72 protein-coding genes and 2 pseudogenes are annotated in these 53,595 nt (G+C 70.5%); 62 read left to right on the top strand and 12 right to left on the bottom strand.

Annotation, left to right across the window (positions count from 1 at the left end):
- Positions 1 to 374 precede the first annotated feature (374 nt).
- The 23 genes from BG482_RS34055 (at position 375) to BG482_RS33955 (ending at position 11,146) form a co-directional block, all read left to right on the top strand.
- Positions 375 to 659: a hypothetical protein gene (locus tag BG482_RS34055; protein WP_069773070.1), complete on the top strand. Its 285-nt coding sequence runs from the start codon at positions 375 to 377 to the stop codon at positions 657 to 659.
- Between the two features lie 93 nt (positions 660 to 752).
- Entirely contained in the window at positions 753 to 1,088 is a 336-nt protein-coding gene (locus BG482_RS34050; protein ID WP_069773069.1) for a hypothetical protein, read from the top strand.
- Entirely contained in the window at positions 1,085 to 1,813 is a 729-nt protein-coding gene (locus BG482_RS34045) for a hypothetical protein (protein ID WP_141746687.1), read from the top strand. Before BG482_RS34050 ends, BG482_RS34045 begins: the two co-directional genes overlap by 4 nt.
- 76 nt (positions 1,814 to 1,889) lie before the next feature.
- Entirely contained in the window at positions 1,890 to 2,069 is a 180-nt protein-coding gene (locus BG482_RS44285; protein WP_069773067.1) for a hypothetical protein, read from the top strand.
- Positions 2,069 to 2,542 carry a hypothetical protein gene (locus tag BG482_RS44280; RefSeq protein WP_069773066.1) on the top strand — a complete coding sequence of 158 codons (474 nt, stop codon included), beginning with the start codon at positions 2,069 to 2,071 and terminating at the stop codon, positions 2,540 to 2,542. The genes BG482_RS44285 and BG482_RS44280 overlap by 1 nt, the downstream gene beginning before the upstream one ends.
- Complete coding sequence (locus BG482_RS34030; RefSeq protein WP_069773065.1) at positions 2,539 to 2,778, top strand: hypothetical protein; 240 nt, start codon at positions 2,539 to 2,541, stop codon at positions 2,776 to 2,778. Before BG482_RS44280 ends, BG482_RS34030 begins: the two co-directional genes overlap by 4 nt.
- Positions 2,775 to 3,662 carry a PD-(D/E)XK nuclease-like domain-containing protein gene (locus BG482_RS34025; protein ID WP_069773064.1) on the top strand — a complete coding sequence of 296 codons (888 nt, stop codon included), beginning with the start codon at positions 2,775 to 2,777 and terminating at the stop codon, positions 3,660 to 3,662. Before BG482_RS34030 ends, BG482_RS34025 begins: the two co-directional genes overlap by 4 nt.
- Positions 3,659 to 4,579: a hypothetical protein gene (locus BG482_RS34020; protein ID WP_069773063.1), complete on the top strand. Its 921-nt coding sequence runs from the start codon at positions 3,659 to 3,661 to the stop codon at positions 4,577 to 4,579. The genes BG482_RS34025 and BG482_RS34020 overlap by 4 nt, the downstream gene beginning before the upstream one ends.
- Entirely contained in the window at positions 4,576 to 4,836 is a 261-nt protein-coding gene (locus BG482_RS43025; RefSeq protein ID WP_069773062.1) for a hypothetical protein, read from the top strand. The genes BG482_RS34020 and BG482_RS43025 overlap by 4 nt, the downstream gene beginning before the upstream one ends.
- On the top strand, positions 4,833 to 5,321 hold the full coding sequence (locus BG482_RS43020; RefSeq protein ID WP_069773061.1) for a hypothetical protein: 489 nt from the start codon (positions 4,833 to 4,835) through the stop codon (positions 5,319 to 5,321). The genes BG482_RS43025 and BG482_RS43020 overlap by 4 nt, the downstream gene beginning before the upstream one ends.
- A complete protein-coding gene (locus BG482_RS34005; protein WP_069773060.1) occupies positions 5,318 to 5,746 on the top strand; it encodes a WhiB family transcriptional regulator in 429 nt (142 codons plus the stop codon). Before BG482_RS43020 ends, BG482_RS34005 begins: the two co-directional genes overlap by 4 nt.
- Positions 5,743 to 5,988: a hypothetical protein gene (locus tag BG482_RS34000; RefSeq protein WP_069773059.1), complete on the top strand. Its 246-nt coding sequence runs from the start codon at positions 5,743 to 5,745 to the stop codon at positions 5,986 to 5,988. Before BG482_RS34005 ends, BG482_RS34000 begins: the two co-directional genes overlap by 4 nt.
- The gene (locus BG482_RS33995) at positions 5,988 to 6,425 is read left to right on the top strand and encodes a hypothetical protein (RefSeq protein ID WP_069773058.1); all 438 of its coding nucleotides are present in this window, start codon (positions 5,988 to 5,990) and stop codon (positions 6,423 to 6,425) included. The genes BG482_RS34000 and BG482_RS33995 overlap by 1 nt, the downstream gene beginning before the upstream one ends.
- 82 nt (positions 6,426 to 6,507) lie before the next feature.
- Positions 6,508 to 7,314: a hypothetical protein gene (locus BG482_RS33990; RefSeq protein WP_069773057.1), complete on the top strand. Its 807-nt coding sequence runs from the start codon at positions 6,508 to 6,510 to the stop codon at positions 7,312 to 7,314.
- On the top strand, positions 7,311 to 7,883 hold the full coding sequence (locus tag BG482_RS33985) for a histone-like nucleoid-structuring protein Lsr2 (protein ID WP_069773056.1): 573 nt from the start codon (positions 7,311 to 7,313) through the stop codon (positions 7,881 to 7,883). The genes BG482_RS33990 and BG482_RS33985 overlap by 4 nt, the downstream gene beginning before the upstream one ends.
- A 48-nt stretch (positions 7,884 to 7,931) precedes the next feature.
- On the top strand, positions 7,932 to 8,543 hold the full coding sequence (locus tag BG482_RS33980) for a WhiB family transcriptional regulator (protein ID WP_069773055.1): 612 nt from the start codon (positions 7,932 to 7,934) through the stop codon (positions 8,541 to 8,543).
- On the top strand, positions 8,540 to 8,674 hold the full coding sequence (locus BG482_RS45550; RefSeq protein ID WP_256096568.1) for a hypothetical protein: 135 nt from the start codon (positions 8,540 to 8,542) through the stop codon (positions 8,672 to 8,674). Before BG482_RS33980 ends, BG482_RS45550 begins: the two co-directional genes overlap by 4 nt.
- 2 nt (positions 8,675 to 8,676) lie before the next feature.
- A complete protein-coding gene (locus tag BG482_RS44275) occupies positions 8,677 to 8,874 on the top strand; it encodes a hypothetical protein (RefSeq protein ID WP_256096567.1) in 198 nt (65 codons plus the stop codon).
- A complete protein-coding gene (locus tag BG482_RS33970) occupies positions 8,871 to 9,212 on the top strand; it encodes a hypothetical protein (RefSeq protein ID WP_069773053.1) in 342 nt (113 codons plus the stop codon). Before BG482_RS44275 ends, BG482_RS33970 begins: the two co-directional genes overlap by 4 nt.
- Positions 9,209 to 10,453, top strand: coding sequence for a hypothetical protein (locus BG482_RS33965; RefSeq protein WP_069773052.1), 1,245 nt, complete (start codon positions 9,209 to 9,211; stop codon positions 10,451 to 10,453). Before BG482_RS33970 ends, BG482_RS33965 begins: the two co-directional genes overlap by 4 nt.
- Positions 10,450 to 10,617: a hypothetical protein gene (locus BG482_RS44270; protein WP_176735353.1), complete on the top strand. Its 168-nt coding sequence runs from the start codon at positions 10,450 to 10,452 to the stop codon at positions 10,615 to 10,617. Before BG482_RS33965 ends, BG482_RS44270 begins: the two co-directional genes overlap by 4 nt.
- Positions 10,614 to 10,898, top strand: a complete 285-nt coding sequence (locus BG482_RS33960) for a hypothetical protein (protein ID WP_069773051.1) — start codon at positions 10,614 to 10,616, stop codon at positions 10,896 to 10,898. Before BG482_RS44270 ends, BG482_RS33960 begins: the two co-directional genes overlap by 4 nt.
- A gap of 68 nt (positions 10,899 to 10,966) precedes the next feature.
- Positions 10,967 to 11,146, top strand: a complete 180-nt coding sequence (locus BG482_RS33955; RefSeq protein ID WP_069773050.1) for a hypothetical protein — start codon at positions 10,967 to 10,969, stop codon at positions 11,144 to 11,146.
- A gap of 57 nt (positions 11,147 to 11,203) precedes the next feature.
- Here the strand turns inward: BG482_RS33955 and BG482_RS33950 are convergent, their stop codons facing one another.
- The gene (locus tag BG482_RS33950; RefSeq protein ID WP_069773049.1) at positions 11,204 to 11,485 is read right to left on the bottom strand and encodes a hypothetical protein; all 282 of its coding nucleotides are present in this window, start codon (positions 11,483 to 11,485) and stop codon (positions 11,204 to 11,206) included.
- A 187-nt stretch (positions 11,486 to 11,672) separates the two neighbouring features.
- Between BG482_RS33950 and BG482_RS44265 the strand changes: the two genes are divergently transcribed.
- From BG482_RS44265 to BG482_RS45835, 33 genes are all read left to right on the top strand, one after another.
- Positions 11,673 to 12,470 (top strand): DUF2637 domain-containing protein, encoded by a 798-nt coding sequence (locus BG482_RS44265; RefSeq protein WP_069773048.1) that lies wholly within the window; start codon positions 11,673 to 11,675, stop codon positions 12,468 to 12,470.
- Positions 12,471 to 12,473: 3 nt separating this feature from the next.
- The gene (locus BG482_RS44260; protein WP_176741541.1) at positions 12,474 to 12,620 is read left to right on the top strand and encodes a hypothetical protein; all 147 of its coding nucleotides are present in this window, start codon (positions 12,474 to 12,476) and stop codon (positions 12,618 to 12,620) included.
- Positions 12,621 to 12,630: 10 nt separating this feature from the next.
- Positions 12,631 to 13,137, top strand: a complete 507-nt coding sequence (locus BG482_RS33940; RefSeq protein ID WP_069773047.1) for a hypothetical protein — start codon at positions 12,631 to 12,633, stop codon at positions 13,135 to 13,137.
- Positions 13,137 to 13,490 (top strand): hypothetical protein, encoded by a 354-nt coding sequence (locus BG482_RS33935; protein WP_069773046.1) that lies wholly within the window; start codon positions 13,137 to 13,139, stop codon positions 13,488 to 13,490. Before BG482_RS33940 ends, BG482_RS33935 begins: the two co-directional genes overlap by 1 nt.
- Positions 13,491 to 13,565: 75 nt before the next feature.
- Positions 13,566 to 13,712 (top strand): hypothetical protein, encoded by a 147-nt coding sequence (locus BG482_RS44255; RefSeq protein WP_176741540.1) that lies wholly within the window; start codon positions 13,566 to 13,568, stop codon positions 13,710 to 13,712.
- 128 nt (positions 13,713 to 13,840) lie between these two features.
- On the top strand, positions 13,841 to 14,302 hold the full coding sequence (locus BG482_RS33930) for a hypothetical protein (RefSeq protein ID WP_069773045.1): 462 nt from the start codon (positions 13,841 to 13,843) through the stop codon (positions 14,300 to 14,302).
- Between the two features lie 125 nt (positions 14,303 to 14,427).
- The gene (locus BG482_RS33925) at positions 14,428 to 14,853 is read left to right on the top strand and encodes a hypothetical protein (RefSeq protein WP_069773044.1); all 426 of its coding nucleotides are present in this window, start codon (positions 14,428 to 14,430) and stop codon (positions 14,851 to 14,853) included.
- Entirely contained in the window at positions 14,850 to 16,199 is a 1,350-nt protein-coding gene (locus BG482_RS33920; protein WP_069773043.1) for a terminase large subunit domain-containing protein, read from the top strand. Before BG482_RS33925 ends, BG482_RS33920 begins: the two co-directional genes overlap by 4 nt.
- 10 nt (positions 16,200 to 16,209) lie before the next feature.
- The gene (locus tag BG482_RS33915) at positions 16,210 to 18,540 is read left to right on the top strand and encodes a phage portal protein (RefSeq protein ID WP_069773042.1); all 2,331 of its coding nucleotides are present in this window, start codon (positions 16,210 to 16,212) and stop codon (positions 18,538 to 18,540) included.
- A gap of 2 nt (positions 18,541 to 18,542) precedes the next feature.
- Positions 18,543 to 18,842: a hypothetical protein gene (locus BG482_RS33910; RefSeq protein WP_069740717.1), complete on the top strand. Its 300-nt coding sequence runs from the start codon at positions 18,543 to 18,545 to the stop codon at positions 18,840 to 18,842.
- Between the two features lie 2 nt (positions 18,843 to 18,844).
- Positions 18,845 to 19,198: a hypothetical protein gene (locus BG482_RS33905; protein WP_069773041.1), complete on the top strand. Its 354-nt coding sequence runs from the start codon at positions 18,845 to 18,847 to the stop codon at positions 19,196 to 19,198.
- 190 nt (positions 19,199 to 19,388) lie between these two features.
- Entirely contained in the window at positions 19,389 to 20,048 is a 660-nt protein-coding gene (locus tag BG482_RS33900) for an HK97 family phage prohead protease (protein WP_069773040.1), read from the top strand.
- A 287-nt stretch (positions 20,049 to 20,335) separates the two neighbouring features.
- Positions 20,336 to 21,685 carry a phage major capsid protein gene (locus BG482_RS33895; protein WP_079142471.1) on the top strand — a complete coding sequence of 450 codons (1,350 nt, stop codon included), beginning with the start codon at positions 20,336 to 20,338 and terminating at the stop codon, positions 21,683 to 21,685.
- Positions 21,685 to 21,918, top strand: a complete 234-nt coding sequence (locus BG482_RS33890) for a hypothetical protein (RefSeq protein WP_069773039.1) — start codon at positions 21,685 to 21,687, stop codon at positions 21,916 to 21,918. Before BG482_RS33895 ends, BG482_RS33890 begins: the two co-directional genes overlap by 1 nt.
- 1 nt (position 21,919) lies before the next feature.
- Entirely contained in the window at positions 21,920 to 22,243 is a 324-nt protein-coding gene (locus BG482_RS33885; protein ID WP_069773038.1) for a hypothetical protein, read from the top strand.
- 42 nt (positions 22,244 to 22,285) lie between these two features.
- Entirely contained in the window at positions 22,286 to 22,933 is a 648-nt protein-coding gene (locus BG482_RS33880; RefSeq protein ID WP_218108805.1) for a hypothetical protein, read from the top strand.
- Complete coding sequence (locus BG482_RS33875; protein ID WP_256096566.1) at positions 22,933 to 23,406, top strand: HK97 gp10 family phage protein; 474 nt, start codon at positions 22,933 to 22,935, stop codon at positions 23,404 to 23,406. Before BG482_RS33880 ends, BG482_RS33875 begins: the two co-directional genes overlap by 1 nt.
- Positions 23,406 to 23,723, top strand: a complete 318-nt coding sequence (locus tag BG482_RS33870; protein WP_069773036.1) for a hypothetical protein — start codon at positions 23,406 to 23,408, stop codon at positions 23,721 to 23,723. The genes BG482_RS33875 and BG482_RS33870 overlap by 1 nt, the downstream gene beginning before the upstream one ends.
- Positions 23,723 to 24,175, top strand: coding sequence for a hypothetical protein (locus BG482_RS33865; protein ID WP_069773035.1), 453 nt, complete (start codon positions 23,723 to 23,725; stop codon positions 24,173 to 24,175). Before BG482_RS33870 ends, BG482_RS33865 begins: the two co-directional genes overlap by 1 nt.
- The gene (locus BG482_RS33860; RefSeq protein WP_069773034.1) at positions 24,172 to 24,480 is read left to right on the top strand and encodes a hypothetical protein; all 309 of its coding nucleotides are present in this window, start codon (positions 24,172 to 24,174) and stop codon (positions 24,478 to 24,480) included. The genes BG482_RS33865 and BG482_RS33860 overlap by 4 nt, the downstream gene beginning before the upstream one ends.
- A 37-nt stretch (positions 24,481 to 24,517) precedes the next feature.
- Positions 24,518 to 25,084 (top strand): phage tail protein, encoded by a 567-nt coding sequence (locus tag BG482_RS33855; protein ID WP_069773033.1) that lies wholly within the window; start codon positions 24,518 to 24,520, stop codon positions 25,082 to 25,084.
- A 96-nt stretch (positions 25,085 to 25,180) separates the two neighbouring features.
- Positions 25,181 to 25,693, top strand: coding sequence for a hypothetical protein (locus tag BG482_RS45545; RefSeq protein WP_069773032.1), 513 nt, complete (start codon positions 25,181 to 25,183; stop codon positions 25,691 to 25,693).
- Positions 25,666 to 25,818, top strand: a complete 153-nt coding sequence (locus BG482_RS45540; protein ID WP_370745936.1) for a hypothetical protein — start codon at positions 25,666 to 25,668, stop codon at positions 25,816 to 25,818. The genes BG482_RS45545 and BG482_RS45540 overlap by 28 nt, the downstream gene beginning before the upstream one ends.
- A gap of 414 nt (positions 25,819 to 26,232) precedes the next feature.
- The gene (locus BG482_RS33845) at positions 26,233 to 29,361 is read left to right on the top strand and encodes a hypothetical protein (protein WP_141746686.1); all 3,129 of its coding nucleotides are present in this window, start codon (positions 26,233 to 26,235) and stop codon (positions 29,359 to 29,361) included.
- A 2-nt stretch (positions 29,362 to 29,363) separates the two neighbouring features.
- The gene (locus tag BG482_RS33840; protein WP_069773030.1) at positions 29,364 to 30,218 is read left to right on the top strand and encodes a phage tail domain-containing protein; all 855 of its coding nucleotides are present in this window, start codon (positions 29,364 to 29,366) and stop codon (positions 30,216 to 30,218) included.
- A 16-nt stretch (positions 30,219 to 30,234) separates the two neighbouring features.
- A complete protein-coding gene (locus tag BG482_RS33835) occupies positions 30,235 to 31,365 on the top strand; it encodes a hypothetical protein (RefSeq protein ID WP_069773029.1) in 1,131 nt (376 codons plus the stop codon).
- Positions 31,362 to 32,543 (top strand): hypothetical protein, encoded by a 1,182-nt coding sequence (locus tag BG482_RS33830; RefSeq protein ID WP_069773028.1) that lies wholly within the window; start codon positions 31,362 to 31,364, stop codon positions 32,541 to 32,543. The genes BG482_RS33835 and BG482_RS33830 overlap by 4 nt, the downstream gene beginning before the upstream one ends.
- Positions 32,543 to 33,025, top strand: a complete 483-nt coding sequence (locus tag BG482_RS33825) for a hypothetical protein (RefSeq protein ID WP_176741539.1) — start codon at positions 32,543 to 32,545, stop codon at positions 33,023 to 33,025. The genes BG482_RS33830 and BG482_RS33825 overlap by 1 nt, the downstream gene beginning before the upstream one ends.
- 12 nt (positions 33,026 to 33,037) lie before the next feature.
- Positions 33,038 to 33,976 carry a peptidoglycan recognition family protein gene (locus tag BG482_RS45535; protein WP_256096564.1) on the top strand — a complete coding sequence of 313 codons (939 nt, stop codon included), beginning with the start codon at positions 33,038 to 33,040 and terminating at the stop codon, positions 33,974 to 33,976.
- A 34-nt stretch (positions 33,977 to 34,010) separates the two neighbouring features.
- Positions 34,011 to 34,199: a hypothetical protein gene (locus tag BG482_RS33815; RefSeq protein WP_069773026.1), complete on the top strand. Its 189-nt coding sequence runs from the start codon at positions 34,011 to 34,013 to the stop codon at positions 34,197 to 34,199.
- A complete protein-coding gene (locus BG482_RS33810; protein WP_069773025.1) occupies positions 34,199 to 34,630 on the top strand; it encodes a hypothetical protein in 432 nt (143 codons plus the stop codon). Before BG482_RS33815 ends, BG482_RS33810 begins: the two co-directional genes overlap by 1 nt.
- 17 nt (positions 34,631 to 34,647) lie before the next feature.
- The gene (locus tag BG482_RS33805; protein WP_256096563.1) at positions 34,648 to 35,001 is read left to right on the top strand and encodes a hypothetical protein; all 354 of its coding nucleotides are present in this window, start codon (positions 34,648 to 34,650) and stop codon (positions 34,999 to 35,001) included.
- 3 nt (positions 35,002 to 35,004) lie between these two features.
- Positions 35,005 to 36,228, top strand: a complete 1,224-nt coding sequence (locus tag BG482_RS45835) for a collagen-like protein (RefSeq protein WP_069773023.1) — start codon at positions 35,005 to 35,007, stop codon at positions 36,226 to 36,228.
- Here BG482_RS45835 and BG482_RS33795 read toward each other — a convergent pair.
- From BG482_RS33795 to BG482_RS33775, 5 genes and pseudogenes are all read right to left on the bottom strand, one after another.
- Positions 36,225 to 36,980 carry a GntR family transcriptional regulator gene (locus tag BG482_RS33795; RefSeq protein WP_069773022.1) on the bottom strand — a complete coding sequence of 252 codons (756 nt, stop codon included), beginning with the start codon at positions 36,978 to 36,980 and terminating at the stop codon, positions 36,225 to 36,227. The genes BG482_RS45835 and BG482_RS33795 overlap by 4 nt on opposite strands.
- Positions 36,981 to 37,738: 758 nt before the next feature.
- Entirely contained in the window at positions 37,739 to 37,975 is a 237-nt protein-coding gene (locus BG482_RS33790) for a helix-turn-helix domain-containing protein (protein ID WP_069773021.1), read from the bottom strand.
- A 441-nt stretch (positions 37,976 to 38,416) separates the two neighbouring features.
- Positions 38,417 to 39,349 carry a site-specific integrase gene (locus tag BG482_RS33785; RefSeq protein WP_256096562.1) on the bottom strand — a complete coding sequence of 311 codons (933 nt, stop codon included), beginning with the start codon at positions 39,347 to 39,349 and terminating at the stop codon, positions 38,417 to 38,419.
- A gap of 166 nt (positions 39,350 to 39,515) precedes the next feature.
- A pseudogene (locus tag BG482_RS33780) lies at positions 39,516 to 39,962 on the bottom strand (transposase family protein); the annotation flags it as partial.
- 208 nt (positions 39,963 to 40,170) lie between these two features.
- Positions 40,171 to 40,466: pseudogene (locus BG482_RS33775) on the bottom strand (IS630 family transposase); the annotation flags it as partial.
- Between the two features lie 191 nt (positions 40,467 to 40,657).
- On the opposite strand from BG482_RS33775, the gene BG482_RS33770 reads away from it, so the two are divergent.
- Positions 40,658 to 41,059, top strand: coding sequence for a hypothetical protein (locus BG482_RS33770; RefSeq protein WP_069773019.1), 402 nt, complete (start codon positions 40,658 to 40,660; stop codon positions 41,057 to 41,059).
- A gap of 366 nt (positions 41,060 to 41,425) precedes the next feature.
- On the opposite strand, the gene BG482_RS33765 is transcribed toward BG482_RS33770, so the two are convergent.
- Positions 41,426 to 42,235: a hypothetical protein gene (locus BG482_RS33765; RefSeq protein WP_256096560.1), complete on the bottom strand. Its 810-nt coding sequence runs from the start codon at positions 42,233 to 42,235 to the stop codon at positions 41,426 to 41,428.
- Positions 42,235 to 42,777: a SigE family RNA polymerase sigma factor gene (locus BG482_RS33760; protein WP_069773017.1), complete on the bottom strand. Its 543-nt coding sequence runs from the start codon at positions 42,775 to 42,777 to the stop codon at positions 42,235 to 42,237. Before BG482_RS33760 ends, BG482_RS33765 begins: the two co-directional genes overlap by 1 nt.
- A gap of 261 nt (positions 42,778 to 43,038) precedes the next feature.
- On the opposite strand from BG482_RS33760, the gene BG482_RS33755 reads away from it, so the two are divergent.
- Positions 43,039 to 43,788 carry a transposase family protein gene (locus BG482_RS33755; RefSeq protein ID WP_079142467.1) on the top strand — a complete coding sequence of 250 codons (750 nt, stop codon included), beginning with the start codon at positions 43,039 to 43,041 and terminating at the stop codon, positions 43,786 to 43,788.
- Between the two features lie 825 nt (positions 43,789 to 44,613).
- On the opposite strand, the gene BG482_RS33750 is transcribed toward BG482_RS33755, so the two are convergent.
- Entirely contained in the window at positions 44,614 to 45,336 is a 723-nt protein-coding gene (locus tag BG482_RS33750) for a hypothetical protein (RefSeq protein ID WP_069773015.1), read from the bottom strand.
- Positions 45,337 to 45,628: 292 nt separating this feature from the next.
- Positions 45,629 to 45,895: a hypothetical protein gene (locus tag BG482_RS33745; RefSeq protein WP_069773083.1), complete on the bottom strand. Its 267-nt coding sequence runs from the start codon at positions 45,893 to 45,895 to the stop codon at positions 45,629 to 45,631.
- 1,026 nt (positions 45,896 to 46,921) lie between these two features.
- Between BG482_RS33745 and BG482_RS33740 the strand changes: the two genes are divergently transcribed.
- The 3 genes from BG482_RS33740 (at position 46,922) to BG482_RS33730 (ending at position 50,492) form a co-directional block, all read left to right on the top strand.
- Positions 46,922 to 47,275 carry a DUF1330 domain-containing protein gene (locus tag BG482_RS33740; protein ID WP_069773014.1) on the top strand — a complete coding sequence of 118 codons (354 nt, stop codon included), beginning with the start codon at positions 46,922 to 46,924 and terminating at the stop codon, positions 47,273 to 47,275.
- A 601-nt stretch (positions 47,276 to 47,876) separates the two neighbouring features.
- Positions 47,877 to 48,875: an Lrp/AsnC family transcriptional regulator gene (locus BG482_RS33735; protein WP_069773013.1), complete on the top strand. Its 999-nt coding sequence runs from the start codon at positions 47,877 to 47,879 to the stop codon at positions 48,873 to 48,875.
- A gap of 135 nt (positions 48,876 to 49,010) precedes the next feature.
- Positions 49,011 to 50,492, top strand: a complete 1,482-nt coding sequence (locus tag BG482_RS33730; RefSeq protein ID WP_069773012.1) for an MFS transporter — start codon at positions 49,011 to 49,013, stop codon at positions 50,490 to 50,492.
- Positions 50,493 to 50,644: 152 nt separating this feature from the next.
- Here BG482_RS33730 and BG482_RS33725 read toward each other — a convergent pair whose 3' ends face one another.
- Positions 50,645 to 51,511 carry a 4'-phosphopantetheinyl transferase superfamily protein gene (locus tag BG482_RS33725; RefSeq protein WP_256096559.1) on the bottom strand — a complete coding sequence of 289 codons (867 nt, stop codon included), beginning with the start codon at positions 51,509 to 51,511 and terminating at the stop codon, positions 50,645 to 50,647.
- Positions 51,512 to 51,546: 35 nt separating this feature from the next.
- The gene (locus BG482_RS33720; RefSeq protein WP_069773010.1) at positions 51,547 to 51,927 is read right to left on the bottom strand and encodes an S-adenosylmethionine decarboxylase family protein; all 381 of its coding nucleotides are present in this window, start codon (positions 51,925 to 51,927) and stop codon (positions 51,547 to 51,549) included.
- A gap of 430 nt (positions 51,928 to 52,357) precedes the next feature.
- Between BG482_RS33720 and BG482_RS33715 the strand changes: the two genes are divergently transcribed.
- On the top strand, positions 52,358 to 53,595 hold a 1,238-nt coding region (locus tag BG482_RS33715; protein ID WP_256096558.1), incomplete at its 3' end, for a bis-aminopropyl spermidine synthase family protein.

The following is a 53,595-nucleotide window of genomic DNA, read 5'->3' as shown; positions in this document are numbered from 1 at the left end:
GATCTGTGGACACCGCTTGTCCAGAAAGCTGGACAAGCTCTGTACTAAGTGCGATGCTTCCCGTGTCCAGAAACGTGGACACGAACGGAGAACCGTGGACTACCGCTACCGACTGCACTCCGGTGACCTGCTGAGACGGCTGCTCGACAGCCCCGACGCGGGAGAGCCGGGAAGCATCCGCGAACTCGCCGAAGCTGTGGGATTGAGCAAGAGCAAGGTGGACGCCCTCGTCCACGAGACTCGGCCAACCGTCAGCGGAGACGAGGCGCAGCGAGTAGCGCAGGCATACCGCCTCCCCCCACGCGCTCTTTTTCACCCTGTGTCCATGTCCATGGACATGGACAGAGACCCGCTGACACACAAGGAGGCACCTCGTGCCGACGGAACTGAACCCGCAGGAGCGCTCGCTCCGGGCTCGCCTCGCCGTGCACAAGAGCTGGGCGAACACGCTCGACCCGAAGAGCCGGACCGCGAAGGCGCGAGCCGCGGCCGCCGGCCGGTTTGAGAAGCAGGCCCGCGAACTGCACCCGACGGCCACGGACGAGCAGATCGCCCGCGTCACCGAGCACCTGCGGAAGGCGCACTACGCGGAGATGGCGCTCGCCTCGGCGAGGGCGCGCCGCGCGAAGAAGACCGCGGCCAAGCCCGCCGCCGCCTGATCCACCCCTGAACGCGCCGAAGGGCCGCCCGCTTTCCCGGCTCGGCGACCCAACGACCGGCGCCCCCACCAATCGCGAGAAAGAGAGGCCCCAGTGGCCACATCATCCCAGACCCAACTCACCGCAGCGATCGCGCTGACGCAGCTGCTCACGGACCACCCCGGACTGACCCTGCTGAACTGGCGTGTCCCCCGCGACGGCATGTACGCCGGCGTTTTGCAGGGCGACCTCATGATGGACGTGGACGCCCGCGAAGTCGTGGCCGCGTGGCACGAGGCGCTCGGCGGCACGGTGTGCGAGCACACGCACTCCTTCCGCGACGAGGAGCGGCGAGCGTTCCACCTGGAGTCGCGGTGGCGTGACGTCCTGGTGGACGTGCACGTGTCGTGCCCGGTGTCGGCGCTGGCCGGTGTGGCGGTGGCGGCATGAGCGCCCCGATGACACACGACCCGCTGGTCGTGAACACGAAGGACGGCACCGTCTGGCAGCGGCGCGCGGTGACGGCGGCCGGCCGCGGCCTGTACGCGGTGACGGGATCGTGCTCCTGCCCCGAGTACCTGACGGCCACGCTGGCCGAGCTGGCGGAGCACGGGATTGTCGGATCGGCGGACGCCCTGCCGATGCCGGTGAGGGCGGCCCGCTCGCCGCTGGACCAGGCGCTCGACGAGCTGACCGGCGTGAGCCTGTCCCTCTGGGAGGAAGAGCAGGACACAGCACGGCTGCGGCTGGCGCTGAAGTCGGCGCAGCGTGGGCGGCGTGAAGCGCGGGCTGAGGTAGCTGCGCTGCGGGATGAGCGGCACCAGACGAACGAATGGGTTGACGATGCCGCCAAGGCGCTGCGGAGGCAGCGGGACCGGATCACCGGACTGGAGGCCGCGCAGGGCACGGTGTTCCGGGCGTCGCACGACTCGATTGTGATGGGCCTCTACACCAGCCGCGAGGCCGCGCAGGCGCACTGCGAGGCGAAGGTCAAGCAGGAGGAGCCCGAGGGCTCGATCCTGCACATGAGCTGGTCTGCCGACGACATCGGCCCTGACGCCGAGTACGAGCTGCACATCACCCCGGCCGAGACCGGCGGGCTCATCCGTGGCACCGGCTACGTGGTGACGCCGCTGGATGTCGCCGCCTCGTACGACGAGGAGGCCGACGAGTGATCACCATCCTGTTCGTCGCCGCCTTCATGGCCCTGTGGTTCCTCGGCTGCTGTGTCGTCGTGAAGGGACTGGAGCGATGACCGATCAGCCCGACGACTTCGAGGCCGACGACATGGACGTCGCGGACCAGGTCGCGTACGAGGACACGGGCCGTCCGTGGGGCGCGCGGGTGATCAAGCACCCGTCGCACGCCGCGACGCGCCGCCACCTGGCCGCGAACCCGCTGCCCACGCAGCAGGACCGGAGGGCGTCCTGATGGAGACCTACGCCCGACGCGCCTACCTGCTCGGCGCGTTGACGCCCCTCGGTACCGCCGTCAGGACCAGCGACGCCCTCCGTATCTACGCGGCGGGTGAGTGGAAGGGCATCGGCCGGGGCATGGCACGGCGCGACCTGCGAGACCTCGCCCGCCGCGGCTACCTGATCCCGATCGTCGCGGCCGGGCAGCGCGCGTACGAACTCGCCCCCGAGGAGCCCTCGGCGCACCCCTTCCACGGACGGAGCCTGCGGCGGGAGCTGCTGGCCCTGGCCCGCGCAGAGGGCGGCGAGTGGACCACCGGCCGCGCCCGAGCCGCCTGCCGCAGCCTCACCGGCACCCACGTGTACCGGGCGACGGCTCGCCGTCTGCTGGCCAACCTGCACCGGCTCGGCCACCTCGACCGCCACGGCGACGGCACCCCGCGCTGCTTCTACACCGCCACGACCACCGGGAAGGACGGCCGCTCATGACCGGCCCCGAGCACTACCGCGAGGCCGAGCGCCTCCTCAAGGGCTGCAAGAACTCGCATGGTGCCCTCGTGATCGAGGACGGCACCGCCGAGGTGCTGGCCGCCGCACAGGTGCACGCCACCCTCGCGCAGACCGCCGCCACCGCCGTCCAGCCCTCCCGCTACGGAGTCCAGCGCGCCGAGTGGAAGGCGTGGGCGGCCGCCGCCGCGACACCGGAGGAGGACATCCGCTCATGACGACCGTCGCGCCGGCCGGGGCTCAGGCCCCGGCCGCCGGCCCGGCTCCCATCACCGAGCCCGGCATCTACGACATGGACAACGAGACGTACCACTCCCACCGGTACGCCCTCTCCTCCAGCGGCGCCCGCACGATCATCGAGTCCAGCCCTGCGCACTTCCGCTACGAGCAGGACCACACCCAGCCCGCGAAGAAGGTGTGGGACATCGGGAACGCCGCACACAAGTTGGTGCTCGGCAACGGCCCGACGCTGCGCAAGATCGAGCACGAGACCTGGAACACCAACGTGGCCAAGGCTGCGGTGCTCAAGGCCCGCGAGGCGGGCGAGGTCCCGCTGAAGCCCGCCGACTACCAGCTGGTGCACGACATGGCCGACGCCCTGCGCCGGCACCCCGTCGCCTCGCTGCTGTTCGACCCCGAGCACGGCACCCCCGAGCGGTCGCTGTTCTGGCGCGACGCCCCCACCGGAGTGATGCGCCGGGCCCGACTCGACTGGCTGCCCAACCCGCGCTCAGGGCGTCTGATCATCCCGGACTACAAGACGTGCCGCTCGGCGCACCCCGAGAAGCTGCGGAAGGCGATCGAAGAGTTCGGCTACCACCAGCAGGACGACACCTACCGGTCCGCCTGCCACGCCCTCGACATCGCTGGGCCCGACGCTGCGTTCGTCTTCGTCTGCCAGGAGAAGACCGCCCCGTACGTGATCACCGTGATCGAGGTGAACGCGACGGCCCGGCGGATCGGCGCCGCCCGCAACCGGCGCGCCCTCGAGACCTTCGCCCGCTGCACCGCCACCGGCTACTGGCCCGGCTACAGCGACGACGTCGTGCCCGTCGCCCTGCCCGGCTGGGCCGAGACCCGAGACACCCTGGAGTACCTGTGAACTACCCCGCTCCCGCCGATCAGTTCGCTGTCCCTGCGGCCCCGGCCCCCGCGTTCGTCGGGCAGGGCACCGCCGTTGAGCAGTCCCGCGCGGTGGCCGAGGTGCAGGCCGCGGTCATCGTGGCCCGCCAGTTCCCCCGCAACGAGGCGCAGGCCATCGCGAAGATGCGCACCGGCTTCCAGCAGCACAGCCTCGCCGTCCGCTCGTTCTTCCGCTTCCGCCGCGGCACCTCACAGGTGTCCGGCGAGACCATCCAGTTCGCCAAGGAACTGGCCCGCTGCTGGACGAACATCCACTACGGCGTCCACGAGCTGCGCCGCGACGACGCCAACGGCGAGTCGGAAATGCAGGCATGGGCGTGGGACCTGGAGACCAACGAGCGCGCGTCCACGACGTTCATCGTGCCGCACACCCGGTGGACGAAGGACTCGGGAGGCACCCGCCTGGAGGACCCGCGCGACGTCTACGAGAACAACTCGAACAACGGCGCGCGCCGCCTCCGCGAAATGATTTTCAGCGTGCTGCCCGACTGGTTCCGGGAGCAGGCCAAGACGATCGCCACAAACACCGTCGAGAACGGGCAGGGCGACAAGCCCCTCGCGCAGCGCACCGCCGACTGCATCGCCCACTTCGAGGGCCTCGGCGTCACCGTCGAACAGCTTGAAGAGAACCGATCCGGCCGCCCCTCGGGGAAGTGGACGAACCTCGACCTCGGCCAGCTGTCGATCATCTCCGAGTCGATCCGGCGCGGCGAGGTCACCGTCGAGGAGGAGTTCCCGCCGCAGCGCGTGACGGCGGGCGAGATCCGCCAGCAACACGAGCAGCAGCCCACCACTCCAGACGCACCGTCCGCGCCCGCCGATGGCGCGGGGCAGTGGCCGGCCACTCGCCAGCCGGGGACGGGGGCGACGTCATGAGCGCCCTCACCTCCCTCTGCCGGATGTTCGCCCGGCCCGGCCACGGCCACCACCGTGCCCCCGCCCTCCCGCCCGCGCAGCCCGCCGACCCGGTCGTCGGGATGCTGCGCCCCGTCGAGGCCCTCGTCAACGACACCGCATGGTGCCCCGTCGAGGAGGTCGACCGGCTGCACGCGTTCCTCGCCACTGGCGGCCGCATCTGCTGGACGTGCCGCACCGTCACCACCGACCGCACCCCGCCCGGCGGTGTCGAGTGAGCACCCTGTTCGACTCCGAGGTTCCGGCCGCCACCACGGCGGCCGGGCCCCGGCCCCTCGTGATCGAACTGCCCGCCGGCCTGGAACTGATCAACTCGAACCAGAGCCAGCACCCCCGGCGCCGCGCCCGCATCGTCAAGGCCATCCGCAACGCCACGCACGAGGCCGTCACGGAGTGCCCCGCGCTCATGAAGGCCCTCGCCGCCGCCAAGCCGGGCCCTCTGTTCCAGCGCGCACACGTTCTCGGGGTGCTCTGTCCTGCCACATCAGGTGTCCGCCGGGACCCGGCCAACTGGTACCCGTCCTTCAAGGGCGCCGTCGACGGGCTGGTCGACGCAGGCCTGTTCGACGACGACGACCACACCCGAGTCCTCGGCCCGGATATGCGGCTGGGGGAGAAGCGGGAGGGCGGGCAGCTGGTGCTCGTCGTCCGCGGCCTGGCCCCCGACGAAGACCCCCTCGGCTACCGGGCAGTGGCCCGATGAACGGGGTGCCGAACGCCCTCGTATGGGCGGACCAAGCAGCCTGCCGAGGCCAGCAGCTCGACGACTTTTTCGCTGAGGCCAAGCTCCGCATGGAGCAAGCCAAGCGCGTCTGCGCGAGCTGTCCCGTCCGCAGCCAGTGCCTCGCCGAGGCGTTCCGGGCCGAGGACCCGTCCGCCCGGTTCGGGGTCTACGGCGGACTCACCGCTGCCGAGCGCAGAGAGCTGGCAAAGAGGCAGCGCAGTTCGGCACCGAAGGCTGCGACCGCAGCGCCGAAGAAGCCCCGGCAACCCGCCACCTGCGGCACCCGGCCCGGCTATCAGAAGCATCTGCGGGAGGGGACGGAGATCTGCGGGCCCTGCCGTCAGGCGAACACGGGCGCGGACAACCGGCTACGCCGCACGGGCACGACGAAAGCCGCACGATGACCGGCCGCAAGCGGCGCCGCGCCCCGCCGGCCGAGCCCGCGTACCGGCCGGGCCAGCTTCTCGACTGGACCGACTCCTCGCACTGGGACCACTCCGGTCCCCGGCCGTGCCGGTACTGCGGGTTCCCGACTCAGCTCCGTGACTCCCACCGTGCCCCGGCGCACAAGACGTGCGCCGAGGACGCCCTCGCCATCCAGGCCGCCGAAGCACAGGCCGCCTACCGCCTGAAAGGAACCACCTGATGCCCAAGCTGAACCCCGCCGACGTCCCCACCGTGAAGCTCGACTCGGCCGCCGCCACCATCGAGGTCAGCCTCAGCCGTGAGCAGCGCCGCGGCCTCTTCGAGAAGCCCGGCCGCACCGTCTTCGCCATCGTCGAGCTGACCTCCAAGGCGTACACCGGCCACGCCGAAGGCGAGGGCAAGGACCCCGAGGTGAAGGTGCGTGTCACCTCGTGCGAGGTCGCCCGCTCCGACGAGGACGCCGCCGCCCTCGCGGACGCCAAGCGAGCCATGTGGAGGGGCCGCCAGATCGACGGAACCCTCGACGAGGTCGGCGAGGGCCCGCAGCGCCCTGACGCCGCACTCCTCGACATCACGGACTCCAAGCCCACCGAGGACGACCTGAAGGCGCACCGCGCGCGCCAGGAGCAGCGCCGCCGCGACGAGTACGTCCGCTGACCGGGTCCGCCCGGGGCGACGACTCCCGCCCCGGGCGGATCTTGCCGGATCGGTTCCGCACCACACCTGAGATGAGATCGAGTTGAGCAGCAGCGACGAGCAGGACAGCCGCACCAGCGGCAGCGTGCCGAACGCCTTCGGTAACGCCCTGTCGTGGAAGTGGACACGCCAGATGTCCACCTACCTGCGGCGGTCCGGCCTGCCCCTGCTCCTGTGCCAGCTGCGCAACCTCGCGAACGCCAGCGGCGAGATCGCCTTCGCCAGCGACCGCAAGCCCATCCGTATCCAGGACATCGCCAAGGCGGCGTGCGCCGACGAGAAGGACGCACGCCGCTACATGGAGGCCGCGATCCGTGCCGGTGTCGTGCGTGTCCTCGGCGAGCGGAAGCGGGGCAAGGCGACGCGGTACGCGATCATTCCGCACCCCTTCCCGGACTGGCTGGCGGCCGAGGACTACCTGAAGTCGACTGCCCGGAAGCGGGCTCCGGGGTGGGACCAGCCGGCCGAAAGTTCGGGGGACAGCGCCCCGAACCAGAACGGGGGACAGCGCCCCGAACTTACCGGCGGTACGGCTGAAGAAGTTCGGGGGACAGCGCCCCGTTGGAGTTCGGGGGACAGCGCCCCGAATGGTTCGGGGGACAGCGCCCCGAACAACCCAGGGGGGTTCCCAGGGTTTCCCCAAGAACTGGCTGAGGTCGGTTTCCAACCTCAGGTAGTGGGCGGCTCGGAAGAGCAGATCGATTCCCAAGAGCCAGACCCCGACGACCACACCACGTGGCGCACCTGCCCCGGCTGCAACCGCCCGATCATGCCCGACCCCCGGCGACCCGACCGCCGCATGCACGCCCGCTGCGAACCCGCCACCGCCCGAGAGAGGCACAGCGCATGACCATCGCCGCATTCCGCCGCCTCCTCGACCAGATCGACCACGAAGGCGGACCCGCCGCCGCCCGCCACAACCGCCTCCACCTCCTCAGCGAGAGGACCCAGCACATGACCAGCGCACCCGCCCCGCACACCACACGCCCAGTCGTCGACGTCCAGCTGAAGGCCGGCGCCGACGTACACCTCAGGCCCGCCCCCGCCATCGAGCCGGAGCAGCTGCCCGTCGGCCGGCTCCTCAAGTGGGGCGACGAGCACGACGACGTCGAGGTCCGCGACCAGGCGGCCCGCGCCCGCATCGCCCTGGCCGGTCTGCGCCAACGCCACGCCGCCGACCAGGAGCTGACCGCCATCACCACCGAGGCGCAGCAGCTGGAACAGCGCCTGGCCGAACTCCGCGCCCGCGAAGCCGAACTCGCTCCGCCGACGAAGCGCAAGCCGACCCGCGACTACGACCCCGCCACCGTCCGCGCCTGGGCCGCACAGACCGGCGTCGACTGCCCCGACCGCGGCCGCGTCCCCAAGGCCGTCGTCGACGTCTGGCGCGCATCCCTCCCCCAGCCCGCCACCACCTGACCAGCACCCAGCCAACCGCCCCACGACCAACCTCCAGGGAGGGCCCACATGACCAGCCTCCACACCCTCACCGCCACCACCCCCGGCCTGCCCTGCCGCACCACCGACCCCGAGCTGTGGTTCAGCAAGAGCAGCACCGACCGGGACCGCGCCATCGCCCTCTGCGAGGAGTGCCCGATCCGGCGGGAGTGCGCGCAGTACGCCCTCGACGACCGGGAAGTCAGCGGTGTCTGGGGCGGGACCACGCTCGCTGACCGCCGGCAGTTCTGGACGGGGCAGCAGCATCGGCTCGACGAGCTGGGCCGGATCCGGCTGGTGTGCGGCAGCGAGCGGGCGTACCGGGCGCACTTCTCGTACCGGGAGCAGCCGTGCGGCGAGTGCGTGGCTGCGCATGAGGCGCTCGTCGAGTCGGAGCGGCGGGCGCAGCTGGAGGCCGAGCACGCGGCCGGAGGGTCGTCGCGCGGCTACTTCATCCACCGCCGGCTGGGGGAGCCGGTGTGCGACGACTGCCGAGAGGCGCTGAGGGCGGACCGCAGGGAGCAGCGGGAGCGGGACCGTGCGGCAGGTGACAGGGCCCGCGCAGCGTGGGACGCCCGCAAGTCGGCCGACGCACGGCGAGGCCTGCAGATCGCCACACAGCGCCTCGCCCTCGCCGGATGAACGCCATGCCCGAGCCCGGCCTGTACGTCCTCCTCGCCCTCACCTGCTGGGCCGTCGGCGGCCTGCTCCTCCTCGCCGCCGGCGCCCTCGCCCTCGCCACCGCCATCCGCAACCACCGCCACAGGAGATGACCATGGAACTCAACTGCCCCGCCTGCCCAGCCCGCCGACACCGCGGCCACTACCTGTGCTCAGCCTGCTGGCGCGCCCTCCCCGCCACCACCCGCGGCCGCCTCTCCCGCCGCGACCCCCACGCCTTCCGCCGCCTGCGCGAACTCCACGGCCAGATCGCCGCCCGCGTCCCCCTCGCCGTCATCCGAGTCAGCCGATGACCCGCGCAGGCCGCGTCCTCGCCGCTCTCCTCGCCGCCGCCAGCCTCGCCCTTGCCCACTGCGCCGTCGTCAGCTGGCAACACCACAGCCCCCCGTACACCGCCCTGTTCGCCGCCTGCTCCCTGCTCTGCCTCACCTCCATCAGCCACGCCGTCCAGCAGTGCAGCCAGATCCATGCGCTGCTCACCGAGCTGGAGCAGGCGTCCCGCCCGTTCACCACCGCGCAGGACCGGACCGTCGCCGACGTCCTCAACGGGGCGTGCTGCGAGCTGTGGTGGACGTCCGCGGGCGCCGAGCACGACCCGACCCGCTGTACCCGGAAGGACCACCACGCATGAGCCAGCCCAGCCCGGACGCGCGGGCCGTCGTCCGCGCTCTCGACGCCCTGACGACGCAGGTCCGACGGGTCGCCGACGGCCTGTCACCCACCGACCAGCAGCGCGCCCTCGCTGCCGACGACGCCCCGACGACGCCCGTCCGACAGCCCGTCTCCCTCGCGACGCCCTGCGCCCGCTGCCCCCACCCGTACAACTGGCACACCCCCGGCAACCGCTGCACGTCCCGCACTGCGGCGGGTCCCTGCGGGTGCAGTGCCTTCAGCCCGTGCCCGACGCCCGAGACGCACAACTGGGGGTGCGGCTGCCCCACCGACCGCGCCCCGGCGGATGTGAACACTGCGCGCCGCCAAGCCGGGATGGTCGCTCCGGCCGCCGTCGAGGAGCAGCTACTCCGGTGGGCCCGCCGCGAGTCCCTGCTCGTCCTCCTCACCTGCGTCCAGCGCGGGCGCACCCTCACCACCGACGAGGCCCGCACTCTGCGCCAGCACGTCGAGACCGAGATGAGCGAGGCTGAGACCACGCGGGCTGAGACACGACGGCTCGGCCTCATGGTCGACGAGTACAGCGACGGAGCCCGCCACCTCAGCGACGTGCTGCGCACCGAGAAGGAGCGCGCTGACGCAGCGATCGGCCGCGAGGAGGCAGCCGAGCAGGACGCCGAGGAACAGCGCGCCGGACGGGAGTCTGCCCTGCGGGACCTGCGCACCCTCCGTGCCGGCATCCGTGCGGCAGGTGGCGACCCGACCACGATCCAGAACCTGTGGGCGCAGCTCCGCCTCCGCAACCGGCAGTGGGCCGAGGCCAAGAGGGAGGCGCGGCTGACGCGCAGCATGCTGGAGGCAGAGGGCGGGGACGTCGCCCTGGTGGACGAGATGACCGCCACCGTGGCGAAGGCCGAGGGCGAGGCGCGGGAGGCGCAGGCCGCCATCGAGCGCGTGCGGAACCTGCGCGGCCCGATCGCCGAGGCCCTCGAACGCGCCGACTACCGGCAGGACATGAGGCGCGGCGACCTCGCCGACTCGATCATGCCCGCCATCCTCGCCGCCCTCGACGGCACCGAGCAGCCCACCAGCAGGGAGCAGCCTGGCACCCAGGCACCAGAGGCCGACAACCCGCGCACCGTCTGCGTCTGCGGCCACACCCGAGGCGAGCACCTGCGAGTCAGCGGCCGCCTGCTCTGCGACGCCTGCGACCCCAACAGCACCGCCAACCTCGTCTGCAAGGAATTCGAGGCCCTGTGAGCAGCAGCGGAGGCTTCACCGGGATCAGCCTGGCGGGCCGGTGGGAGTGCGGCAGTTGCGGTGCGAGCGGCGACGGCTGGTACGACGAGGACGACGGCCTGGTCCTGCACGACGAGACCGGGACGCCCTTCGACCCGGACGACCACACCTGCGGGGAGGGATGACCGTGGACCTGACCAACGCCCGCGCATGGGTCGACTGCGGGAACGGCTGGGAGGAACTGGCCGGCGTCACCCACATCGCCATCGACGAGCAGCACCAGCCCATCGACCTCAGCGCCTGCCCCGGCTACAACCCGCCCGACTGGATCGAGGGCTACGGCACCGGCGAGGTGCGCGGCCTGCTGCCGTGGCTGCGGCGGGTGCACGAGCCGACGCCCGCCGAGCTGGCCCTCGCCATCCTGCGCCCGTACCTCGCGCTCTGCCCGCTGTACCGAGGGGTCTGACCGGGAACCACCGGTACGCCCCACACGTCCAGATCAGCACCACCAGCACGACCAGACTGAGGAGCACCATGGCTGACCAGAAGCCCACCCCCAGTGCTGAAGTGAAGGCAGTCCTCTACGCCGCCATCACCGACGCCGTCAGCGACCTGCGCAAGAACGCAGGAGCAGCCGCGCAGGCGGAGGGCCTGAAGAACCTCGCCGAGGCGTACGCCTGGGTGACCTACCCGAACCAGCCGCACCGGGACTGACGCAGGTCAGACGCCCCGTCACCCCGTCCGACGACGGCCGGTGACGGGGCGTCGTCGTCAGCTCATGCCCTTCCAGATCCGCCACGCCCGCGACCGGTCCGTACCGATCGCCTCACCGATCTCCGGGAAGTCCATCCCGCCCTGATGCAGCGTGTCGACCGCCTGCCGCCGGATCTCCGCCGGGAGCGTCTTCTCCCCAGCCCACTCGCGCAGCACCAGGCCCGCCGCACGCGCCCGCACAGCCGCGTCCGGGATCGCCTCCAACTGGCGCAGAGCAGCACGCACCGCCGCGAGCACCTGGTCCGCAGCCTCGCGCGCCTCATCCACCTCGTCGGCCATACCCGTCACCTCCCCGGCGGAGCGTAGGTCTGCACACCCGTCGCCGTGTCGGCTACCATCAACCGTGTCGGGTAGCCGACACCGCGTCACGACAGGCCGACGACGCCCGACGACGCCCCACAACTGAACGAGCCCCGGCGGTGGTTGCACACCGGCCGAGGCTCTGACCACCGGAGACGTGACTCCCATGGCTGCACCGAAGCCTACGCACAACCAGCCACCCCCGGCTACGAGCGGACTCGGCCTCGCCGTCGGCGCCGCCACCCTCATCACCGGAATCACCGGCATCGCCTTCTGGCTCTCGTACCACCACCTCCACGACGTCGCCGCCCGCAACGGCCTCGGCGTCGACCCCGCCCGTGCCTGGGCCTGGCCCGCCGTCCTCGACCTCTTCTACCTGGCCGGCGAGCTGCTCATCCTCCGCGCCTCCTACCTGCGCGCCGTCGACCCGTGGGCCATCGCGCTCACCGCGATCGGCGCGCTCGGCTCAATCGGCCTGAACGTGGCTGGTGTCGGCGCCCATGCCCAGCCGCTGGAGTACACCGTGGCCGCGGTCCCGCCGGTGGCAGCGCTGCTGGCGTTCGGCGCGCTGATGCGGCAGCTGCACCTGTGGTTCGGCACCCGCGCCGTCCCGGCCCCGCTGGTGGTGACCGTCGAGCAGCTCGCCCCGGTCGTGCCGCCGAAGCCCGAGCAGGCCCCGGCCGTCTCGCCCTCCGAGGAGCAGCCGGCCATCGAGCCCGCGGCCGAGGAGCAGCGACCGAAGCGACCGACGTACACGGACCCGCGCTGCGCCGTGATCCGCGAGCTGTACGAGGAGGGCTACCGGCCCACGACCGGTGAGATGCGGGCTGCGATCCTCGCCGCGGGCATGGTCGCCCCCGGCGGATCCACGCTGCGCGGACCCCTGCGCAGCGAGGTCGAGGAGCGCGAGCCGCATCTGACCGCGCTGCCGTCCCGGCCGTCGCCGCTGCACCGCGCGGGCTGACCCGTGCTGCTCGCCGTGTTCTTCGCCGTCGCCGCCGTCGGCGCACTGGCCGGCCTCGCCCTCGTCGACTGGCGCACCGTGCAGCCCGTCCTCGGCACGGGCGCCCTCGTCCTCACCCTCGCCGCGCTCGCCGTGGCCATCCGCCACTGAAGGACCCCCCGTGAACTACGTGACGTTCGGCGGCGTGACCGTCGGCATCTGCCTCCTCGTCCACCAGGTCGTCACCTGGTGGCCCGGCTACCGCGCCCTGATGAAGGACCCCGCCAAGCAGCTGGCCGAGCTGCTCCCGTTCCTCCTCGGCTGGGCCTACGGCTGCCTCACCACCCTCGGCGTCGGAGGCCTAGTCGGCCTCGTCTCCGGCACCGTCCTCGGACTGTCCAACTGGCTCGGCGACGTCGCCCTCGTCTGGGGCGTCGGCGGGCAGGGCGGCCGCTCGGCCAGCACCCAGCAGTTCGTCCCCCTGTCCGGCCCCGGGCTCGGCATCGTGCTCATCCTCACCGTCGCGTTCATCGCCGCGGCGAAGAAGTCCAAGCACGGCCAGCAGCTGAAGCGCGGCGGCTGGTGCGGCATCTGCCTCGGCACCAGCGCGGGCGTGGCCGGGTTCGCCGCGGTGCCGCTCGCCACGGCCGCCTCGCTTGTCGGCGACCGCGTGTACGGGACGTTCTGATGCCCGCCGAGGAGGAGCCGTCGCGGGCGGCCGGCGGGTGCGTGCTCGTCGTCCTGGCGGCCGTCGTGGTGGGCGCCGCGTTCGCAGTCGACGAGGCGGTGGGCGTGCTCGGCGTGGTCGTCGCGGGGACGGTCGCTCTGTGGCGCTGCGCCCGCCGCGTGTCCGATTCGTCCGCCCCTCCCCCACCGGGAGTGGACCGCCCCTCGTGCCGCGAATGCGCAGGTCACGAACCGCTCAGCGCAACCCCTCTCGAAATCCAGAAGGGGATGTTGATCTACACCAGCGCCACGCCCGACCGGCCGAACTACACCCACGTGCACATCGAGCGCACCGCCGACGAGACGCACGACTGAAGCCCCGGGGCGGCCCGCGCCTGCCAGCTACCGGCCGCCCCGGTCCCATCCCAACCAGGAGACAGGACCGCCATCATGGCACTCGGATTCAAGAAGCCCATCGAGCCCACCGACCCCCGGCTGACGGGACACGAGACGACCTACCAGGCCTCGCGCGGCGGGCACTTCCCCGCCCCCCAGAAGCCCACCCCCGGCAAGCCGAAGGAGCAGCGCCAGCGCTGACCCCCGGCTGTCACACCCCCGTCGCAGACTAGTCACAGGCCCCCGCCGAAATCCCCCACGGCGGGGGCCTTCCGCATCCCCACCGTGGCAGCATGCCCCCTCACGCACCACCACCCAGGGGGACCACCATGCGCACCCGCGCCACCATCACCACCACAGCCCTGCTCCTCGCCGCGCTCACCGCCTGCTCATCCGGCAGCAGCAGCGACACAGCGACCGCCTCACCCGCCAGCGACACCGGCACCCCGGCCGCCGAACCCACCGTGTCCGTGCCCGCCGAACACAAGGGCGACGACCTGGCCGCCGCCGTCGCCGTCTACACCGCCGCCTACTTCGCCGCCGACGTCGACACCGGATACGGCATGCTGTCCGCGCGCTGCACCAAGCAGATCGACAAGGCCATGTACCGCGGGATCCTGGAGCAGGCTGCGAAGGACTACGGGCCCGACCACCCGGCGACGGACGTGCACGCGGAGGTGGCCGGCGGGCTCGGCCGGGCCACGTACAAGGTGAAGGGCCTGCCCAAGCTCGACCAGACGAAGCAGCCGTGGGCGCTGGAGGGCGGCGCCTGGAAGTACGACGCCTGCTGACCCTCCGCACCGCACACCGCCCCGTCGACCAGCGTCGTCGGGGCGTCGTCGTCCCCTGCGGATTGCAGCCCCCAAGATCCTGCCGCGCCCGAAATCCGTACCGTCCTGGCCAGGGAGGTGACGGAGTGGCGACCAAGCAGAACGCGGACATCGCGCGGCAGCGCGAGGACGAGGTCATGCTCCTGCGTACCCGCGACCGCCTGGAGTTCCGCGAGATCGCTGACCGCATCGGCGCCGACGTCAAGAACACCTACATGGCGTGGAAGCGCGGCCGCGCCCGCCTCCACCAGGAAGCAGCCGAGTCGTTCGGCGCGTACGTCGGGGAGCAGCTGGCCACCTGCCGGCAGGTCATCGACGGGCTGATGCCCATGGTCCGCGCCGGGGGGATGCACGCCCCGAAGGCGGGCGAGGCCATCGTCCGGGCGATGGACCACGAGGCGAAGCTGCTCGGCCTGTACGCCCCGGTCAAGGCGAACGTCACGGTCACCGACGAGATGACCGCCCGCGTGAAGGCGCTCGCCGACGAGCTGGCCGCGCTGGACGACACATGACCGCGCCCGCCGACCTCGACGAGCGCCTCGCCGGGCTGAGCCCCGCCGAGCTGGAACTGCTGGAGCAGGAACTGGCCGAGCGGCTGTGGGCGAAGCGCTGGGGGAAGTGGAAGCCGTACCCGTGGCAGGTCCCGCCCCCGGCGATCCCCACGCTGGGCTGGTGGTTGCAGCTCGGCGGCCGAGGCACCGGCAAGACGGACGGGTGCGCGCGGTTCATGGTCGCCCACGTCAACGGCCCGCCATGCGACCCCCGGCTGCGCGGCGGGCACCGTATGGCCATCATCGCCCCCACTCAGGGCGACGCCGTCGAGGCCTGCGTCAACGGCCCGTCCGGGCTGCGCGCCCACGACCCGCGCGTCGTCCTGCGCACCACGGCCGGCGGCACCTTCGCGCGCTGGCCCAACGGCGCCGAGGCGAAGCTCTTCGGCGCGCACACCCCCGACGACGTCGAGCGCCTCCGTGCCGGCGGCAACCGGTGCCTCGTCTGGATGGAGGAGGTCGCCGCCATGCGCCGCCTGAAGGACGCCATCACCCACAGCGAGATGGGCCTCAGGCTCGGGACGAACCCGCACTACATCGGGTCCACCACCCCGAAGCCCCGCACCGAGCTGATCGAGCTGACCCGCGACCCGAAGGTCACCACCACACGCGGCCGCACCCGGGATGCGATCCACCTGCCCGAGGAACAGCGCCTCCACCTGATCGCCAAGTACGCCGGCACCCGCACCGAGGCGCAGGAACTGGACGGCATCCTGCTGGAGGACATCGAGGGCGCCCTCTGGTCCCGCGACGGGCTCGACAAGGCGCGCGTCGGCGCGCGGCCCCCGCTGGCCAGCGTCGTCGTCGCCATGGACCCGGCTGCCACCTCGCACGACGACTCCGACGAGATGGGCATCGTCGTGGCCGGACGCGGCGCGCAGTACATCGCCGACGTCAACGGCTTCCAGCGGCAGCACGGCTACGCCCTCGACGATTTGTCCGGGCGGATGCCGCCCGTCGAGGCCGCGCGCCGGGCGATCCGGGCGTACCACGAGCACCGGGCCGACGCGATCGTCGCCGAGGTCAACAACGGCGGCGAGTGGATCGGCACGGTCATTCGGCAGATCGACCCGACCGTGAACTACCGGACCGTCACCGCGAGCAGGGGCAAGGTGACCCGCGCGGAGCCGGTGGCCGCGCTCACCGAGCAGGGCTCCGCACACATCGTCGGCTCGCTGCCTGAGCTGGAGGAGCAGCTGACCACGTGGGTGCCCGGCGACTCCAGCCCCGACCGGCTGGACGCGTACGTGTGGGCCCTCACCGATCTCATGCTCGCGCCTGCGGGCAACCTCGCCGCGGTCGCCTAGGAGGAACGACGTGAGCCAGTACAGGAACCGCGCGCTGCGCCGGGCCGCCGAGACCCGGGCCGGGCTCGGCCTCGACACGCTCCGGGACCGCATCCCCATCACCGTCGCCTCGGTGGGCGGGCAGCAGTCCCTCACCATGGCGCTGGACGCCGAGGCACGCGGCTACGCCAACTCGGCTGTGGCATACCGGTGCGTGGCGGCGATCGCCGACAACGGATCATCCGTCCCGCTGGTCGTGCGCCGCCCGGACGGCGAGGCCATCGAGGGCCACCAGGTCGCCCACCTGTTCAACAAGCGGCCCAACCCGCTGATGAGCGCGCGCGTCTTCAAGTCCCTGCTGCTCCAGCAGCTGGAGTTGGCCGGCCAGGCCTTCGTATGGCTGGACCGCGGCGAGACCGGGCAGGGCGACGTCAGCGAGATGCATCTCGTCTTCGACCAGGTCGACGTCATCGTGGACAAGCCCATCGCGCAGCGCCCCACCACGGCCAACGTCATCGGGTTCGTCATCCGCCGCGCCGACGGCACACAGGTCCCTGTCCTGCCCGAAGAGATGCTGTGGCTGCGCTACCCCCACCCGTACGACCCGCTCGGCTGCCTGCCCCCGTGGCGCGCCGCCCGGCACGCCGTCGACATGGACGCCTACGCCCGCGAGTGGCAGAAGCAGTCGTACAAGAACGGCGCCCGCCCGAACGGCGTGGTCTACCTCGGGCACATGGAGCAGCGGGAGTTCGACGCGGTGAAGGCGTCGTGGCGGTCCAGCATGCAGGGCCCGCAGAACGCCGGCCGGGATCTCCTCGTGCGGTCCGCCCCGGGCGGCGGTGCCGGGGCCGGGGGAGGGATCGCCTACGAGCGGCTCGGGTTCACGCCCGAGGAGATGGACTACCTCGAATCGCGGATGGCCAACGGTGCCGAAGTGATGCTCGCGTTCGGTGTCCCGCACGACTACCTCGCGGCGGGCACGACGTACGAGAACCGGGCGGCGGCTCGGGCGACCCTGTGGTCGGACACGATCACCGCGAAGCTGGAAGTCATCGGCTCCGAGATCGACCTGCGGATGCTGCCGGACGACGCCGAGGAGGCAGAGTTCGATCTGTCGGCCGTGCCTGCGCTTCAGGAGGCGCAGGACTCGGTAGCCAACCGGACGCGGGCCAGCGTCTACAGCGACACCCTGATGATCGACGAGGCGCGCGCCGAACTCGGCTATGACCCCCTGCCGGGCGGTATCGGACAGAACACTCTCACCCCCTACCGGGCGCAGTTCGCGCCCGTGCAAGGCACGCCCGGCGCCGACGCGGCGCGGTCGTGGGATGCCGACTTCTCCCGTCTGCTCCCGTCGTCGCCGGACATGGGGGACGTCGTCGAGCGTGCCGTGGAAGCAGCGTTGGCGAGGATCCTCGGCGCGGCTCCGACGCAGATCGACGGCCGTCCGACGCCCCGCCGCCCCGAGCTGACGCGCGCCGACGACACCCCGTCGTCGCCGTCGATCGCGGACATCAACGCGGCATACGACGACCTGGAGGGCGCAGGCCGGCGCGCCGTGCAGGCCCTCGCCCGGGAGCAGCGGGAGCGCGTGCTGCGCGACTTCGACCGGCTGATGAAGAAGCCCGAGCGGTCCGCCGCGTGGCTCGCCGAGGTACGAGACCAGTCGTGTGCCCTCGCCCGCGAGCAGACGCTGACGCTCGCCCCGCCCGACCCCGAGCTGGTGCCGGCCGCGCGCCTCACCGACATGGACGTGGCGACCGGGCCCGAGGGGTGGGAGGAGCGCATCCGGGCGCGGGACGTGTTCGACCCGCGGTACTGGCGGCGCCGCACGGGCGAGGTGCTGCGGCCGTTCGTGGAGCGGGCGTGGAAGCGCGGCGGGGCCAGCATCACCGCGGACTTTGACCTCGCGGAGCCGACCGTGTCTGACGCGCTGGACGCCCGCGTGGAAGAGCTGGCCGGACAAGTGACGGCGACGACGGAGGCTGTGCTCCGCTCGCAGATCCTGGCGCACGGCGTGGCCGAGGGCGAGTCCATCCCTGAGCTGCGCGCCCGGTTGCAGCGGGTGTTCACGAACCTGTCCGACTACCGGGCCACGATGATCGCCCGCACGGAGACCGTCGGCGGCTACAACCAGGCCAGCTTCCTGGCTGCCCTCGACTCGGGCGCCACGACGAAGACGTGGGTGTCGACCGACGACAAGCGGACGCGGCCGACGCACCGCTCTGCGAACGGCAAGAGCGCGCCGATGAACAAGCGGTTCGAGCTGACCAAGTCCCGGTGGCCGGCGGATCCGACCGCGCCGGCCGCGCAGTCCATCCAGTGCCGGTGCGCGCTGACCTTCACCTTCGAGGAGTCCTGACCATGGCCCCGCCCAACCCGCTCGACATCGTGTACCGCGAGCGTGCCCACCTCGTGGCGCACCTCGCCGCCGCGTACCCGTCGATCCTCGTATACCGAGCCGACCCGGACGCCCCGGACTGGCCCGTCATCTTCATCGACCTCCCCACCGGTCAGGTGTCGTGGCACATCGGCCCGGACGACTTGGACCTGTTCCAGCACGTCACGGTGGGCATGGGGACGTGGGACGGCCACAACACCGAGGAGAAGTACGCGCGGGTCGACGCGCACACCCGCATGCTGGCCACCACGAGGGAGTCCTGACCATGCCGACCCTGCTGCGGGGCGAGGTCGCCTGCGTCCTCCAGGCCGCCGAATACCTCCAGTACAAGGACGCCTACCGCCCGCCGGGCATCCCTCTCCGGGAGGTGCGCCGGGGCCCGTACGACGGGCAGCACGGTGCCGTCCGGCCCGACGCGAACGGCGACCTCCCCAAGCTGCTGTCGTTCCCCGCGCACGATCCGCGCATCACCTACGAGTACGACGGGATGAAGGGCACGACGGCGGTCTACCGCTACGCCCCGAACCTGTCGCCCGCCCACCGGCCGCTGATGGACGCGGTCGCCGAGCAGTACGCCGCGCACGCCGCCGCACAGGCAGCGAAGCAGGGGCGGCCGTGAAGTGGCTACTGCGCGCCATCGCTGGCCGTTGCGAGACCCACGACCGGGCTGCGTACGTCACCACGGCCCGACTTGAGCGGGAGCTAGGACTGGGAGTCTCCCCCGCCCCGGCCAGCTTCACGGACGCCCACACGGACCCGAACCTGATCGACTGCGGCAACCGACGGTGCCGCGCGAGGAGGAACAGCACATGACCGAGATCGAGTTCCGCGTCTTCGAGCAGCACGAGTTCCGTGTCGACGAGGGGCAGGACGGCACCTTCGACGGCGTGGCCTGCCAGTACGGGAAGAAGGACAGCTACGGCACCACTTTCCATCCGGGAGTCTTCAAGCGCGGCATCGACAAGGGGAGTTACGCCTACCTGTTCATGCACAGCCCGTACGACCCGATCGGCACCTTCCGCGCCGACGAGCAGCCCAACCACCTGCACATCGCAGGCGCGTACGACGACACTCAGGCAGGCCGCGACAAGCGCGCCATGGCCCGCTCGGGCAGCGCCCGGGAACTCAGCGTGGGGTTCGTGCGCACCGACCTCCCCGAGTGGAAGAAGCTCGCTGAGATGGGCGACGAGGACCGGGCCGACGTCCTGGAGAACATCCGCTCCGCCCGGCTCGTCGAGGTCTCGCAGATCACCGCACGCATGGCGGCCGTCCCCGGCTCCAAGCTGAAGGTCGTCCGCAGCGCGCTCGGCGCCCTGTACACCGACACGGTGGGGGAGCCGACGCTGGCCGAGCGGCTGGCCGAGTACGACCGCGAGCACGGCCGGGACTCGGCCCTCGCCCACGAGCAGGAGATGCTCCGACGCAAGCGCCGGGCGGCCCTGCTGATGCTCCAGACCTCGACCCGGTGATGGGCCGCTTCCGGTCCCGGGCCCAGTGGCGGTGGGCGTTCGCCACCCGGCAGCCGTTCGCCCGCCGCTGGTCCCGCAAGACCGCCTACCGCAGCCTGCCGAACCGATCCCGTCGCGCCCGCCGACGACGCAGGTAGACACCCGTCCGATGCGGATTGCAGACCCCACGCTCGCGCACTCCCCGAATCGATCTACCCTCCACCCATCCGGGCCGCACTGACCGGACGTAAAAGCCCAGTGCATTGCCGGGCGCGTTCCACCGGCCGTGACAGACGGACGCAGCACCCATGACGCATGGGCGGCTGCACGCCGTCCACGGACCGAGAGGACTCGCGGTGTCCAACTTCGCGAAGATCCGCCCCATCGGTCGTCGCCGTGACGGCCGACCGATCTACCCCATCAAGGGCGGCGCACCCACCCTTGCGGAGCAGCGCGACGAGGTCGCCCGCCTCCTCGCCGACCCCGACTACGACGGCGACGTCGCCGAACTGCTCCAGCGCGCCGACCAGGTGGCCGCCGCGATCGAGCAGGCGCAGCAGCGCGACGCCCGTCTCCGTGCCCTCCAGGCCGCGCAGCTCCCTGCCGGTGACCCGCAGCCTCAGGGCGGCCAGCGCCGGCAGGAACCGGGCATGGGCCCCGACGAGCACGGCAACGAGCACCCGCTCACCGTGGCCGAGGCGTTCGTCCGGTCTAAGGCGCTGGAGAGCTTCCGCGCCAATGGCAAGCGGGGGCAGTTCAGCGTCGATGGCGCCGAGTTCCGGGCGGCCCCGTCCGGGACCGTGACCACGGGAACGCAGCCGCAGCAGAACACGCGGGTGCCGGGGATCCTCCCCCAGAACCCCGACTTCCCGCTGCTCATCGCGAACCTGCTGGACCGGCAGACGTCGGACGGCACCACGCTGGAGTACATGCGGGACACGTCCGGCCCGCAGTCGACGTGGAACGCGGCGGCGGTCGTGGCCGAGGGCGGCGACAAGCCGAAGAGCGGCCCGTTCTCCTTCGACCTGATCACCACCACGCTCAAGACGGTGGCGCACTGGGTGCCCATCACCAGGCAGGCCGCCGACGACAACAGCCAGTTGATGGGCTACATCAACGGGAGGTTGACGTACGGCCTGGAGTACAAGCTGGACCGGGAGATCCTCACCGGTAACGGCACCACGCAGATGCAGGGCATCCTCACGACGTCCGGCATCGGCACGTACCAGCCGGGGTCGGGCAACACGGACGCCAAACTGATCACGGTCCGCAAGGCGAAGACGCAGGGCGAACTCGCGCTGTACCCGCCGGACGCGATCGTGATGAACCCGCTCGACTGGCAGGACATCGAGCTGGACACCGACGCGAACGGCCAGTTCCGCGTCATCACGTCGGTCACCGACTCGGGCGCGCCGATGCGTATCTGGGGCCTGACCGTCGTGACCTCGGTCGCGATGACCGCGGGCACCGCGCTCCTCGGCGGGTTCCGGATGGGCGCCACGCTGTGGGAGCGGCAGGGCGTCACGATCCTGATGACCGACAGCCACGCGGACTACTTCACCGCGAACACGCTGGTCATCCTCGCCGAGCGTCGGGCGAACGTCGCGGTCCACACCCCGGCCGCGTTCGTCAAGATCACGTTCGCGGCGCTGCCGTAATGGGCGGCGTCGTCAAGCAGGTCACGCTCACCAAGAGCGCGGCCGCCCGTACCGATTCCCAGGACACCGAGGTGCTGCGCGTCATCGGCAGCGCCCCGGCCCTTCTCGACGGCACGTCGAAGCCCACGATCAACAACCAGGGCACGACGTTCGCCGACCTCGCCGCAGTCACCACGGCGTACAACGCCCTGCTTGCCGCGCTCCGCACGCGTGGCGTCATCGGAGGTAGCTGACATGGCAGCACGCAAGCCCACCAACGAGACCGTCGACACGGCGGCCGACCTCCCGCAGCAGCCGAACCCGGCCGCCATCCGCACGAAGGAGTACGCGGCCGGCCAGGGATGGGACGTCGGCCAGACGGCACCCGAGGACGCGTTCCGGGCGCTCGACGCGACCGGCACGGGCGAGCCCACCGGGCCGGTAGTGCACACGCACCCGGGCGGCTACGCCCGCCTGATCGTCGCCAAGGGACAGGTCGTCACCGACGGCGTCAAGAAGGAACTCGACGCCGCAGACGCCCAGTCGGAGCAGGCCGCCGACGAGAGCGACGAGGGCTGACGGATGCCGTACTGCTCCGAGCAGCAGGCGAGAGACGCGGGCGTGACAGGCACGAGTGCCGAGGTCGCCGCGTGGATCGCCGCTGCCCGCGAGCGGATCGACCGGTACACGCAGCAGTGTTTCGAGCCAACTGACCTGGTGGTGGTGGCGGACGTGGGCGCGGGTGGACTGGTCATCCTCCCGCGCCGCGTCCGCACGGTCACCTCGGTCATGCCCGTACTCCAGGCCGACGACGGGCCGTCGATCCCAGCCACGGCCTACCGGGTCACCTCCTCGGCGGTGCTCGGCCAGGTCGACTCGGTACGTCTCGCGTGGGGTGGCTGGGACGACCTGGTGGTGGGGGCCGAGTCATACAACGGGGGCTGGCTCGGACTGTGGGAGCGGTGGGGCGCGGAGCAAGTGAAGGTGGCCGGCTCGTTCGGCTACGACGCGGCGCCGCTCCTCGTGAGCCAGGCGTGTGCCCTGCTCGCCGCGCACCTCCAGGCGCAGGCTGCGCCGTCCGATGCGGACGCCGAGCAGGACCCGGCCCTACAGGTCGACGACGAGGGCAACAACGTCGCCATCGAGGACACGGACGACGGCCCGTCGTCGGACGTCGTCGAGCCGTCGTCGTCGACCGGATCGACGCAGGTCGACGCCCTGCTGGCGGGCTACCTGAACCGTGGCACTTCGCTGATCGGCGGTGTGTGATGGTCCGCGCCAGGGCGTCGGTGTCGCTGCGGATGGGGACGCAGATCTCGGCCAGCATCAACACCCGCCAGTACGAACGAGGGTTGCGCCGCTTCTTCGGCCGCATGTCGGACGACGTGGCGCGCGCCGTGGACCGGACCCGCATCGACGTGCAGAACGAGGCGCGCCGCCGGGCCCCGGTGGACACCGGCCGGCTGCGGTCGTCGATCGTGTCGCGGACGGAGGGCGGCGGCCGGAACCTTGGCTACGTCGTCGGCTCGAACGTGAACTATGCGGCGGCCGTCGAGTACGGCACCAGCCCGCACGTCATCAAGCCGAAGTACAAGAAGGCCCTTTACTGGCCGGGCGCTGCTCACCCGGTCGCGCAGGTCAACCACCCGGGCACCCGGGCGCAGCCGTTCCTTCGCCCGGCGATCGAGATGACCGAGATCTTCTGGCGGGCGCACGCCTCGCAGATCGGACGGGGGCGCTGATGAGCGACGTAATCGACCTCGGGCACGATCACCGTCTTCAGTTCCTGCGCTGGGCTCCCGACCGTGACCTGAACCCTCAGGTCTCGGACGTTCCAGACGTGGAGCGGTATGCCGCAGTCATTGAGCACCTCACGCCGGAAGGCGACCGGTGTGCGGGCGGTGTCACCTTCGACAGCCCGACCGCTCGCAAGATCGAGCCGGGCAAGGCCATGTGGTCCGTCGAGTCCTGGGCCCCGCTGACCCTGTCTCCGTCCGTGTTGTGTCTGCGCTGCGGGGACCACGGATTCGTGCGCGACGGCCGATGGGTGGTGGCGTGATGGCCGCCTCAACGTCCGGTGCGATCAAGGCGTACCTGGAGTCTCTCAGCCTGCACGTGCCCGTCTTCCGCGACGGGCCCCGCGAGGGACAGGCCGAGCCGTACATCGTCGTCCAGGAAGGCTTGCCCGCCGCCCGCGACGTGCGGGCCGCGGGCGACTTCGGCGACCCGGCCGCAGACATCGACATCCTGGAGACCGTCGTCATCGACCTGGTGCAGCGCGCCAGGGTGAAGACCGGCGAGCGCACCACGAAGGTCACCGAGCGGTACGGGCTGGCCGAGAGCATCGGCCGCGCCCTCCACGGCTGCACCCTCCCCGCGCACCCGGCCCGGGTCCGCGCTGTCACGTTGCAGGACATCGACCGCATCCCCATCGCCGACAACCGCGTCAGGCACTCGATCACCGTGCAGGTGCGTCGAACCCTTCTCTCCGCCGAGGTGACCCCGACATGAGCGACCCCGTGTACATATCCCTGCCCCGCGAGGACGTCGTCTCCTACCTCGGCCCGGCCTGGCCGCCCACCCCCGGAGACCCGCTCCTCGTCGTCCCGCAGGACGCCTCCCTCACGGACGGCGCAGCGATCGTCTACCCGCAGGAGGGACGGCCCGGGACCACCTGGTGGGTCGTGGACTCCACCATCCCGAGGCAGGCCGCCGGCACCCCGGACGAGGCGCTCGCCGCTCTGCTGCCGGGCTCGGTGCTCGGCACCGTCCTCTCGCCCACCCCGACCCCGGACACCCCGCCCGCCGAGAGCTGAAGATGAGCCGGACCCCGGCACCAGGAAGGAAACCGCAATGCCTATCTCCCGCGTGACCAAGGTCTACGCCATCCAGGACGCGAAGATCTCGGCGCTGACCGCCGACCCGTCCGGCGGCCCGGCCGTGTACGGGACGCCTATCGACGTGCCCGGCATCAAGTCCATCGAGATCTCGGGCGACGTCGAGGTGAAGTCCCTCCGAGGGGATAACACGCTCCTGGCCTCCAACTCGGCTGTGACGAACGTGCAGGCGTCCGTGTCCCACGCGAAGCTGTCGCTCGACGTCCTGGTCGCCATCCTCGGCGGCACCGTCACCGACTCGGGCACCGGCTCGACCGAGGTGTCGACGTGGGACCTGTCCGGCACGAACGCCACCCTGCCGCCCTTCAAGTTGGAGGGCGTCACCCCGGCCGGCGGTGTCGACCTGGTGGGCGGGGACATGCACGTCGTCCTGCACAAGCTCACCCTGGCGTCCTTCCCGGACCTCGGCTTCAGCGAGGAGGACTACCGCATCGCGTCTTTCACTGCGAACGCGGAGCCCCTCATCGCCAACGGCAAGTGGGTGTCGATCGTCCTGAACGAGACCGCGGCCGTCATCGCATAAGGCCCCGGGGCCGGCGCGTCCCGCTCAGCGCGCCCGCCCCGGTCCACCTCCCCTCATCCGCAGGCCGAACCCCGGCACTCACGTAGGGACATCACCATGACCGCAGGACTTGACCTGCTCGCCAGCGGCGCGAGCATCTCTCTCACCGACGGAACGTCTGTCTCGCTGCGCTACCCGATGCGCGCCATCGCTCTGCTGGAGGCCCGGTACGGGTCCGTCGTCGCGGTGCAGGACGCCATCGACGGCACGGGCAAGGGCGCCGCGTACGGGCCGATCGTGCAGCTGGTCGGCGCAGGCTGCCTCGGACCGGGTGGGTTCGAGCCGCACTTCCGTGAGCACCAGGACGCGAAGGGCCAGCGTCGCATCTCGGGGGACATCACGTACCGGCGTCGTACGGACGGCGCGGACCTCGCGGACCTGCTGCACCCCGGCCACCTCGGCGATTACGTGGACGCGTGGAACACCGCGTTCTCGAAGGCGCTGGAGGCCATGGGGGGAAACGACGGCGCCCCGGCGGGGGCGACGGTGGAGACGGTTTCCCCTGGTCTCAGCTCTACTACCTCGCCGTCGGTGCCCTCCACATTTCTCCCGACACCTTCTGGGACATGACGCTCTGCCAGCTGATGACGCTGGCTGACGAGCACCAGGCCGCCCATCAGACCGGCGGCAACCGATCCCAGCCCGAGCAGTCCGGCCTCGGCCCGCTCGAAATGGTGGCCATGCAGAGGGGGTGACCTGTGGCCGACGACATCAACCTGCCGAACCTGGTCTCGCACCTGAACGTCAACCTCGACGGCGTGTCCGGGGCGGTCGGGGATGCTGCCCGGCAGGGCTCGGCCATGGGCTCGGCGCTGGGCAACGGCATCCACCGTCAGCTCGACGACCTGCTGCGGCATCTGCCGCAGGTCACCATCGACGGCGACTCGGAACCACTGGACCGCGACCTCGCCCGCGTGCACCGGCAGCTGTCACAGCTGGACGCGCAGCGCATCGGCGTGGACATCTCCGTCCCCGACGCGCTGCGCCAGCTGGAAGAGCTGGAGACTCACCTCCAGCGAATCGGCGACGAGCACCCGGACATCAACGTGCGCGCGGCGACGGCGGCCGCGGCGCGGCAGCTGGAGGAACTGCGGGCGGCTGCCCGACGCGTGGACGACACCGACGTCCGTATCGACGTCGACGTGGACGAGGACCGGGTGGGCCGCTTCACCGGGCTCCTCGGCCGCATGGGCCGCATGGCCGGGCCGATCGCCGGTGTAGCCGCGACCGTGGGCAAGGCGACCGCAGCGTTCGGGGCCGCTGTCCCGGCGGCCGCCGCGGTCGTCACGACGCTCGAGAACGTGGCGCCGGCGGCCGGGGTCGCGGTAACCGGCATGGTCGCGGTCCAGCTGGCGTCGGGCGCAGTGAAATTGGCCGCGGTCGGGATGCAGGATGCGCTCACCGCCGCCCTCGACCCGAGCAAGACGAAAGACTTTCAGGAGTCGCTGAAGAAGCTCTCCCCTGAGGCGCGGAAGTTCGCGACCACCATCCATGAGGCGGCGCCCGGACTTCACCGTCTTCAGCAGAGCGTGCAGGACCGGGTCTTCAAGGGGCTGGGAGACCAGCTGGAACGGACGTCGAAGAGCGTCCTGCCCGTGCTGCGCACCAACCTCCTTTCGTCGGCGGCCTCGCTGAACACCATGGGCTCGGGCGTCCTCACCGCGGCCCGGGGTCTCGGCGAGAGCGGCACCCTGGGCAAGGCCCTCGGCTCGGCGTCGACGGGTCTGAAGAACTTCTCCGGTCTTCCGGCCGTGGCGGTCACGGCGCTGGGGCAGATCGCGGCGGCTGCGGGGCCCTCCTTCGAGGCTCTGACGGCGAAGGCCGGCGCTGCGGGGAAGGGGATCGGTGACCGGCTGAGCAAGGCGTTCGCGTCGGGCTCCATGCAGGCGGCGATCGAGAAGGCGATCGGCCTGCTGGGCCAGCTGTTCACCGTCGGCGCGAACGTCGGCCACATCATCGGCGGCATCTTCAACGCTGTGCCTGCCGGCGGCGGCGGCCTGATCACCGTCCTGCGGGACGTCACGGGCGAGATCGCGAAAATCATCAACAGCAAGGGCATCCAGACCGCCTTGCGCACCCTGTTCCAGACGATGGCCACCGTCGGCGCCACCGTTGCCCCGCTCCTCGGACAGGCTCTCAGCGGCATCGCACCCGTCATCACCGCACTCGGCCCGCCCATCCAGAAGGTGGTGACCGCCCTCGGCGCAGGGTTGAAGCCGATCATCGGCGCACTCGGCCCGGTCCTGACGCAGGCCGCTGGCGCGGTGGGCAGTCTGCTGACCGCGCTGGCCCCGCTGCTGCCGGTCATCGGCCAGCTGGTTGCCGCGCTGCTCCCTGCGATCACGCCGCTTCTGGCCGCGTTCTCGGTGGCGTTCCGGGCGCTGGCCCCCGTCGTGCAGCAGGTGGCCGGGATCCTTCAGGCGACGCTCGCGCCGATCCTCGCTGCTCTGCCCTCGATCGTCGAACCGCTGGCCGCGTTGATCGCCGATCGTCTGGTCTTCTTCCTCACGCTCCTCGGCAAAATCCTCGTCCAGCTGGCTCCGTCCCTCATCAGCTTGGGGACGACGATCGGCGCGCTGATGACCGCGCTCGCCCCGGTCATCGAGGCGTTCGCGCAGCTCCAGGAGCAGCTGTTCTCAGCTCTCATGCCGGTGCTGACAAAGCTGATCAGCGTCGTCGGCAGCATCGTCTCCATCCTCACCACGGGCCTGGCTGCGGTGCTGATGAACACGGTGGTGCCAGCGGTTCAGGTCGTGGCTGCCCTGCTGCGCGGGGACTGGAGCCAGGCGTGGGAGATCGCGAAGACGGCCGCCCTCAACGCGGCGCAGGCCCTGGCCCGGTACGCGATCGACACCGCCAAGAACTTCTGGGGCATGATCCAGTCGATCGTCGGCTACTTCCAGTCGCTGCCGGGCCGGGTGCAGTCGGCCACGGCCGGGCTGCCGGCCGTACTGCAAGGGGCGGCGAACCGGGCCGGTGCCCAACTCGTAGCGGCTACGCAGCAGAAGATTGCGGCCGCCGTCGCCACGATCCATTCCCTTCCCAGCCGGGCGCAGTCGGCGCTCGCCGGGAGCGGCAACGTCCTCTACAACGCTGGCGTGTCCGTCATCCGCGGATTCATCGCGGGAGTCGAGTCGCAGATCGGTGCGCTGGCGTCGAAGCTGGCCTCGATCACCGACATGATTCCGAAGGTCAAGGGGCCGCCGGCTAAGGACGCCAAGCTGTTGACCCCGGCCGGGCGGCTGATCATCGAGGGCCTCATCAGGGGCATCGACGAGACCACGGCCAAGCTGCGGTCGCGGCTGGCATCGATCACGAAGGCGCTCCCCGCCAACGTGAAGAGCGGCTACGGCAGAACGCTGGCGAGGGCGACGGCCGAACTCCAGAAGGAAGTGACCAAGCGGGACGGCGTGCTGAAGAACCTGGCCGCCGCGCAGAAGAAGCTCGACGACCTGGTCAAGGCCCGGTCGAAAGCGTCGTCGGACATCTCCTCGGGGATCCTGTCCGAGGCCGACATCACCAGCGGGCACGCCGATGTGAACTCGGTGTCGGCCATCACGGTGGGACTCCAGCAGGCGCTGAAGGCTTCGAAGGCTTTCGAGACCAACATGGCCGCGCTGCGCAAGGCAGGGCTGCGCTCGGACCTGCTCCAGGAAATCGCTGACAAGGGTGTGTCCGGTGGCGCGGCGACTGCGGCGGCGCTGGCGAAGGCGACCCCGGCTGAACTGAAGCGCATCAACGACTTGCAGGCGCAGCTGGCCAAGTCCGCTTTGGCGACGGGCGCGACGGTGGGCGATGCCCTGTACGGCGCTGGCATCCGCGCGGCGCAGGGTCTGGTCGCTGGGCTGAAGTCGCAGGAGAAGGCCATCGAGGCGCAGATGCGGAAGATCGCCGAGCAGATGCTGAAGACGGTGAAGGCCGTCCACAAGACGAAGAGCCCGTCCCGCGCGTTCCACGCGATTGGCGTGATGGACATGGAGGGCTGGCGCGGGGGCGTCGTCGCCAACGCGGCCCGGGTCATCGCTGCGGCGCGGGACACGGCGCGCGGTGTCCTCGACGCGGCGTCCGGGGTGGGCGGCGCCCTCGCGTCCGTACCGACGTCCGGCCAGCTGGCCGGCGCGTACGGCGTCGCAGGCGGCGGCGACCAGCACAACACGATCAACCTCTACAGCACTGAGGCCACGCCGGACGGGATGCTGCGCGCCCTGTCCTGGCAGGGCCTGGTCGGGGGGCGGTGACCATGCCACAGCAGCGGCTCGGCAACGTGACGTGGGGCGGGCTGACGTTTGGGCCCGGCACCCCGTACGCGGTGACCGCGCTGGATGGCCTCGACGACCTGCCGGAGATCCGCGCCGAGGACGTGGCCCGGCCGGGCCAGCACGGCGACTACACCGGGCCCGACTACACGGGCCCGCGGACGGTGCAGATCGGGTTGGGGCTGCGAGGGTCCAGCCCGGACGACCTGAGGTCGTTGACGCTGGCGCTGCGGGCGGCGACGCAGCCGCAGGCGCAACCGGCCGCGCTCACGTTCCCGGATCAGGGCGTGCTGGTGTGGGCGAAGATCAGGAAGCGGTCGCTGCCGTACGACGCCGAGCACCTGTGGTCCATCGGGGACGCGGCGCTGGAGATGTACTGCGCGGACCCGTACCTGTACGGCCTGCTCGAGCAGTCCGCATCCACGACTGCGTACTCCCCGTCCGCCGGCCGTACGTACCCGCTGACCCACCCCCGCGTGTACGGGGCCGCGGGCACGTCCGGACGGCTGACCGCCATCAACGCGGGCGCGGCGCCGGCATACCCGGTGCTGCGGGTCGACGGGCCGGTGGCCAACCCGACGATCGAGCAGACCACCACGGGAGCGCTCCTCGTCATCGACGCCACGCTTCAGGCGGGCGAGTACCTCCTGATCGACACCCGCTCGCGCGCGGTGCTGTTCATGGGCTCCAGCCCGCGCCGCTCATGGGTGCGCGCGGGGTCGGTGTGGCCCCTGCTCCAGCCCGGCTCCAACGAGATCGCCTACCGGGGGAGCGCCCTGGCGGGCGCCCCGGGTCAAACGTCCCTGCTCACCGTCACCTGGCGAGACACCAGCCTGTAGGAAAGGAGGGCCAGAGATGGCCGTCATCAACCCGCCCGCCTGGCAGCAGGCACCGTCGTACCCTGCGAGGAACGACAGGCTCGCCCTGTCCGGGCTGCTCGCGTACCCGGGCAACTCGGCCGACGAGGCGACCCCGCTGAGGATCCGGCCGGGCGTGAAGCCCAGCTATCAGAACTACCAGCTCAAGGTCCGTGCGGCGGGCACCCCGAACATGACGGTGCTCGTGTCCGGCGGCACCGTGTTCGTGGACCAGCGGGAGACCGGCGGGTCGGGCGCCTACATCTGCGCCAACGACGGCGACGTCACCCTGAACATCGCGCCTGCGGGCGGTGCCGGCCAGTACCGCAAGGACACGGTCGTGGCGAGCGTCTACGACGCGGAGTACTCCGGTGCCCTGTCTCAGTGGCAGCTGGAGGTGATTCAGGGCCCGTACGCGGGGTCGGCCGGCGCGACGGTGCGCGGCACCCTGCCCGCGAACTGTGTGGTGCTGGCTGACATCGCGCTCGCCCCGTCGCAGAGCAGCGTCGCCGCGGGGAACATCACGGACGCCCGCACATACGGGTGTGCGATCGGTGGCGTGCTGCCGGTGTCATCGGCAGCTGTGCCCGCCCGGCCTGCGGTTGGCCAGTTCCTCTACCTGATGGACACGGACCGGGTCCTGTACGGGAAGAGCGACGGCACTACCAGCGAGCTGCAGAAAAGCCCGGGTGCATGGACGTCGTGGACGCCGACGTGGACGACATCGACCGGCCTGCGCCTGCCCGCGTACGGCAACGCCGCGGTGAACTGCCGGTACTCCAAGGTGGGGCGCGCCGTGTCCTACTACATGGACATCACGTTCGGCACGACCACGAACTTCGGCAGCTCGCCTACGACCTCGGACAACTGGGTGTTCTCCCTGCCGGTGGCGGCGGCGGTGGCTCTCACCCCGGCGGGCACCGCGCACATTGAACCGGGCAACGGGCAGCGCGCGTCGATGGCGATGGCACAGGTCAACACTGGCGCTGCGGACATCAGCCTGCACATGACCGGCCCCCGCGTGGACGGCAGCGCCACCGTGTCGGGTGTCGTGGACTCGCTCACCCCCTTCGTGTGGGGCAGCACGATGCGGCTCACGGTCATGGGCCAGTACGAGGCTGCCTCGTGACGACGCCCTTCGACCCGCAGACGCAGCACACGTACACGTACCTGTTCTGCGACCTGCGCACGGACCAGCTGCTCGCGGAGCTGCCGCTGTCCGGCGTCACCTACAGCTACGCCCTCAACCAGCCGGGCACGCTGCGGGGGACGATCCCGTACAACAGCGAGACGCTGCCGCTGGATCCGGAGACCGCGAGCACTCCGGGCCGGACCGCCGTGTACGTGGACCGCGACGGCGTCCTCGTCTGGGGCGGGATCGTCTGGACCCGGCAGAATGCGACGGGCGGCCGCTCAATCCAGGCCAGCGAGTTCCTGTCCTACTTCCAGCACCGGTACGTGAAGCGGACGTTGTCCACGGACACGTCCCTGATCACGGACCCCACGTACGTAGGGTCGGGCCCGACCGCGCAGCGTCTCTACGCCGACCAGAAGTTCGTGATGTGGTCGCTGATGCGGTACGCGTCCGAGCAGGCGGGCGGATCGATCGGCATCGACCTCGGCCAGATCGGCTACGCCGCGCACGGGGTGACACGCAACGTCACCTACTACCAGTACGAGCGCCCGGAGATCTACAAGGCGATCAGCGAACTGGCGGCGGCCGACGACGGGTTCGACTTCTCCATTGAGGTGGGCTGGTCGCAGGCCACGGCCACGACGCCGCCCACCCGCTACCGGAAAGCCATGACCTGGTTTCCGCGCCGCGGCCGCACCGCCGCTGAGTCGGGCCTCGTCTTCAGCAAGGGCGGCGGGTACGGGTCGATCCTCGATTACGACTGGCCCGAGGACGGCACGGCCGTGGTCACGGAGATGTCCGGGCTGGGCGCCGGTACGGGCGAGGCGCGCATCGTGAAGACCGCGGCCGACAACGACATGATCGCGTCCGGCTGGCCGCTCCTCGAAGGCGTGGCGACGTACGACGACGTGGTCGACGAGACGCAGGTGCAGGGCCTGACCAACGCGGACTTGGAGGCGCAGTCGGCGGCGCAGGCTCAGCCCACGTTCGAGGTGTCCGCGGACACCGACCCCGAGTTCGGCTCGTACTCCGTCGGGGACCAGGCGCTGTTCGTCATCGACCCCGAGCCGCAGTCCCCGGCCGGCCGATCGGCGGTGCTGCGGATCGTCGGCATCGAGAACACGGCAGCCAGCGGGCCCGAGCGGATCCGCCTGACCTGTGTGGGGGCGTGATGCCGAGGATCGTCCGGACGCCGGACCTGATGCAGCGGGTAGCGCAGCTGGAGTCGCAGGTGGCTGCGCTGCGCCGGGCGGGCTGGGAGCGGGACGAGCTGCCGTTCTATCCGACGTCGCTGCACACGATGCCGTACGAGGACAGCACGTCCTTCATCACGCTGTGGGAGACGGTCCTTTCCCCACGCACGGCCACGCTGTCGATGGGGATGGTGTTCATAGGGGACCAGGTGTCGGCCGTGAACACCGGTGGCGCGTGGCAGATCCTCCTCGACGGGACCACAGTCGCCGCGTCCGGCTCCGTGCCGGCGCTCTTCTCGTACGTCTTCCCGACGGCGGTGATCGACCTGACCCCGTATCGGGCGTCGGCCTCGCTGAAGGTCCAGCTCCAGGTCCGCCGCACTAGCGGCTCGTCGACCGGCGGCAAGTTCGGCGGCGGCGGCGCTATCGGCGGCGCACCCACCTACGCACGACTCCTCTGAAAGGTCACCACCATGAAGCTTGTGAGACGCGCCGAGTTCGGATGGCCAGAGTCTGAGGCCCCGTTCCAGGCCACGACCCGCGGGGTCAAGGTCCACTACGAGGGGACGCCGGTCAGCACCCGGCTGCTCTCCGATCACGCCGCGTGCATCGCCGAGTGGAAGGCGATACGGGCCAGCCACCTGGCGAACACGAAGGAGAACTACAGCGACGTCGCGTACAACTACGCGGCCTGCCCGCATGGGTTCCTATTCGAAGGCCGCGGCATCGGCCGGCGCACCGGAGCGAACGGCAACCAGGACCTGAACCGCGCGCACTACGCGATCGTCGGACTGGTCGGCAGCGAGGGCCTGACGCAGCCGACCGACGCCATGCTCTCGGCGATCCGCGACGGCATCGAGCTGCTCCGCGAGAACGGCGCCGGTAACGAGATCCGCGGCCACCGGGACGGCTACGCCACCGACTGCCCCGGCGGTCCCCTGTACGCGTGGGTGCAGAAGGGCGCACCGCGCCCGGCTGCGCAGCCCACGACCACCCCGACGACCCCCAGCCAGGAGGCTGACGTGTCTGCTCCGATGATGCTGAACGAGTCCAACGCCACCGATGTCGACCTGCCGTCGGGCGAGTGGGTGGGCCTGGCGTTCCAGGACGCGGTGATCCACTCCGGTCCGCGCGCGCACGACACCCTCGTGCACGTCACCCTCGCCGAGGACGCCCCTGCCGACACCACGGTCGAGGGCCGCTTCTACCTGACCGACACCTCGGGCAACTCGCCCTCGGCCTACCAGGTAGTCGGCCCCCGACTCGGTGGCGGCGGCCACCAGTTCGCCCTGTCCGGCACCGTCCCCGCGGGCAAGCACCTGCGCTTCCAGCTGCGGGTGAAGACGGCGGACGGCGACTCGGTCGCGCTGCTGCACCGCGCCGCGTCCGGCCCGTACTGGGCCACCTCCTGACCCACCCCCCTGTCCCGTCCCTGGAAGGAACACCATGAGAATCGCCAGCATCGCCAAGTCGATCGTGGCCGGCGTCGCCGCCGGTGCGACGGCCGCAGTCACCGCCGTGCAGGACAACGTCCTCACCACCGGCGAGGGCGTCACCATCGCGCTCGCCGTCCTCGGGGCGTGGGGCATCGTCTACGCGGTCCCCAACCGCCCCAAGTCCCCGACGGGCGTCTGATGCGCGCGGCGGCCCGGCGGCTCCGCAAAACGCTGGGCCGCCGCGGCATCGCCCTCGCCCTGCTCGGCTCGGCCAAGGTGTGCTTCGGCTTGGGCTACGCGCTCCAGCCGGACCCGCGCCCCGTCGGGCTGGGCCTGCTCACGCGGTTCGCGGACATCCGCTGCTGGTCCTCCGTGTGGATCATCTGCGGCATCGTCACGTTCGCCTGCGCGTGGCTGCGCGTAGGGCGAGACGGTCTGGGATTCATGGCAGCACTCGTGCCGCCGTTCGTATGGGGAAGCGCGTTCCTGTGGGGGGCGGTGACGGGCGAGTATCCGCGCGGCCTGGCTATCGCCGCGTGGTACGGCATCGGTCACGTCGGTCTGATCTTGCTGCTGGCGACGATGCCCGAGTACTCGGTCCCCCGCCCTGCAAGAAAGGCACGACGATGACGGGAGCCTGGGGGGTCGTGGCTGCGATCGTCGGCTCGGTGCTCGGCGCGGTGGCTTTGCTGGGGGCTGGCCTGTTCGCGGCGCGCGCCACGAAGACCGCGGCGCGTATGACGGCTGAGGCGCAGCGCGCCGCTGCCGAGGCGGCCGCCGAGCCCGCGCAGAGGCAGGCCGACCTCGCCGCCTTCAAGGAGATACGGACCGGCCTAGAGCGGCGCATCGAGCAGCAGGACCGCCGCTTCGACAGCCTGACCTCACTGGTGCGCGCTTTCTCCTGGTACGTGTCTGAGCTGTGCTCGCAGATGCGGAGCAACGGCATCGAGCCCCCTGCGCCCCCGGCCAGGGTCGACGAGTACAACCGAACTGGAGTGTGACCCATGCCGTTTCCGCCCGGAGTTCAGACGGTCGTCCTGACCGGACACCAGACGCTCGGCGACGGTTCGGGCCGCCCGCTGCCGGTACGGATCCGGCCCGTCCCGCAGACCGTCGTCGGCGCGGACTGGGGCGTCGTCGTCGGAGACGGACCCGTCGTCGTCCAGCCCACCGACGCTGGTCAGTGGACGGTGACGCTCGTCGCGACGGACGCGGCGGGGTTCTCCCCCACGGGCTGGACGTATCGCGTCGAGACGGGCGGGGGCGCCCTCTTCGTGTCCCTCCCCGCGGCGCTCGTCGAGGTCGACATCGCGGAGCTGACGCCGGCCGGGTACGACGGTGGCGAGTACGTCATGGTGCCGGGGCCGCCCGGCCCGGTGGGACCGCAGGGTGTCGCAGGGCCGACGGGTGCCACGGGGCCTGCCGGTGCTACCGGTCCGGCTGGTGCGAAGGGGGATGCAGGGGACCCGGGCCCGGCTGGTTCGGTGGGCGCCGCCGGTCCGGCTGGAGCGACGGGCCCGGCCGGTCCGAAGGGAGACCCGGGGGCCGTCGGCGCGACCGGCCCAACTGGGGCGACGGGTGCCACCGGCGCACAGGGACCGAAGGGCGACACAGGAGCCACAGGCTCGACCGGCGCCCAGGGGCCCAAGGGAGACACCGGCGACACCGGACCGCAGGGACCGGCCGGCCCCGCGGTGAACGCATGGTTCCCCGCGGACCACGGGCTCACCGCCTGGTCCATGGACCCGGCCGCGTGCAACGCCAACGGCACGGCTCTGTCCGCCGGCTTCATCTACCTCGTCGAGCTGGTCCTGCGTCAGCCCGCGACGATCAACCGCGTGCACGCGGTCCTCGGCACAGCTGGCTCCGGGCTCACCTCGGGCCAGTGCCTCGCCGGCCTGTACGACTCCACCGGCGCTCGCGTCGGGATCACCGCCGACCAGTCGACGGTGTGGAACTCGGCGGGCAACAAGACGATGAACCTGACCGCGCCCTACGTGGCGGCGGCTGGCCGCTACTACGTGGCGTTGCTGTTCAACGGAACGACCAGCCCGTCGTTCGCCTGCGGGTCGACGCACGGCGCGACCTTCACTCCCGGCAACGCGGCTCTCACCGCTGGGGCGTACCGGTTCTGCCGGAGCGCGGCGGGGCAGACGGCTTTGCCCTCGTCGATCACCCTGTCCGGGTACACGCCGGACGCGAACAACGTGTGGGCTGCGGCCAGCTAGGCCTGTGGTGCCTGCCCGTAGACGGACACCCACCGATCGCCCCGCATGACGACGTCCGCCGTCTCAACGGGGCGGCCGGTGGCCTGGTCGTAGTACGTCCGCTCGATCGCGAGGACCGGGCCGGGCGGCGTCATGCCGAGCGCCTGCGCCTCGACGCGGGTGGCGGTGCGGGCGCAGACCCGCTCGACGGGATCACCCACCTCGATCGACAGCACCCGCATCCGTGCGGCCACGCCGACGCCCGCGTACGGGCCGACCTCAGGCAGCGCGACGAGAGACTGGCCGGTGAGGGCGAGCGGCTCCCACGACTCGGCCAGCTGCACCGGCTGCTCGTCGGCGAGGTAGACGTACGAGGTGTGCATGACCGGCGCGCCGGGCTCAAGACCGAGACGCGCGGCCACGGTGTCGCTGGCCTGCTCGGTCGTCGAGTCGTGCCGCCACGTCCCGACCGCGCCCTGCTCGGCGGCACCCTGCGCGAACGGCGAGTCTTCGCTGCGGCGCCGGTGCTGGCGGATGAGCAGCTCGGGTGTCTCCTGGCTGCGGACGTAGTGGCCGGCCCCGTGGCGGGAGACGACCAGGCCGTCGTCGACGAGGACGCGGTACGCGGCGGTGGCGAGGCTGCTGCTGCCGCCCCACTCGGCGGCGATCTCGGACACGGACGGGRGGCGATCGCCCGGCGCGAGATCACCAGAGAGGATCCGGGCGCGGAGCTGGTCGGCGACCTGCAAGTACTTGGGCGTATCGGTCGTCACCCTGTGCCCCTTCCTGTGTGACTTACGTGACAGAGTACGGAGGCCCGGTCTACTCTTGCGCAAGAGTCAGCCTCTCACGCAAGGGCGGGGATTCGTCATGCCAGGACGCCGAGCGGACGGTTTACGCGCAGCGCTGGAAGACGTCCTGAGCGCTCCTGTGCACCTCACTCCAGCGCGGGGCGGCAGTCGCATAACTGCCGCGGCGCCGGCCGGTGACGACTGGGAGTGCTGGCGTCGGGTGATCGCCCTCTTCCAGGACGCAGACGACTGGGGGAGCAGCACGACTGGCGGCACCCCTGAGATCTGGGCCGAGGTGAGGCAGGAGCCATGAGCGAACCGACGACCGTCATAGAGCCAGCGAGTACGGAGTTGACCAGGCTGGCGGACCACAGCCTGACGTGCTGCCGCTGCCGGCCGGACCGGCAGGGCGCGTGTCCGGAAGGCAAGTCTCTGCTGCGCCAGTGGTACGCGGCGGACCGAGCAGCCAAGCGGAGGGGGCACCGGTGAGCGGCGAGGCGAAGGGAACTGCGCGGCCTGCCCATCGGCCGGACCCGATCCTCGGTCACGGCTACTGCTGGGCCGAGCATCAGGGGACGCACCTCCGCTGCACGCGCCCGAAGGGGCACAGCGGGAAACACGAGCACGAGTACACCCCTCGCACCGAGTGGTGAGACTCCCGGCGCTGGCGTTGGCGATCGATACGGACAGCGTCGGGTAGAGGAGCGGTCGCCCTGCGTCCCCCGTCGTGGGGCGGCCGCTCACCGGACCAGCTCGGGCAGTGGCACGCCGATCGCTGCGGCTAACCGGATCAAGGTGTCGAGAGTCGGGGACTGCTGGCCCTGCTCGATCCGGACCACGGACGCCCGGTCCACCCCGGACCGAATGGCCACCTGCTCCTGGGTGAGGTTGGCGTACAGCCGCACTGCGCGGATGCGCTCGCCGACGGCCCGGCGCTGGGTCAGCACCCAGTCGGGCGAGGGGGAGGCGGACGGCACCCGTCCACGGTTCCGGCACTCTGCACGAGGTCGCCCGCTCAGATAGCGGACCCGCGTGTCGGCAGGCCGCCCCGGTCCTACGATGGACCGGGGCGGTTCTCTTCACGCGGTGTCGGTTCTCAGTCGAATGGGCCAGAAGATTGGCCAAGCGCCTTGCATTAATGCGGCGGAGCGCGACCTGGGAAAACCGCAGGTTAGTACAGAGCTTAGTGCTCAACACCTTCTAAGCGCTTGGCCGCAGGTTCGAGTCCTGCCGGGGGCGCAAGTCTCCGCCCTCCCATCGGGAGGGCATTTTTGCTGGTCAGAGCATGTTTCGCGAGGCACGACGGAGCCCCGGACACTCCCCCGACGATCATGGGGAAGGTCCGGGGCCGTCCGGCTGTCACCGGGTTTTCGCGGGTGGCCCTGTCGAATACGTGTCGAAGTTTTCCGCGAGGTGCGTCAGCCCGCACCGGGCGGCTCGGGGAGATCTCCCGCGGCCTCCAGGCGCCGTTTCAAGTCAGGCAGCTGCCCCTCGACGCACCGTGCGTACGTGGCCAGCAATACCGGCACCCTGTTGCCGGCCCATTCAGCCACCTGGGCGGGCGGGATCCCGTCATTGAGCCACTTCGTGAGGCGCGTGTGCCGGTTGTCGTACACCCGCCTCCCGGTGGGCGACTCGAACACATGCGGAGGCAGGACGGCTTTCCGCGCACTGCGCCACGCCCGGCGAATGACCGAGCCGGCGAGAATGCCGCCCGTCTCCCCCTGGAACAGCAGATCACCGGGCTTGAGCTGCTCGTCCTCGACGTGCTGCCGCAGGATGCCCGTCAGGGCGGGATGCCCCGGTACGGTGCGCGTCTCGCCCTCGGCAAGGCCCTTGAGGTCACGTTTCTCGTGGATCTCCCCTGTGTCGGTCCACTGCTTGCCGACCTCCGGGGTCGCCGTGTGGATCAGCAGCTCACACCACTGGTCTCGGGTGTCGGAGTCAGGAAGGATCACGTCCTGCACGCGCATGGCTACGGCTTCCTCCGGCCGCAGAGCGCAGTAGTACAGCGTGGCGAAGAAGGCGTGCAGCCGCGTTCCCCCGCGTGGCCGGCGACGGATCCAGTCGAGGAGCGCCGCCGCCTGGTCCGCGTTCATCAGAGACCGCTTGTCCACGGCATTGCTGGTCTTGGTGACGGTCGTCGCTTCCTTGCCCTTGGGGAGCGGGTTGGTCCGCAAGACGCGCCGCCGGATTGCGTGCTTCATGACGACGTTGAGAATCCGGCGGTTGCGCTTCCTGGACCAGGCCGCCGCCTGCTTGCCGTCGAGGCGCGTGTCGACGGCTCGCAGAACCTCATCAACCCTCTCCGGCTCCTCCCAGACCGAGACCGGCAGGGAGTTGCGCTCCACCCACCTGAGGATGGTCACCACGTCTCGCGGGGCGTCCGCACGGCGTGTCGCATTGAACGCCCATTCGCGCAGCGCGGTCCGGACGGCCACCGAGGCGAACTGGGTCGGCTGGGTACGCAGCAGTGCGATGGTGACCGCAGCGAGGGTCTTGGCGGTGTTCTTACGGCTCGTGGGCGCGTCCCGGCAGCGCGGGCGAGATCCACAGCACCTTGCCGGTGGGGTCGGTGACGACCTGGACGTTCAACCCGTGACGGCGGTGCCTGGCCGAGTAGTCGCCGCGGCCGTCGCCGGTCCGGTCGCACTCGGTGAGGGTTCCGTCCAGCAGCACGAAGTCCGGGTCGGTCTCGCGGGGGACCTTCAGCAGGCCCGGGAGCACGCTCGCCGAGTAGACCGACGACGGCCGTGACGTACGCGTGAGCGGTACCGACGGATATCCCGAAGCCGGCCGCGATGCGTGCGAGGGTGTCGTGAGGCGCAAGTACACCAGGGCGACCAGCGCACGCTGGTGCGGCGGAAGGTTGCACCGCCGGTCACCTTCATGGGTGACTATGAGCATCGTGACCCACTCGACCAAGGTGTGAGGCAGATCGAGTGCGGCAGGATAAGGAACCAACGAGGCTCCTGTGCAGGTGGATTGAGACTTCGAACACCTCCCCCAACAACACGGGAGCCTCGTACGTTGCGGCCCCTCGCCCCCAACAACACCGTCACCCGTTCAGTGGCCACGCTGCAAAGGCTCCTTGAGTAGCAGTCAACTCCCGTCGGCCTGCCGAGAGGCTGTCGACGACCGTCATCACGTGCTTGTGCCAGCTAGTGCCGCATCAGGCAACGTTTGCCCTGTCGACGACGGTTCGTAGGCGTCGGTCATCGGCGTGGTGGTTCCGCCAGATGATGTAGCGGCGGATCATGCTGCCTGCTCTTTGTGGGTGGCGTGGTCGGTGCTGTCGAGGGTGAAGTAGCGCAGTGCGGTGAACTGGGCCTCGATGCGGTTGAGCCAGGAGGAGTTCATCGGTGTGTAGGCGATCTCGACATTGTTTGCCGCCGCCCAGGTGCCCACCCGTTGGCACTTCTTCGTGGTCAGGTGCGGGGAGAAGTTGTCGCATACGATCGCGATCCGATCCAGTGCCCCTGCGGATGATCCGCAGTAGCCGCTGGCCCTCGGCATCGCCGATCTCTCGGACCTGTACGCATATCGCCATCAGCACAGAGTGGCCGCCCCCTGCCACCCGGTACAGCACCCGGACGGCGCGTCACATCACAACGGGCCAAACGTTCGCTGTTACGACACGCGGCCGCTCTGTCGGAACCGTGCACCACGCCGCTGCGTCTATCGCGGGCATAGGCGAGAGAACCGCGGGACGGACCACGAGTATGAACCCGAAGACTGAGGGCGGCGCCGGATGCCTACTCGCCGGCCTCGGTGCGACAGCCGCGCCGCTTGTCTGGGCACCGCGCGCCGCGGTCAGTATCGACGGAGGATTTGAGGGCCATGCCCGCGATCTGAGCGTGCTCTTCATCGATCTGCCGCTCATCGTGCTCGGCGGCGCTCTGGTTCCGCTCTTCGCCTGGGTGTTGGCCACCAGATGGATGCACCGCCCCCGGGTCGCGGCACTCGTAGCCTTGGCCACGCTCGCGCTCACGTTGTGGGGGCTCACCGAGTGGTGGACCCCCCGCCGGCAGCCAGACCCCGGTTACGGACCTGGTATCTGACCACGGCGTCCGCACATCGCAGCGCGACCAGCAGCCCCAGGATCACAACACCCCCGCGCCGTCGTCTACAGGGCAAACGTTGCCTGATGCGGCACTAGTCACCCTGCTGCGCGGTGTCACATGAGGCCAGCGCCTGCTAGCTTCCTCGCCACGTAGACAGTGTTGGCTGCCGTTTCTCCTTGCAGCGGGTTGTCGAATCGGTGGAGACCTCCTTCGAGGTTCGTTGCACTCTCCAGGTAGACGGTCAGGCGCCCAGCGGCGCTCGACACGGCGGCATTGATGGTGCGGACGTTGGTGCATCCGGCCCCCCGGCGAGAGCCCGGTGCGACGGCCGGACGGGTGTCCTCCATCTCCTCTTGCTCGCCTCTATCCCTTCTTGGCCACCCCGTCGGACTCCGTGCCCTGCGGCGCCAGACACGCGAACCAGTTGTAGGCGGTGCCCTCGGCCGAGCGGATAGCGGGCTTGCCGGTGCTCGTCGCCCTGTTCTCCGGTTCCCTGAGCAACTCGGTCTTCGTGCCGTCCTTCCACACACAGGTCACCTGCTCGGCCGTCTTGGCGACATGGCCAATCACCAGGCGGCGGGGGCCGTCGGTGCCGGGGAGCGGGCCCACGGCGAACTCGAAGTCGTTGCCGGGCAGCGGCTTCCCCCGAGGTCCGCTGCCCCATTCCTGCTCGGAATTGGACCCGTATTTCTTGTGGATGAAGTACGAGGTGTTGCCGACCAGGTTGTGGGCCACGGCGGTGCTCGGGACCTGCTCCCCGTTCTCGTCCATGGCCTTCAGCTGGGCCGCCGCCTCCCCTTCGTCGGCCGGTGCCGTCCACACGTCGATGGAGACCTCCCACTCCTGCCCCTGTTCGGTGCCCGAGCCGAACACGGTCCGGTGGGGTGCCAACACGCCGGGGTCCGTGGTCCCCGACCCTCGCAGGGCCGGGCGTGCCACCCGGTTGCTGTCCCCGCCCGGCAGCGCCGTCACCGCCAGAGCACCCGCCGAGCCGGCGACGACCAGGGCTGCGGCCGCCGTGATCGCCCAGCGGCGTGACCTGCGGCGGCGGCCGCCACGGATCAGTGCCTGAGTGGGAGCTATACCGATCTCGACCTCGTCCGCGGCATCGGCCAGCCGGACGGCGATGTCGTGCTGTGTCATGTCGTGGTTCGTCTCCTGGTCCGCGCTCATCACTGCCGTCCTCCGTGCGTCACCGTGTCCGCCAGTCCGGGTATGGCGCGGAGTTTCGCGATCCCCTTGGCCGCATTGCTCTTCACCGCGCCTACCGAACAGCCCATCGCCTCGGCCGTCTGTGTCTCGGTCAGGTCCTCCCAGTAGCGCAGCACCACCGCCTCCCGCTGCCGTGGCGGCAGCTCGGCCAGCGCCTTCAGCAGGGCGTGCCGGTCGTCGGCCCGGGCGATCAGATCGTCGGGGTCGGCGACCTCGTGCGTGAGGCCCGAGTCGTCGTCCCTCGGCGCGAGAAACTCACGGAGCTTCCTGCGGTACTTGCGAGCATGCGCGTTGATCATCACGCGCCGTACGTACGCCTCTAGTTGGTCGGCCGCGGCGACCCTACGCCAGGCCACATAGATCCGCTCCAGTGTCGACTGGACCAGGTCCTCCGCGGCGTGCTGTTCCCCCGTGAGGAGAAATGCCGTGCGCATCAGCCGCGGCCAGCGGCCGACGACGAAAGCCTGGAACTCCGTGTCCCTGGCCTGCTTCCGATCCCCCATGGGCACCTCCTAGATGTTCAAAGGAGGCCATGAGCGGCCCGGATCGTTGCCTCAGTTGGCGGATATTTTCCGCGGCAGCCACACCGGCATCCGTACCGCCCCCACCCCCGTTCCGGTACACGCCGGCGCGCATCCCTCCGTCAGTGAGCGTTTTCAGAGTGGCCACCGGTCGGGTGACGGGGTGGCCTTCCACAACGCGCGAGGCTCCTGTGCGGTTGAGAGAGATGTTCGACGTCTCAACTCATAAGCCCAGGAGCCTCGTTGGTTCCCTGTCCTGCCGCACTCGACCTCCCGCACGCCCTGGTCGAGTGGGTAACCATGCTCATCGTCACCCGTGAGGGTGACCGCCGCTGCAAGCTCCCGCCGCACCAGCGTGCTCTCGTCGGCCTGATCTACCTTCGCCGGCACGACACGCTCGCGCAGATCGCCGCCGGTTTCGGCATATCCGTCGGTACTGCCCACGCCTACGTCACCGCCGTCGTCGGCCATCTGTCCCGCCGGGCGCCCGGACTGCTGCGGGTCCTGCGGGAGACGGATCCCGATCACGTCCTGCTCGACGGAACTCTCGCCGAGTGCGACCGGGTCGGTGACAGCCGGGCCGACTTCTCCCAAAAGCACCGCCGCCACGGCGTGAACGTGCAGGTCGTTGCCGACCCTGCGGGCAAGCTGCTGTGGATCTCGCCCGCGCTGCCCGGCCGCACCCATGACCTGACCGCGGCCCGCACCCACCGCATCATGCGGATCTGCGAACGCCAGGGCGTGCCCGTCCTCGCCGACCGCGCCTACATCGGAGCCGGCTCCTGGGTGACCACGCCGATGAGACGCCTTCCCCAACAGGACCTCAACCCGACCCAGCGGACGATCAATCGGGCCCTGTCAGCGGCACGAGCACCGGTCGAACGAAGCGTCGCGAGACTGAAGTCCTGGCGCATCTTCCGCAGAGCCCGCTGCAGCCCCAACCGCATGACGGTCATCGCCGCTGCCGTCCTCACCCTGGAGCGTCAACGCTGAAAACGCTCACTGACGCGCTGCACGAGGTGACAGCATGGCTGCTGACAACGCGGCGAGTTTCCCCGCGGGCCTGATCGTTTCAGTGCTATCGGCTGTCGTTGTCTCGGTACTCGGTGCCGCGAACCTCTGGTTCCAGGAGTGGCATTCGCGACGCAATGAGGAGGCCAGACGCCGACGACTCCTGGACGAAGCCCGGGCATATCTCGGTTTTCTAACCGAGTGGCTTGACGCCCATGCCGTGATCGCACCGGACACAAGCACCGACTCTATGCAAGCACAGGCGGCAAGAGTCTTAGATCAGCAACTGCGCAACGTTCACGCGTCGTACACCGAGGCCCGGGTTCCGCAGCGCACTCCGCTCTGGACCCAGTTCAGGAGGCTCCTGCTGCTGTACCCGCTGCGCTCCATCGCAGGCTCATTGGTGCGACTGCTGTTCTACCTCGTGGTCATCATCATGTTCAGCGTGACTCCGGGTCTCCTCCTCGACGAACGAAATGCCTGGGGGGACAGGATTGGTGCGTCAGCAGTGCTGATCTTGACAGCCGGTGGCCTCCTCTATGCACTGTGGCGTCTGGCTAATCGCCTATCACCGGGCGCAAGAGTGCTAAGCCACGGTGATGGGGGTGCGACTTCGTCACCACCAGAGCCGATCGGCCCGTGCCAGGTCCTGCGTTGCCCCACGGGGAATGGCGGAGACTGGGTCGTCGACCAGCCAGCTCCCGTAGCCGCTCCGTTGCAGGTCAGCCCAGGAGCCGCTCGTAGCAGACCCGCTTCCCAAGCTCAGGGCCCGGAGCCTCTATCGCGGACCCGCCGTCGTACGCGTCTCTAGCGCTCGGCCGCCCAGCGCGCGTGGAGTGACGCCCCGCCGGCAAGGCTCTCGTCGAGGAAATTAGACAGCTCTTGAATAGCATCCAAGACGCGCTGAAGGTTGGGGCGGCGCTCGCCGTTGGCGATGGCGAGATGGAACCAGATGAGGGGATCGGCCCACACTCTGCGATCCGGTTGCGAAAGGAGATCGCAAAATTCTCTGTAGCTCCTGAGTCGTCCCTCGGGTTCGAGGATGACGTCGGTGCCAATGCTGGACTGTGTCGCGTAGTAGACGTCGCACGCGGCGAAAGCTACGTGGACTTTGAGGATCAGGGCAGCCAGTCTTGTGTCGTCCGTCCCCGGCAAGCGCAGGAACGGGATGTCGTGCCGGGTGCGTGTCATCTGGGCGAAGAGGCAGGCAGTTATCCAGATACTGGAAACCAGCGCGATGCCGGTTCCAGCGAACCAGGCTTCACTTTCGTCATCGATCTCCCGCGGTTCGTTGAGGACCTGCGCAGGTTGATAGGAGCCATGCCGGTCGATAGACGCGGCGTAGAGGGAGAGTCGGTGGTGCGCTTCAGCTGTGTGCCATCTGAGGGGGTTGAGGTACGACATGTTGTGGAAGTCGCGCTGAGTCCGATGGCTATCTCTCCGTTGCTGCCGACTGGTCAGCCACACGAGACCCGCTGAGACCGCGCCAGAGGTTAACGCCGAGACCAACGTTACCGAGAGGGTGTCCACGCGGCTGTCTCCTTCGCAATGGGCATACAGCGGCCGAAGCGCGTTTGCATCGAAAGGGTCCACTGGTACGGACACCTTCTCAAGACCGCAACCCGGTAGCTGAAGCCAGCAGGCCCAGGCACGACTGGCACAACCTGCGCCGCACCACAAGCGCACCAGATCGAGCGGGGACAAGCGGGGAACCATAGTGAAAGCGGTCGGCCCAGCCATGCTCCGTCTCGGCCGTTCGCCCAGCTCAGCGCCGGGATTGGTCCGACATGACCGCAGCTTCCCAAGCTGAGAGTCCGACGGCTCAGTACGGCCGCGGAATCCCGTGCTCTTCCAGTGCAGCCGTGTAGCGCGTAAGCAGAGCATCGATGCCGGCCAGGAGGAGGCCGGCATCCTCCCGAGCGTCAGCCAGCTCGCCGCGCTCGCACGCCTCCATCACCTCAGCCAGGTCGCTGCGGAGGATGTGAAGGGAGTCGCCCTGGATCAGTACTCCGGGGAACCGCCGACCGGGCAGACGGACAACAGCATCGTTACCCCCGTCGGTGAATAGCTCTGCCTCAACACGCTCCATCACGCCATCCAACCTGACATCACCATCTGACATCAACGACAGCGAACACAGGCGTACTTGAGCGAGCACGAGCGGCTCGTCAGCGGGAGGAGCGGGGCCCCACGGTAGCCATGGGATCGAACTCCTAAAGCGGTGCTCAGCTCCCCCTATTCAGGGCGCTACTGATCTCCAGAAGGCGCCCCTCAGGCAGAGCGAAGGCGTTGCTGGGGTTTCGGTAAGAGTGCCCACCGTCGTTGATCCAGACGCCGTCTGCCGGCCTCCAATGAGCGGGGGCCCATTGCCCCTGGTTCTCAAGGAGCATCCTTGCCACTTTGGCGGGCTCTTCGATCAAGGTGAGAGCGGCGAGCGCGGTGGTGAGGGCAGCGGATGCGTCGTCGGGAAGCCGTGCGTCGCCGAGTGTGGGGAAGAGCAGCAGGAGTCAGGTCAGCCAGCTGCCCCCTCGACGCACGGTGCATAAGTGGCCAGCAGCACCAGAACGCCGTTCCCTGCCCATTCGGCCGACTGGGCAGGGGTGCCCGGCGTCCGGCCCGGGAAGCGTCACGTCCTGCACGCGCATGGCTACGGCTTCCTCCGGCCGCAGAGCGCAGTAGTACAGCGTGGCGAAGAACGCGTGCGGCCGCTTTTCCCCGCGTGGCCGGCGCCGGATCCGGTCGAGGAGCGCCGCGGCCTGATCCGCGTTCATCAAGCCCCGGCTGCGCACCGTTCCGCCGGGCGCGCTTCCCGCTCCGTTCCGGGCGCCGCTCCTGCCTCGGGCCCGCTCCGCCCGCGCTGCGCCGACGCTCGCTCACTGGTGGACAGGGCCGGTGGCCCTGCGGCGCTCAGGACAATGCCTCCGGCGGGGGCGGCCGGCACCGGGATGCAGGGGGCGCCGTTCCCGACTGCGGGCCCGAATTGGCGCGCGCGGGGAGCCCGGGCGAGTGGTGGGCTGAAGGCGTAGCACCCGCGCTTACCTCCGAGGTCATTGAGGGGTGCGACGCTCCTGGCTACGTTTGGGTTCTCCTACCGGAACGAACGAAGGGGCCGGACGTGCCCGCATATGGGTTCGCGCACTTACGTGACCGTCGCCACCACCCGGACATCCTCGAGTACCTCAGAAGGATCCAGGGCACCCTCGACCCATTCCATGGCCGCTTTCTGATCCACGGCCCGCCGACGGCGGTGGTGGAGGGTAGCTGGCCGGGCAGCATGGTGCTGATCGAGTTCCCTGGCATGGCCGAGGCCCGCGCTTGGTACGAGTCCCCCGAGTATCAGGAGATCCTGCGGCTGCGGGCCGACCACATCGACGGAGACCTCGTGTTGGTCGAGGGCGTCGGCCCCGGGTACGACCCGCGTGAACGTGCGGAGAAACTCCAGGCGGAGACGCCTGCACAGGGCACCTGATTCGCTGCACAGGCTCTGTCAACCGCGCCCGTCTGTGCTGACACCGGCTGTGGCGTCTGGGAACGTCTGGGAAGGTCTGGGAACGTGTGGGACCGAGCTTGCCGCCTACCCGGCGTCCGTAGCTGAGCCAGGCGGGATCGCCCGACATTCGCGCCGCCGCCCCGCTTGAATGGCTGACATCAACGGCCCGCACTCCAGCAACCTTGGGCGGTCACTCAGCGCCAGGGCGTGACGCCGACGGGATGGTCGAGGTGGAACGCGGAGCCCGGAGCCGTCGGAGTCCAGCGGGTGGCGCGCTCATCCTTGGCGTCGGATGTACCAACCCGCCACCAGCACGATGAGAATGGCAACCACGAACGCCCACACGGTCGTTGCGCCGTGGTACGAGCGGTAGGCAGTCAGAGCAAGCATGTTCAGGCGGATACCCCGGGCGTACGCCTTCAGCCGACACACGTCGTCCGCCCCTGTGCCGATTGCGGGTCGAAGTCGTCGGACGTCCGCACTCAGCGCCCCGGAACGGCAAGGTCAGGCCCGCCCGTCCGGTGAGCCGCTCCAGCGCCTTCCAAGCGCTCGGCCGCCTGCGCGCACATAGCATCTGCCGATGGATTCCACCGTCTTCGACAAGGTCGACCGCGACCTCGCGCATGCGCTGCAGATCGACGGGCGCGCCCAGTTCAACAGGATCGCCGAGGTTCTCGGCGTCTCCGACAGCACGGTCGCCCGCCGCTATCACCGTCTGCACTCGGCCGGTTTGCTGAGGGTGGTGGCCTCGGTGAACCTCTCCCGGCTCGGATACGTTCCATGGACCATCCGGCTGCAGTGCACCCCCGACGCGGCGGGCGGCATCGCCGCCGCGCTCGCCCGCCGCACCGACACGTTCTGGGTGCATCTGTTGTCCGGCGGCACCGAGATCTCCTGCGGCACCCAGGCGCGGACCGGCGGTGGCAGCGGCGATTCGCTGCTCCTGCACAAGCTGTCGCGCACCACGCGCGTGGTCTCGGTCAGCGCGCACGCCATGCTCCAGGGGTTCGCGAGCCCTGCCCAGTGGTCCGGTCTGACGTCGCTCTCACCGGCCCAGGCCGAGGCCCTGCGCCCGGAGCCCGTCGGCGCGGACGACGGCCCGACGGACCTCTCGGCCGAGGACCATTCCCTCCTGGAGGTCCTCTCCCGCAACGGCCGGGCGGGTTCAGGGGAGTTGGCGGACGCCACCGGCTGGTCGGAGTCGACCGTGCGGCGCCGTATGGAACACCTGACGCGCACCGGCGTCCTGCGTTACGAGGTCGACCTGCCGACGTCGGCGCTGGGATTTCGCGCCGAGGCCCGGTTGTGGATGTCCGTGCGCCCGTCCGAACTGGTGGCGACGGCACAGGCGCTGGCTGAACATCCCGAGGTCTCCTTCGCGGCCGTCACCACCGGCTCCACGAACCTCATGGCCTCCGTCATCTGCAAGGACCACCCGGACCTCTACCGCTATCTCACGGAACGGGTGGCGTCCCTGGAGGGTGTCCACCACATGGAGACGGCGACCGTGGACCGCACCGTCAAGCGTGCCGGGTCCGCCCTGCCAAGCGACGCCTTCCGCGCCGCCACGCTCCTCTGAGGGGAGCCGGGGCGATGATTTCCACCCGAGATCGCCGACGTCGTGCGGATATCCGCCGGGATCGCTGGGCCGGCTAGGTGCACCGGCTCCCCCGCCGCCACTGTGTGAGCGTTCCCGCAAACGAAAGGACATCTCATGCGCAAGTGGCTGCCGCTTGTCGCGGTGTGCCTCGGGTCGTTCATGCTCATCGTGGACACCACCGTGGTGACCGTCGCGCTGCCCGAGATCGGCACGGGTCTGGACGCCTCGCTGTCGAGCCTGCAGTGGGTCATGAACATCTACACGCTGGTGCTGGCCGCGCTCACGCTGAGCGCCGGCTCCGTGGGCGACCTGTTCGGCCGCCGGCGGGTCTACCTGCTGTCGCTGGCGGTGTTCGCCGGAGCCTCGCTCCTGTGCGCCCTCTCCCCCGGACCCGAGATGCTCATCGCGGCCCGCGGTCTGCAGGGCGTCGGCGGGGCCGCCATGTTCGTGACCAGCATGGCGCTGCTCGGCACGACGTACGAGGGCAGGGACCGCGGCGCCGCCATGGGCGTGTGGTCCGCGGTCGTCGGCGTCGCCGCCGCTGTCGGACCGATCTTCGGCGGTCTGCTCACCCAGAGCATGAGCTGGCGTGCCGTCTTCTTCGTCAACATCCCGATCAGCCTGGTGACGATGCTGCTGACGAAGGTGTGCTTCACCGAGTCCCGGCAGCCGGGCGGCGCCCGCGTCGACTTCCCCGGGATCATCACCTTCGCCCTCGCCTGCGGCGCCCTGACCTACGGTCTGATCCGGGCCGGTGAGGACAGCTGGACCTCGGTCCTCACACTGGGCCTCTTCGCCCTCGCGGTCCTGAGCGCGGTGCTCTTCGTGGTCGTCGAACAGCGCCGTCCGAGCCCCATGCTGGACATCTCGCTGATGCGCAACGCCTCGTTCCTCGCGATCATGCTGAGCACCGTCGCCTCGGCCTGGGGCTTCTCCAGCCTGGTGTTCACCTCGCTGTGGCTGCAGTCGGTCGTCGGGCTCACCCCGATCAAGGCGGGTCTGGCGCTGCTGCCGCTGGCCGCGGCGACGTTCGCCGCCTCGACGCTGACCGGCAAGCGTCTGCACGACGTCTCCCCGCGGGTGACCATCACCGCGGCGCTGATCCTGATCGGCGCCGGCTGCGCCGTCAACGGCTTCGTGATCGACGGCGACTCGTCCTGGGTGGCGGCCCTGCCGGGGCTGCTCGTCATCGGCGTGGGCGTGGGCGTCGGCATGCCGGCCACCGGCTCCGCCGTCTTCGCCTCGGTGCCGCCCCAGCGGGCGGGCATGGGCTCGGGGGCCATGGCCACCTTCCGTCAGCTGGGACAGGCGCTGGGCGTGGCCGTGCTCGGTCTGGTCTTCGCCGACGTCGTCCGGGCCGACCTGGACGGCAGGGTCGACGACCCGGCCGCCGCCGAGAACGCTCTCACCAGTGGGCGCAGCACCACCCTGGACGTTCTTCACGACGCCGGCGCACACGGTCTGACCTCGGTGTACCTGGCCTCCGCGGGTCTGGCACTGGTGGCGGCGGTCGGCACGGCCGTCTTCGTCCGCAGGCGCGCCCAGCCCGTCCCACCGCATGCTCCGGCGGGCAGGGAAGCGGCCGGGGCGCGCTGACCGCCCCTGGCTCCGAGCGCGGCTTCGAGCACGGCTCCGAGCGCGGCTTCGAGCACGGCGGGGATCCCGCTTGTCTTCAGGCCCCGTTCCGTCGTCAGCGGCCCGCCGCTGTCCGCCGTCGGGTGAGGACGCCGACCCCGGCGGCCGGAGCCTCACGCCCCCGGCGTGATGTGCGGGACGGTCGCTCCCCCGAGGTACTCGGCGAGTGCGGCCGAGCCGTCCCGCACGGTGATCCGCACCCCGCCGGGCGCCCCCGTGACACTCGCGGCCCCGTCGGCGCCGGCCCCCGTGGCCGTCGCTGCCACCTCCACAGCCACGGCCGCGGGATGCGTCTCGTCCACGAGCAGGTCCGTCAGGCTCAGGCTCAGGTCGGGCCGCGCGTCGAGCTGCCCGAGCTGTTCTAGCTGTTCTAGCTGTTCGGGCCAGGCGAGCACCGTCGGCGGCTGTTCGGGGCCGGAGAGTTCCAGGCCGCGCAGCGGCGCTCCCAGTCCCACGCCGAGCGCCTTCAGCACGGCCTCCTTGCGGGTCCAGGTGCGCAGGAAGGCAGGCCTGCGTTCCGCGGGCGGACGGCTGTACAGCGCGGCGAGTTCGGAGTCGGCGAGCGCGACGCGGGCGGCCGAGTCGACGTCCAGGCCGACGTCCGCCTCCTCGACGTCGAGGCCCACTCGTCCGTTCTCGCAGACGGCGACGCCGATCACCGCACCGCTGTGGGCGACGGAGAAGTCGAGCCCGGACCGTTCGGACGGTGGCCCGGACGGCGGCAGGTCCAGCCGGACCTTGCCGTGCGGCCCGCCGCAGCGCGGGCACACTCGCCGCAGGGGGACGTCCGCCGGCGGCAGGCCGAGCAGTCCGCCCAGGGCGAGCCTGCTCAGCGCGCAGCCCACCAGGAACCGCCCTCGGCCGGCCCGGTCGACGATCGTCCCGTACCGGCGTCGCTCCACCGGGTCGAGCAGCGCCAGGAGACCCGCGTGGGCGTCGGCCAGTCCGGCCCACCACACATGCACGGGGTGTCCTGGCACGACGTCCGGTCCCGAGGACGGAGGGGAAAGCGGGGTCAGTGCACGGCGCGCAGCATGCGCGTCACGTTGATGCGCGTCGGCGAGAGGCCGAGTTCCACGCTCTGCATCATTCGCTCGCCGTTCAGCCGGCCGTAAGCGAGCAGATCCACGTTCGCCAGGCTGAATTCGGGCCAGGTGTGAATGCTCAGATGCGAGGCGGAAAGCAGGAGAATCGCGGTGACGGCACCGTTCGGGAAAACGTGCGACGCTTCACCGAGCACCGTGGCGTTTCCCTTTTCGGCGGCCGTGCGCAGCACCTGGAGGAGGCGCTCCTCGTCGGTCAGGATGCTGTGGTCGCTCACCCATACGTCGACCGCATAAGAACACAGATCGTCGACGTTTATGCCCTCGGTGGCGAGGCTGGCGGAGTTGGTCATGGGGAACCGGGGGTGACGAACCGCTGCCCCCGTCTCCTTTCATATAGGCGCTCGGTGGTGCCCAGAGTAGCATCCAGGGCGCCGGGGGGCTCGCGCGCGCACTGTGTCAAGGGGGCCGGGGGGTCTCCGGCGCATTCGGCGGAAAACCAGCCCGAGTCATTTCGGCAAGCAATTCATCGACTTCTTCGGAGGTTCCCTGAGAACACCCCGGACGACATTCGGGAGAGAGCCGGGGCGAATGTCGCGGAATTACGTCTTCCGTGCGTGAATTCCTCGCCGTTCCGTTTCCGTTTCCCCGCCGTGGGCGCGGGATCGGTCGGCTCTCCACCAGCCCGTATACTCGATGGTCCCGGAATCCACTGATCAGCTTGCCTGGAGCAGCATTGTGACCAACGCGCGTCGGCACCCTCGGAGCATCCCCGCCGATTCCGTGCTCACGGAAGTCGCGGACGCCGTCCGGCTCCAGGAGGGCCCGCCCGGAGTGCGGTCCGTCCTGCGCGCCCTGCGCCGGCTCGCTCCGGCCTCCACGAAGGAACTCAGCCGCGCGACCGGCCTGCCCGTTCCGATCGTGGCCGCCCTGGGCAACGAGCTGCGCCGCCGGGGACTCGTCACCGAGGCGCGTCCGTCCCGGCTGACCGAGGCCGGCGCGGACCTGGTCGCCCGGCTCGGCATGGACCTCGTCCTCGACGCGACCTGCCGCACCTGCGACGGCCGCGAGCTGGTCATCCCCGACGTGCTGGACGAGGCCGTGACGCGGCTGCGCGCGCTCATGGAGTCGGGCCCCGCCGCCGACATGGCGATCGACCAGTCGCACTGCACGGCCGAGACCAAGGTGCGCCGGGTGCTCGCGCTGCTCACGGCGGGCGCGCTGCCGGGCGGCTCGCTGCTGCTGATCGGCGACGACGACCTGGTGTCCCTGGCCGTCGCCGTGGTGGGCGACGTGCTCGGCGGGCCGATCGTCGAGCGGGTGACCGTCGTGGACATCTCGCCCGAGATCCTGGACCACATCCAGAAGACGGCGGCCGGTCTGGGCACCCGCGTCGAGACCGTTCAGCACGATCTGCGCCATCCGCTGCCCGCCGAGCTGCACGGCCGGCACGACGTGGCCATGACCGATCCGCCGTACACGCCCGAGGGCGCGCGGCTCTTCCTCTCCCGCGCCGTGGAGGGCCTGCGGCCCGGTCCGGCACACAGCGTCTTCTTCTCCTTCGGCGGCAAGAGCCCGGACGAGATGCTGGAGGTGCAGCGGGAGATCATGGAACTCGGCCTGGTCACCAACGGCTACGTCCGCAACTTCAACGAGTACGAGGGCAGCGGCATCCTCGGCGGCGTCGGTTTCTTCCAGCACCTCCTCACCACCACCTCGACCGCCTCCCGGCAGGGCGAGTTCAGCGGCCCCCTCTACACCGGCGACAAGCGGACCCGGCAGCGCGAGTACACGTGCGCGGCGTGCGACGCGCGGATCCGGGTCGGCCCCGGCGCCCGCTGGGCCTCGGTCGCCGCGCTGCGCGAGGACGGATGCCCGCAGTGCGGCAAGGGCCCGTTCCGCCCGGGCCGTCTGGTCCCGGCGGAGGAACCGCCGACGCCGGCGGGACAGCCCGCGGCCCAGCCGCCCGCCGCCACTCCGCCCCCCACCGCCACGGCCGCCACGGCCGCGGTCGGCGCCTC

This window comes from Streptomyces sp. LUP30 (assembly GCF_001746365.1).
Classification (GTDB): Bacteria; Actinomycetota; Actinomycetes; order Streptomycetales; family Streptomycetaceae; genus Streptomyces.
The sequence above is the reverse complement of the archived record's forward strand: the minus strand, read 5'-3'. Positions and strand labels throughout refer to the sequence as shown.

Bases quoted from the DNA above. Each gene is read 5' to 3' on its own strand.
- BG482_RS33840 (WP_069773030.1), top strand. From the start codon at position 29,364: ATGCCACAGCAGCGGCTCGGCAACGTGACGTGGGGCGGGCTGACGTTT.
- BG482_RS33835 (WP_069773029.1), top strand. From the start codon at position 30,235: ATGGCCGTCATCAACCCGCCCGCCTGGCAGCAGGCACCGTCGTACCCT.
- BG482_RS34030 (WP_069773065.1), top strand. From the start codon at position 2,539: ATGACCGGCCCCGAGCACTACCGCGAGGCCGAGCGCCTCCTCAAGGGC.
- BG482_RS33950 (WP_069773049.1), bottom strand. From the start codon at position 11,485: ATGGCCGACGAGGTGGATGAGGCGCGCGAGGCTGCGGACCAGGTGCTC.
- BG482_RS33735 (WP_069773013.1), top strand. From the start codon at position 47,877: ATGGATTCCACCGTCTTCGACAAGGTCGACCGCGACCTCGCGCATGCG.
- BG482_RS33905 (WP_069773041.1), top strand. From the start codon at position 18,845: ATGCCGACCCTGCTGCGGGGCGAGGTCGCCTGCGTCCTCCAGGCCGCC.
- BG482_RS33935 (WP_069773046.1), top strand. From the start codon at position 13,137: ATGCCCGCCGAGGAGGAGCCGTCGCGGGCGGCCGGCGGGTGCGTGCTC.
- BG482_RS44280 (WP_069773066.1), top strand. From the start codon at position 2,069: ATGGAGACCTACGCCCGACGCGCCTACCTGCTCGGCGCGTTGACGCCC.
- BG482_RS33870 (WP_069773036.1), top strand. From the start codon at position 23,406: ATGAGCGACGTAATCGACCTCGGGCACGATCACCGTCTTCAGTTCCTG.
- BG482_RS33825 (WP_176741539.1), top strand. From the start codon at position 32,543: ATGCCGAGGATCGTCCGGACGCCGGACCTGATGCAGCGGGTAGCGCAG.
- BG482_RS45835 (WP_069773023.1), top strand. From the start codon at position 35,005: ATGCCGTTTCCGCCCGGAGTTCAGACGGTCGTCCTGACCGGACACCAG.
- BG482_RS43025 (WP_069773062.1), top strand. From the start codon at position 4,576: ATGAGCGCCCTCACCTCCCTCTGCCGGATGTTCGCCCGGCCCGGCCAC.
- BG482_RS33860 (WP_069773034.1), top strand. From the start codon at position 24,172: ATGAGCGACCCCGTGTACATATCCCTGCCCCGCGAGGACGTCGTCTCC.
- BG482_RS33955 (WP_069773050.1), top strand. From the start codon at position 10,967: ATGGCTGACCAGAAGCCCACCCCCAGTGCTGAAGTGAAGGCAGTCCTC.
- BG482_RS33730 (WP_069773012.1), top strand. From the start codon at position 49,011: ATGCGCAAGTGGCTGCCGCTTGTCGCGGTGTGCCTCGGGTCGTTCATG.
- BG482_RS44285 (WP_069773067.1), top strand. From the start codon at position 1,890: ATGACCGATCAGCCCGACGACTTCGAGGCCGACGACATGGACGTCGCG.
- BG482_RS33985 (WP_069773056.1), top strand. From the start codon at position 7,311: ATGACCATCGCCGCATTCCGCCGCCTCCTCGACCAGATCGACCACGAA.
- BG482_RS44255 (WP_176741540.1), top strand. From the start codon at position 13,566: ATGGCACTCGGATTCAAGAAGCCCATCGAGCCCACCGACCCCCGGCTG.
- BG482_RS33895 (WP_079142471.1), top strand. From the start codon at position 20,336: ATGACGCATGGGCGGCTGCACGCCGTCCACGGACCGAGAGGACTCGCG.
- BG482_RS33815 (WP_069773026.1), top strand. From the start codon at position 34,011: ATGAGAATCGCCAGCATCGCCAAGTCGATCGTGGCCGGCGTCGCCGCC.
- BG482_RS33890 (WP_069773039.1), top strand. From the start codon at position 21,685: ATGGGCGGCGTCGTCAAGCAGGTCACGCTCACCAAGAGCGCGGCCGCC.
- BG482_RS45535 (WP_256096564.1), top strand. From the start codon at position 33,038: ATGAAGCTTGTGAGACGCGCCGAGTTCGGATGGCCAGAGTCTGAGGCC.
- BG482_RS45550 (WP_256096568.1), top strand. From the start codon at position 8,540: ATGAACGCCATGCCCGAGCCCGGCCTGTACGTCCTCCTCGCCCTCACC.
- BG482_RS33970 (WP_069773053.1), top strand. From the start codon at position 8,871: ATGACCCGCGCAGGCCGCGTCCTCGCCGCTCTCCTCGCCGCCGCCAGC.
- BG482_RS33760 (WP_069773017.1), bottom strand. From the start codon at position 42,777: ATGGGGGATCGGAAGCAGGCCAGGGACACGGAGTTCCAGGCTTTCGTC.
- BG482_RS33995 (WP_069773058.1), top strand. From the start codon at position 5,988: ATGCCCAAGCTGAACCCCGCCGACGTCCCCACCGTGAAGCTCGACTCG.
- BG482_RS33885 (WP_069773038.1), top strand. From the start codon at position 21,920: ATGGCAGCACGCAAGCCCACCAACGAGACCGTCGACACGGCGGCCGAC.
- BG482_RS33720 (WP_069773010.1), bottom strand. From the start codon at position 51,927: ATGACCAACTCCGCCAGCCTCGCCACCGAGGGCATAAACGTCGACGAT.
- BG482_RS33920 (WP_069773043.1), top strand. From the start codon at position 14,850: ATGACCGCGCCCGCCGACCTCGACGAGCGCCTCGCCGGGCTGAGCCCC.
- BG482_RS33745 (WP_069773083.1), bottom strand. From the start codon at position 45,895: ATGGAGCGTGTTGAGGCAGAGCTATTCACCGACGGGGGTAACGATGCT.
- BG482_RS34005 (WP_069773060.1), top strand. From the start codon at position 5,318: ATGAACGGGGTGCCGAACGCCCTCGTATGGGCGGACCAAGCAGCCTGC.
- BG482_RS34000 (WP_069773059.1), top strand. From the start codon at position 5,743: ATGACCGGCCGCAAGCGGCGCCGCGCCCCGCCGGCCGAGCCCGCGTAC.
- BG482_RS44265 (WP_069773048.1), top strand. From the start codon at position 11,673: ATGGCTGCACCGAAGCCTACGCACAACCAGCCACCCCCGGCTACGAGC.
- BG482_RS33910 (WP_069740717.1), top strand. From the start codon at position 18,543: ATGGCCCCGCCCAACCCGCTCGACATCGTGTACCGCGAGCGTGCCCAC.
- BG482_RS34045 (WP_141746687.1), top strand. From the start codon at position 1,085: ATGAGCGCCCCGATGACACACGACCCGCTGGTCGTGAACACGAAGGAC.
- BG482_RS33900 (WP_069773040.1), top strand. From the start codon at position 19,389: ATGACCGAGATCGAGTTCCGCGTCTTCGAGCAGCACGAGTTCCGTGTC.
- BG482_RS34025 (WP_069773064.1), top strand. From the start codon at position 2,775: ATGACGACCGTCGCGCCGGCCGGGGCTCAGGCCCCGGCCGCCGGCCCG.
- BG482_RS33810 (WP_069773025.1), top strand. From the start codon at position 34,199: ATGCGCGCGGCGGCCCGGCGGCTCCGCAAAACGCTGGGCCGCCGCGGC.
- BG482_RS33960 (WP_069773051.1), top strand. From the start codon at position 10,614: ATGACCGTGGACCTGACCAACGCCCGCGCATGGGTCGACTGCGGGAAC.
- BG482_RS33865 (WP_069773035.1), top strand. From the start codon at position 23,723: ATGGCCGCCTCAACGTCCGGTGCGATCAAGGCGTACCTGGAGTCTCTC.
- BG482_RS33765 (WP_256096560.1), bottom strand. From the start codon at position 42,235: ATGAGCGCGGACCAGGAGACGAACCACGACATGACACAGCACGACATC.
- BG482_RS33930 (WP_069773045.1), top strand. From the start codon at position 13,841: ATGCGCACCCGCGCCACCATCACCACCACAGCCCTGCTCCTCGCCGCG.
- BG482_RS33875 (WP_256096566.1), top strand. From the start codon at position 22,933: ATGGTCCGCGCCAGGGCGTCGGTGTCGCTGCGGATGGGGACGCAGATC.
- BG482_RS33855 (WP_069773033.1), top strand. From the start codon at position 24,518: ATGCCTATCTCCCGCGTGACCAAGGTCTACGCCATCCAGGACGCGAAG.
- BG482_RS33980 (WP_069773055.1), top strand. From the start codon at position 7,932: ATGACCAGCCTCCACACCCTCACCGCCACCACCCCCGGCCTGCCCTGC.
- BG482_RS45545 (WP_069773032.1), top strand. From the start codon at position 25,181: ATGACCGCAGGACTTGACCTGCTCGCCAGCGGCGCGAGCATCTCTCTC.
- BG482_RS44275 (WP_256096567.1), top strand. From the start codon at position 8,677: ATGGAACTCAACTGCCCCGCCTGCCCAGCCCGCCGACACCGCGGCCAC.
- BG482_RS33965 (WP_069773052.1), top strand. From the start codon at position 9,209: ATGAGCCAGCCCAGCCCGGACGCGCGGGCCGTCGTCCGCGCTCTCGAC.